Annotated in this window: 62 protein-coding genes and 1 riboswitch (1 of these 63 only partly in view); of the genes, 17 read left to right on the top strand and 45 right to left on the bottom strand. The window is 56.1% G+C overall.

Annotated features, from left to right (window positions below; genetic code table 11):
* Positions 1-64: 64 nt before the first annotated feature.
* Both AC0KVQ_RS05100 and bioB read right to left on the bottom strand, forming a co-directional pair.
* The gene (locus tag AC0KVQ_RS05100; protein WP_473420050.1) at positions 65-1,177 is read right to left on the bottom strand and encodes an aromatic ring-hydroxylating oxygenase subunit alpha; all 1,113 of its coding nucleotides are present in this window, start codon (positions 1,175-1,177) and stop codon (positions 65-67) included.
* Between the two features lie 109 nt (positions 1,178-1,286).
* Positions 1,287-2,279 (bottom strand): biotin synthase BioB, encoded by a 993-nt coding sequence (bioB, locus tag AC0KVQ_RS05105; protein ID WP_473420051.1) that lies wholly within the window; start codon positions 2,277-2,279, stop codon positions 1,287-1,289.
* A 53-nt stretch (positions 2,280-2,332) separates the two neighbouring features.
* Between bioB and AC0KVQ_RS05110 the strand changes: the two genes are divergently transcribed.
* Positions 2,333-3,022 carry a phosphoribosyltransferase family protein gene (locus AC0KVQ_RS05110; RefSeq protein ID WP_473420052.1) on the top strand — a complete coding sequence of 230 codons (690 nt, stop codon included), beginning with the start codon at positions 2,333-2,335 and terminating at the stop codon, positions 3,020-3,022.
* A 53-nt stretch (positions 3,023-3,075) separates the two neighbouring features.
* Here AC0KVQ_RS05110 and AC0KVQ_RS05115 read toward each other — a convergent pair whose 3' ends face one another.
* From AC0KVQ_RS05115 to AC0KVQ_RS05135, 5 genes are all read right to left on the bottom strand, one after another.
* On the bottom strand, positions 3,076-3,582 hold the full coding sequence (locus AC0KVQ_RS05115) for a TIGR00645 family protein (RefSeq protein WP_473420053.1): 507 nt from the start codon (positions 3,580-3,582) through the stop codon (positions 3,076-3,078).
* A 44-nt stretch (positions 3,583-3,626) separates the two neighbouring features.
* Positions 3,627-4,976 carry a prephenate-dependent tRNA uridine(34) hydroxylase TrhP gene (gene trhP / locus AC0KVQ_RS05120; RefSeq protein ID WP_473420054.1) on the bottom strand — a complete coding sequence of 450 codons (1,350 nt, stop codon included), beginning with the start codon at positions 4,974-4,976 and terminating at the stop codon, positions 3,627-3,629.
* Between the two features lie 377 nt (positions 4,977-5,353).
* Positions 5,354-7,201, bottom strand: a complete 1,848-nt coding sequence (gene dxs, locus AC0KVQ_RS05125) for a 1-deoxy-D-xylulose-5-phosphate synthase (RefSeq protein ID WP_473420055.1) — start codon at positions 7,199-7,201, stop codon at positions 5,354-5,356.
* Positions 7,202-7,203: 2 nt separating this feature from the next.
* The gene (locus tag AC0KVQ_RS05130; RefSeq protein ID WP_473420056.1) at positions 7,204-8,100 is read right to left on the bottom strand and encodes a polyprenyl synthetase family protein; all 897 of its coding nucleotides are present in this window, start codon (positions 8,098-8,100) and stop codon (positions 7,204-7,206) included.
* Positions 8,100-8,333, bottom strand: a complete 234-nt coding sequence (locus tag AC0KVQ_RS05135; RefSeq protein WP_473420057.1) for an exodeoxyribonuclease VII small subunit — start codon at positions 8,331-8,333, stop codon at positions 8,100-8,102. Before AC0KVQ_RS05135 ends, AC0KVQ_RS05130 begins: the two co-directional genes overlap by 1 nt.
* Positions 8,334-8,441: 108 nt before the next feature.
* On the opposite strand from AC0KVQ_RS05135, the gene AC0KVQ_RS05140 reads away from it, so the two are divergent.
* Entirely contained in the window at positions 8,442-9,641 is a 1,200-nt protein-coding gene (locus AC0KVQ_RS05140) for an efflux RND transporter periplasmic adaptor subunit (RefSeq protein WP_473420058.1), read from the top strand.
* On the top strand, positions 9,638-10,327 hold the full coding sequence (locus AC0KVQ_RS05145) for an ABC transporter ATP-binding protein (RefSeq protein ID WP_473420059.1): 690 nt from the start codon (positions 9,638-9,640) through the stop codon (positions 10,325-10,327). The genes AC0KVQ_RS05140 and AC0KVQ_RS05145 overlap by 4 nt, the downstream gene beginning before the upstream one ends.
* 110 nt (positions 10,328-10,437) lie before the next feature.
* On the opposite strand, the gene AC0KVQ_RS05150 is transcribed toward AC0KVQ_RS05145, so the two are convergent.
* The 15 genes from AC0KVQ_RS05150 to gluQRS all read right to left on the bottom strand — a co-directional run bounded on the left by AC0KVQ_RS05150 (position 10,438) and on the right by gluQRS (position 28,065).
* Positions 10,438-12,225, bottom strand: coding sequence for a carbon starvation CstA family protein (locus tag AC0KVQ_RS05150; RefSeq protein WP_473420060.1), 1,788 nt, complete (start codon positions 12,223-12,225; stop codon positions 10,438-10,440).
* Between the two features lie 151 nt (positions 12,226-12,376).
* Positions 12,377-13,093 (bottom strand): two-component system response regulator BtsR, encoded by a 717-nt coding sequence (btsR, locus tag AC0KVQ_RS05155; RefSeq protein WP_473420061.1) that lies wholly within the window; start codon positions 13,091-13,093, stop codon positions 12,377-12,379.
* The gene (locus tag AC0KVQ_RS05160) at positions 13,087-14,778 is read right to left on the bottom strand and encodes a LytS/YhcK type 5TM receptor domain-containing protein (protein WP_473420063.1); all 1,692 of its coding nucleotides are present in this window, start codon (positions 14,776-14,778) and stop codon (positions 13,087-13,089) included. The genes btsR and AC0KVQ_RS05160 overlap by 7 nt, the downstream gene beginning before the upstream one ends.
* Before the next feature lie 219 nt (positions 14,779-14,997).
* Entirely contained in the window at positions 14,998-16,542 is a 1,545-nt protein-coding gene (purF, locus tag AC0KVQ_RS05165; RefSeq protein ID WP_473420064.1) for an amidophosphoribosyltransferase, read from the bottom strand.
* A gap of 31 nt (positions 16,543-16,573) precedes the next feature.
* On the bottom strand, positions 16,574-17,065 hold the full coding sequence (locus tag AC0KVQ_RS05170; protein ID WP_473420065.1) for a CvpA family protein: 492 nt from the start codon (positions 17,063-17,065) through the stop codon (positions 16,574-16,576).
* Positions 17,062-17,844, bottom strand: a complete 783-nt coding sequence (locus AC0KVQ_RS05175; protein WP_473420066.1) for an SPOR domain-containing protein — start codon at positions 17,842-17,844, stop codon at positions 17,062-17,064. Before AC0KVQ_RS05175 ends, AC0KVQ_RS05170 begins: the two co-directional genes overlap by 4 nt.
* Before the next feature lie 2 nt (positions 17,845-17,846).
* Complete coding sequence (folC, locus tag AC0KVQ_RS05180; RefSeq protein ID WP_473420067.1) at positions 17,847-19,127, bottom strand: bifunctional tetrahydrofolate synthase/dihydrofolate synthase; 1,281 nt, start codon at positions 19,125-19,127, stop codon at positions 17,847-17,849.
* Positions 19,127-19,993: an acetyl-CoA carboxylase, carboxyltransferase subunit beta gene (gene accD / locus AC0KVQ_RS05185; protein WP_473420068.1), complete on the bottom strand. Its 867-nt coding sequence runs from the start codon at positions 19,991-19,993 to the stop codon at positions 19,127-19,129. The genes folC and accD overlap by 1 nt, the downstream gene beginning before the upstream one ends.
* Positions 19,994-20,014: 21 nt before the next feature.
* Positions 20,015-20,818 (bottom strand): tryptophan synthase subunit alpha, encoded by an 804-nt coding sequence (trpA, locus tag AC0KVQ_RS05190; RefSeq protein ID WP_473420069.1) that lies wholly within the window; start codon positions 20,816-20,818, stop codon positions 20,015-20,017.
* A 48-nt stretch (positions 20,819-20,866) separates the two neighbouring features.
* Positions 20,867-22,072: a tryptophan synthase subunit beta gene (trpB, locus tag AC0KVQ_RS05195; protein ID WP_473420070.1), complete on the bottom strand. Its 1,206-nt coding sequence runs from the start codon at positions 22,070-22,072 to the stop codon at positions 20,867-20,869.
* 7 nt (positions 22,073-22,079) lie between these two features.
* A complete protein-coding gene (locus tag AC0KVQ_RS05200) occupies positions 22,080-22,697 on the bottom strand; it encodes a phosphoribosylanthranilate isomerase (RefSeq protein WP_473420071.1) in 618 nt (205 codons plus the stop codon).
* Positions 22,698-22,716: 19 nt separating this feature from the next.
* Positions 22,717-23,502 carry a tRNA pseudouridine(38-40) synthase TruA gene (gene truA / locus AC0KVQ_RS05205; protein ID WP_473420072.1) on the bottom strand — a complete coding sequence of 262 codons (786 nt, stop codon included), beginning with the start codon at positions 23,500-23,502 and terminating at the stop codon, positions 22,717-22,719.
* On the bottom strand, positions 23,499-24,134 hold the full coding sequence (locus AC0KVQ_RS05210) for a CbiQ family ECF transporter T component (RefSeq protein WP_473420073.1): 636 nt from the start codon (positions 24,132-24,134) through the stop codon (positions 23,499-23,501). Before AC0KVQ_RS05210 ends, truA begins: the two co-directional genes overlap by 4 nt.
* Positions 24,135-24,142: 8 nt before the next feature.
* Positions 24,143-26,905, bottom strand: a complete 2,763-nt coding sequence (locus AC0KVQ_RS05215) for a motility hub landmark protein FimV (protein WP_473420074.1) — start codon at positions 26,903-26,905, stop codon at positions 24,143-24,145.
* A gap of 185 nt (positions 26,906-27,090) precedes the next feature.
* Entirely contained in the window at positions 27,091-28,065 is a 975-nt protein-coding gene (gene gluQRS / locus AC0KVQ_RS05220) for a tRNA glutamyl-Q(34) synthetase GluQRS (RefSeq protein ID WP_473420075.1), read from the bottom strand.
* 65 nt (positions 28,066-28,130) lie between these two features.
* On the opposite strand from gluQRS, the gene fdxA reads away from it, so the two are divergent.
* From fdxA to AC0KVQ_RS05255, 7 genes are all read left to right on the top strand, one after another.
* The gene (fdxA, locus tag AC0KVQ_RS05225) at positions 28,131-28,454 is read left to right on the top strand and encodes a ferredoxin FdxA (RefSeq protein WP_473420076.1); all 324 of its coding nucleotides are present in this window, start codon (positions 28,131-28,133) and stop codon (positions 28,452-28,454) included.
* 210 nt (positions 28,455-28,664) lie between these two features.
* Complete coding sequence (gene rpsF / locus AC0KVQ_RS05230) at positions 28,665-29,033, top strand: 30S ribosomal protein S6 (RefSeq protein WP_473420077.1); 369 nt, start codon at positions 28,665-28,667, stop codon at positions 29,031-29,033.
* A 7-nt stretch (positions 29,034-29,040) separates the two neighbouring features.
* Entirely contained in the window at positions 29,041-29,346 is a 306-nt protein-coding gene (priB, locus tag AC0KVQ_RS05235) for a primosomal replication protein N (RefSeq protein WP_473420078.1), read from the top strand.
* 11 nt (positions 29,347-29,357) lie between these two features.
* Positions 29,358-29,594 (top strand): 30S ribosomal protein S18, encoded by a 237-nt coding sequence (gene rpsR / locus AC0KVQ_RS05240; protein ID WP_473420079.1) that lies wholly within the window; start codon positions 29,358-29,360, stop codon positions 29,592-29,594.
* Positions 29,595-29,611: 17 nt separating this feature from the next.
* The gene (gene rplI / locus AC0KVQ_RS05245) at positions 29,612-30,061 is read left to right on the top strand and encodes a 50S ribosomal protein L9 (protein WP_473420080.1); all 450 of its coding nucleotides are present in this window, start codon (positions 29,612-29,614) and stop codon (positions 30,059-30,061) included.
* Between the two features lie 171 nt (positions 30,062-30,232).
* Positions 30,233-31,327, top strand: a complete 1,095-nt coding sequence (locus tag AC0KVQ_RS05250; RefSeq protein ID WP_473420081.1) for an AI-2E family transporter — start codon at positions 30,233-30,235, stop codon at positions 31,325-31,327.
* 202 nt (positions 31,328-31,529) lie between these two features.
* Complete coding sequence (locus AC0KVQ_RS05255; RefSeq protein WP_473420082.1) at positions 31,530-32,171, top strand: RpiB/LacA/LacB family sugar-phosphate isomerase; 642 nt, start codon at positions 31,530-31,532, stop codon at positions 32,169-32,171.
* Positions 32,172-32,264: 93 nt separating this feature from the next.
* On the opposite strand, the gene AC0KVQ_RS05260 is transcribed toward AC0KVQ_RS05255, so the two are convergent.
* The 5 genes from AC0KVQ_RS05260 to AC0KVQ_RS05280 form a co-directional block, all read right to left on the bottom strand.
* Entirely contained in the window at positions 32,265-32,819 is a 555-nt protein-coding gene (locus tag AC0KVQ_RS05260; protein WP_473420083.1) for a hypoxanthine-guanine phosphoribosyltransferase, read from the bottom strand.
* Positions 32,820-32,891: 72 nt separating this feature from the next.
* Complete coding sequence (locus tag AC0KVQ_RS05265; protein WP_473420120.1) at positions 32,892-33,446, bottom strand: adenine phosphoribosyltransferase; 555 nt, start codon at positions 33,444-33,446, stop codon at positions 32,892-32,894.
* Between the two features lie 6 nt (positions 33,447-33,452).
* Positions 33,453-34,745 carry an NCS2 family permease gene (locus tag AC0KVQ_RS05270; protein ID WP_473420084.1) on the bottom strand — a complete coding sequence of 431 codons (1,293 nt, stop codon included), beginning with the start codon at positions 34,743-34,745 and terminating at the stop codon, positions 33,453-33,455.
* Positions 34,746-34,814: 69 nt separating this feature from the next.
* Entirely contained in the window at positions 34,815-35,387 is a 573-nt protein-coding gene (locus AC0KVQ_RS05275; RefSeq protein WP_473420085.1) for a TMEM165/GDT1 family protein, read from the bottom strand.
* 20 nt (positions 35,388-35,407) lie between these two features.
* Positions 35,408-35,572: riboswitch (yybP-ykoY riboswitch) on the bottom strand.
* 51 nt (positions 35,573-35,623) lie between these two features.
* Positions 35,624-36,109, bottom strand: coding sequence for a low molecular weight protein-tyrosine-phosphatase (locus tag AC0KVQ_RS05280; RefSeq protein WP_473420086.1), 486 nt, complete (start codon positions 36,107-36,109; stop codon positions 35,624-35,626).
* Between the two features lie 239 nt (positions 36,110-36,348).
* On the opposite strand from AC0KVQ_RS05280, the gene rarD reads away from it, so the two are divergent.
* Positions 36,349-37,224 carry an EamA family transporter RarD gene (rarD, locus tag AC0KVQ_RS05285; protein WP_473420087.1) on the top strand — a complete coding sequence of 292 codons (876 nt, stop codon included), beginning with the start codon at positions 36,349-36,351 and terminating at the stop codon, positions 37,222-37,224.
* A gap of 6 nt (positions 37,225-37,230) precedes the next feature.
* The gene (locus tag AC0KVQ_RS05290; RefSeq protein ID WP_473420088.1) at positions 37,231-38,082 is read left to right on the top strand and encodes a 23S rRNA (adenine(2030)-N(6))-methyltransferase RlmJ; all 852 of its coding nucleotides are present in this window, start codon (positions 37,231-37,233) and stop codon (positions 38,080-38,082) included.
* 14 nt (positions 38,083-38,096) lie between these two features.
* On the opposite strand, the gene AC0KVQ_RS05295 is transcribed toward AC0KVQ_RS05290, so the two are convergent.
* From AC0KVQ_RS05295 to AC0KVQ_RS05310, 4 genes are all read right to left on the bottom strand, one after another.
* Positions 38,097-38,819 carry a proteasome-type protease gene (locus tag AC0KVQ_RS05295; RefSeq protein WP_473420089.1) on the bottom strand — a complete coding sequence of 241 codons (723 nt, stop codon included), beginning with the start codon at positions 38,817-38,819 and terminating at the stop codon, positions 38,097-38,099.
* 17 nt (positions 38,820-38,836) lie between these two features.
* Positions 38,837-39,643, bottom strand: coding sequence for a transglutaminase family protein (locus tag AC0KVQ_RS05300; RefSeq protein ID WP_473420090.1), 807 nt, complete (start codon positions 39,641-39,643; stop codon positions 38,837-38,839).
* Between the two features lie 115 nt (positions 39,644-39,758).
* Positions 39,759-40,703: an alpha-E domain-containing protein gene (locus tag AC0KVQ_RS05305; RefSeq protein WP_473420091.1), complete on the bottom strand. Its 945-nt coding sequence runs from the start codon at positions 40,701-40,703 to the stop codon at positions 39,759-39,761.
* Between the two features lie 99 nt (positions 40,704-40,802).
* The gene (locus AC0KVQ_RS05310) at positions 40,803-42,221 is read right to left on the bottom strand and encodes a circularly permuted type 2 ATP-grasp protein (protein ID WP_473420092.1); all 1,419 of its coding nucleotides are present in this window, start codon (positions 42,219-42,221) and stop codon (positions 40,803-40,805) included.
* Positions 42,222-42,456: 235 nt separating this feature from the next.
* Between AC0KVQ_RS05310 and AC0KVQ_RS05315 the strand changes: the two genes are divergently transcribed.
* Positions 42,457-43,230: an HAD-IIA family hydrolase gene (locus tag AC0KVQ_RS05315; protein ID WP_473420093.1), complete on the top strand. Its 774-nt coding sequence runs from the start codon at positions 42,457-42,459 to the stop codon at positions 43,228-43,230.
* Positions 43,231-43,284: 54 nt separating this feature from the next.
* Here AC0KVQ_RS05315 and AC0KVQ_RS05320 read toward each other — a convergent pair whose 3' ends face one another.
* Genes AC0KVQ_RS05320 through AC0KVQ_RS05330 form a run of 3 tightly spaced genes read right to left on the bottom strand, consistent with a single transcriptional unit; the run spans position 43,285 to position 44,799 of the window.
* Positions 43,285-43,725, bottom strand: a complete 441-nt coding sequence (locus tag AC0KVQ_RS05320) for a protein YgfX (protein WP_473420094.1) — start codon at positions 43,723-43,725, stop codon at positions 43,285-43,287.
* A complete protein-coding gene (locus tag AC0KVQ_RS05325; protein ID WP_473420095.1) occupies positions 43,722-44,414 on the bottom strand; it encodes an SIMPL domain-containing protein in 693 nt (230 codons plus the stop codon). Before AC0KVQ_RS05325 ends, AC0KVQ_RS05320 begins: the two co-directional genes overlap by 4 nt.
* A gap of 25 nt (positions 44,415-44,439) precedes the next feature.
* Positions 44,440-44,799, bottom strand: a complete 360-nt coding sequence (locus AC0KVQ_RS05330) for a hypothetical protein (protein WP_473420096.1) — start codon at positions 44,797-44,799, stop codon at positions 44,440-44,442.
* A gap of 37 nt (positions 44,800-44,836) precedes the next feature.
* Here AC0KVQ_RS05330 and AC0KVQ_RS05335 point away from each other — a divergent pair, with 37 nt between their 5' ends.
* The gene (locus tag AC0KVQ_RS05335; RefSeq protein WP_473420097.1) at positions 44,837-45,106 is read left to right on the top strand and encodes a hypothetical protein; all 270 of its coding nucleotides are present in this window, start codon (positions 44,837-44,839) and stop codon (positions 45,104-45,106) included.
* Positions 45,107-45,293: 187 nt separating this feature from the next.
* On the opposite strand, the gene AC0KVQ_RS05340 is transcribed toward AC0KVQ_RS05335, so the two are convergent.
* The 3 genes from AC0KVQ_RS05340 to AC0KVQ_RS05350 form a co-directional block, all read right to left on the bottom strand.
* Entirely contained in the window at positions 45,294-45,971 is a 678-nt protein-coding gene (locus AC0KVQ_RS05340; protein ID WP_473420098.1) for a YceH family protein, read from the bottom strand.
* Positions 45,972-46,043: 72 nt separating this feature from the next.
* Positions 46,044-47,042 (bottom strand): aldo/keto reductase, encoded by a 999-nt coding sequence (locus AC0KVQ_RS05345; RefSeq protein WP_473420099.1) that lies wholly within the window; start codon positions 47,040-47,042, stop codon positions 46,044-46,046.
* Positions 47,043-47,181: 139 nt separating this feature from the next.
* Complete coding sequence (locus AC0KVQ_RS05350) at positions 47,182-47,508, bottom strand: cupin domain-containing protein (protein ID WP_473420100.1); 327 nt, start codon at positions 47,506-47,508, stop codon at positions 47,182-47,184.
* A gap of 159 nt (positions 47,509-47,667) precedes the next feature.
* Here AC0KVQ_RS05350 and dbpA point away from each other — a divergent pair, with 159 nt between their 5' ends.
* On the top strand, positions 47,668-49,053 hold the full coding sequence (gene dbpA / locus AC0KVQ_RS05355; RefSeq protein ID WP_473420101.1) for an ATP-dependent RNA helicase DbpA: 1,386 nt from the start codon (positions 47,668-47,670) through the stop codon (positions 49,051-49,053).
* Positions 49,054-49,110: 57 nt separating this feature from the next.
* On the opposite strand, the gene AC0KVQ_RS05360 is transcribed toward dbpA, so the two are convergent.
* Positions 49,111-49,440, bottom strand: a complete 330-nt coding sequence (locus AC0KVQ_RS05360) for a DUF2185 domain-containing protein (protein ID WP_473420102.1) — start codon at positions 49,438-49,440, stop codon at positions 49,111-49,113.
* Positions 49,441-49,506: 66 nt separating this feature from the next.
* The gene (locus AC0KVQ_RS05365) at positions 49,507-49,977 is read right to left on the bottom strand and encodes an Lrp/AsnC family transcriptional regulator (RefSeq protein ID WP_473420103.1); all 471 of its coding nucleotides are present in this window, start codon (positions 49,975-49,977) and stop codon (positions 49,507-49,509) included.
* A gap of 111 nt (positions 49,978-50,088) precedes the next feature.
* On the opposite strand from AC0KVQ_RS05365, the gene AC0KVQ_RS05370 reads away from it, so the two are divergent.
* Both AC0KVQ_RS05370 and AC0KVQ_RS05375 read left to right on the top strand, forming a co-directional pair.
* The gene (locus AC0KVQ_RS05370; RefSeq protein WP_473420104.1) at positions 50,089-50,856 is read left to right on the top strand and encodes an aspartate/glutamate racemase family protein; all 768 of its coding nucleotides are present in this window, start codon (positions 50,089-50,091) and stop codon (positions 50,854-50,856) included.
* Positions 50,857-50,975: 119 nt separating this feature from the next.
* Entirely contained in the window at positions 50,976-51,371 is a 396-nt protein-coding gene (locus tag AC0KVQ_RS05375) for a cytochrome b562 (RefSeq protein WP_473420105.1), read from the top strand.
* Between the two features lie 78 nt (positions 51,372-51,449).
* Here AC0KVQ_RS05375 and AC0KVQ_RS05380 read toward each other — a convergent pair whose 3' ends face one another.
* The 6 genes from AC0KVQ_RS05380 to AC0KVQ_RS05405 form a co-directional block, all read right to left on the bottom strand.
* On the bottom strand, positions 51,450-51,938 hold the full coding sequence (locus tag AC0KVQ_RS05380; protein WP_473420122.1) for a phosphatidylglycerophosphatase A family protein: 489 nt from the start codon (positions 51,936-51,938) through the stop codon (positions 51,450-51,452).
* 42 nt (positions 51,939-51,980) lie between these two features.
* The gene (gene thiL / locus AC0KVQ_RS05385; protein ID WP_473420106.1) at positions 51,981-52,931 is read right to left on the bottom strand and encodes a thiamine-phosphate kinase; all 951 of its coding nucleotides are present in this window, start codon (positions 52,929-52,931) and stop codon (positions 51,981-51,983) included.
* 10 nt (positions 52,932-52,941) lie between these two features.
* Positions 52,942-53,424: a transcription antitermination factor NusB gene (nusB, locus tag AC0KVQ_RS05390; RefSeq protein ID WP_473420107.1), complete on the bottom strand. Its 483-nt coding sequence runs from the start codon at positions 53,422-53,424 to the stop codon at positions 52,942-52,944.
* Positions 53,421-53,882: a 6,7-dimethyl-8-ribityllumazine synthase gene (gene ribH / locus AC0KVQ_RS05395; RefSeq protein WP_473420108.1), complete on the bottom strand. Its 462-nt coding sequence runs from the start codon at positions 53,880-53,882 to the stop codon at positions 53,421-53,423. The genes nusB and ribH overlap by 4 nt, the downstream gene beginning before the upstream one ends.
* A 28-nt stretch (positions 53,883-53,910) precedes the next feature.
* Positions 53,911-55,011: a bifunctional 3,4-dihydroxy-2-butanone-4-phosphate synthase/GTP cyclohydrolase II gene (ribBA, locus tag AC0KVQ_RS05400; protein ID WP_473420109.1), complete on the bottom strand. Its 1,101-nt coding sequence runs from the start codon at positions 55,009-55,011 to the stop codon at positions 53,911-53,913.
* A gap of 89 nt (positions 55,012-55,100) precedes the next feature.
* Positions 55,101-55,628 carry the 3' portion of a thymidylate synthase gene (locus AC0KVQ_RS05405; protein ID WP_473420110.1) on the bottom strand. Its footprint extends 267 nt past the window's final position, so 528 of the gene's 795 nt are visible here — the last part of the coding sequence; its start codon lies beyond the right edge, outside the window; the stop codon is at positions 55,101-55,103.

The raw sequence follows: 55,628 nt of genomic DNA on the forward strand, positions 1-55,628 counted from the left end.
CCTTAAAAACAACTGGCGGCCACATTGCCGCCAGTACCTGATTTATTGTCAGCGATTATCGCACTTACCTTGATAGGCATTCACCCAATTCTCGGCGCAGGAATTGGTGAAAATGCCGCATGCCGTCCTCCATCGGGCTCTGGTAGGGGCCGACCTCATTGCGGCCGGCCGCATGTAAGGCGGCACGACCTGCTTCCATTCGCCGAATGATATCGGCATCTTCGACTGCGGTTTCGCGGTATGCCGCCTGCTCGGTGGCGATGAAATCCGAAAATTCATCCAGAATGGCACGCGGGTAGTAAAACTCGATGATATTGCGGTAGCTGCGCACCCCATCCGGAACGACGGTGGAAATGACCAGCGTATGCGGATACCACTCCACCATGATATTCGGATAGTAAGTCAGCCAGATCGCACCATATTTAGGCAGATTCTGGCCATAACGCGCCAGCACTGCCTCGTGCCATTTGGCATAGACATCACTGCCAGGCCTAGTCAGTTCGCGATTCAGGCCGACCGTCTGCACCGAGTACCAATCACCGAACTGCCAGGCCAGATTGCGGCAATCCACAAAGTGCCCAAGCCCCGGATGGAAAGGATCGACGTGATAATCCTCCAGATAGACCTCGATAAAGGTTTTCCAGTTGCCTTGGTAGTGCTCCACTTCGACGCTGTGGAATCGGTAATCGGCAAAATCGAGATCCTTGGCCACGCCGAGGTCTTTCAGATCGGCTTCGATATCCCGCCCAGATTCAAACAGCAGGCCATTCCACTGCGAGATGGGCGTTTCCGGCAGATGCAGGCAGGGATTTTCCTTGAAGCGCGGTGCGCCAAGCAGCTTGCCGTGCGCATCGTAAGCCCAGCGGTGCAGCGGGCACACCGTATTTTTTTCATTGCCACGACCTTCCAGCATGATGGCCTGGCGATGGCGGCACACATTGGAAAACACATGCACGCCATCGGGTGCATGCTTGAGATAGCGCGCGCCATTGCTCACTTCCAGCACATGAAAATCCCCCGGCACCGGCACCATCAGCTCATGGCCGAGATAACGCGGCCCGCGTGCAAACAGCTTCTCCTGCTCCGCGCGATACACATCTTCATCAAAGTAGGCAGTAACCGGCAATTGCATGGTGTAATCGGGATTTGCATCTCCCGGATTGAATGGTTGCTTCATGATTCAAGCGCTAATCGGGTAATAAACGACCGGACTGGGATTCTGGGCGATGCAACGAAGCGGGGCAAGCAAGAAAACAAAAAACCGGAGAGAACCCCGGTTTTGATCATCACAACGGCTGCAAATCCAGCTTGGCAAACAATGCCTTATCCCGCTCTACCTCCGGATTGCCCGTGGTCAGCAGCTTGTCGCCATAAAAGATCGAATTGGCGCCGGCAAGGAAACACAATGCCTGCACGGACTCTGGCATCTCGCCGCGTCCGGCGGACAAGCGCACGAACGACGTGGGCATGGTGATGCGCGTTACCGCAATCGTGCGCACAAACTCGGTCCAATCCAGTGCCTCGACATTTTCCAGCGGGGTGCCTTCGATCGGTACCAGACTGTTGATGGGCACGGATTCCGGCTGCGGTGACAGATTGGCCAGTTGCTGGATCAGGCCAACGCGGTCTGTGCGTGCCTCACCCATGCCAATGATCCCGCCACAGCAGACGCTCAGGCCAGCCTTGCGTACTTTCCCAAGGGTATCGAGACGATCGTCATAGCTGTGGGTACTGACAATATCGCCGTATTTTTCCGGTGAGGTATCGAGGTTATGGTTGTAATAATCCAGCCCCGCATCTTTCAGCTCTTCCGCCTGACCATCGAGCAGGATACCGAGCGTGGCACAGGTCTCCATGCCCAGCGCCTTGACGCCTGCAACCATCTGTTTCAACTCATCCAGATGGCGTTTCTTCGGCCCACGCCAGGCCGCCCCCATGCAAAAGCGTGATGCACCGTTTTCCTTGGCCACTCTGGCAGATGCCAGCACCTCGGGTACGCTCAGCATTTCCAGCCCTTCCAGCTTGGCCTTGGCACCTTCATGGTGATGCGATTGCGAGCAGTAACCGCAATCCTCGGAGCAGCCTCCGGTCTTGATCGACAGCAAGGTCGACAGCTGCACCTTGTTCGCATCGAAATGCTCGCGATGCACCTGCTGTGCCGCAAACAGCAAATCGTTGAACGACATATCATAGAGCTCGGCGATCTCTTCGCGGCTCCATTGTCCGGATTGCGGATGCGGCGTCTTGCGCTTGATGGAAATGGGCTGCGGCTGATTCACTTGAGCTATCCTGCACTATTGATCTGCACGGATTGTGTAAGCGGAGTCAGCAATTGTCAAATTTTTTAATAAATTTTCTGAACAACTTAACACCTCCGGCCATCTGCCAACTCTGCGCAGGCGATAGCCAGCATCTGGCATTTTGCCCTTCCTGTCAGGCCCAACTACCCTGGTTGCCCGATCAGCACTGTCCATGCTGTGCAATACCGACACTGGATGGCAAGTTGTGCGGACAGTGCCTGAAAAGCCCACCGGCCTTCGATCATGTCACCGCGGCTTTCCTGTATTGCGATAGCCTGGCCGAGTTGATTCCATCAGCCAAATTTGGCGCCCGATGGTCGCTGTTACCGGCACTGGCAGAATTGTTGCGGCAAAAGGTCGATGATCTGCCGCGACCGGACTGCCTCGTTGCCTTGCCGCTGCACCCGCGACGCCTGCAGGAGCGCGGATTCAATCAGGCGCATGAAATTGCGGCACCGTTGGCAGAAAAATTGCACATACCGCTTGCCAATCATGTTTTGCAGCGCAGCCGCGATACCGAGCATCAGGCGCGATTGTCCGAAAAGGCCCGGCACCGCAATATGCGCGGCGCCTTCCATGCAACAGAAGAAGCTCGCGACCGGCATATTGTGCTGATAGATGATGTGATGACCACCGGTGCCAGCCTCGATGCCGCAGCACGTGCATTGAAAAAAGCTGGCGCAAGGCGGGTGGATGCCTGGGTGTTGGCCCGAACACCTTGAAGCGAGGCAATCACCACAGGACAGAGAAATGCCCCGTGGCAATCACGAGAAGATCAATGATGCTCGGAAGGGCTGGCTTTACCCAGTTTGTCGAGCGAGGCCATGATGAAAGCCGAGACAACAAAGGTCATGTGCAGGATGACATACCACATGATCTTGTCGTTTTCGATACTGCGCGCGTTCATGAACACTTTGAGCAGGTGGATCGAGGAGATTGCCACGATCGAGGCAGCCACCTTGTTCTTGAGCGAACTGGCATCAAGCTTGCCCAGCCAGCGCAATTTTTCCGTTCCCTCTTCCAGCTCCAGTTGAGATACGGAATTCTCGTAGCCGCTGATCATCACCATCACGATCAGGCTACCGACCAGCGCCATATCGATCAGGGTCAAAATGACCAAAATCATGTCCGTTTCCGGCATGGTGAACATGCTGCCGAGCAAGTGAATGACCTCGACAAAAAACTTCACACCCAGCGCCAGCAAGGCCAGGTTCATGGCCAGGAATATCGGCGCCAGCAACCAGCGGCCACCGTACAGCATTTTTTCAATCAAGCGTTCCATGCGAATCTCCATCGTTTTTATATTGGCAAACCGGAAAGGAAGCGTCAGAACAGACGGGCAATCAGCGCCTTGTCAAAACGCGCATCCAGCGGAATGGCAGCCGGTACACCATTACCCGCAGCCACGTCGGTTGCCACGCCGTCGCGTCCACGCATTTCCTTCAACTCAACGATCACATTGCCGCTCGGATGGATGATTTCAAGCCTGTCGCCCACGGCAAAGCGATTTTTCACATCGATTTCTGCCCAGCCATCCGCGACCCTGATCACCTCACCGACAAACTGGCTACGCTTGGCGATGGAATGACCTTCCAGGTAATTCTGGTATTCGTGCGTACTGTGGCGTTGCAGGAAGCCTTCGGTATAGCCACGATTGGCCAGGCCATCCAGATCAGCCAGCAAGGTCGGATCGAATGGACGCCCTGCCACCGCATCATCAATCGCTCTGCGATACGCCTGGGCGGTACGCGCCACGTAATAGAGCGACTTGGTACGACCTTCGATCTTCAGCGAGTCCACACCGATCTGCGCCAGCTTTTCTACATGCTGAATGGCGCGCAGGTCTTTTGAATTCATGATGTAGGTACCGTGCTCGTCTTCCAGGATCGGCATCAGCTCACCCGGACGACTGGTATCTTCGATCAGATAGGTACGGTCAGCCAGCGGATGGCGTTCGGCCCCGCCGCAAGCGGCGAATTGCTGGTTGCTCTCTTCCATCGCCTTGTTGAAGTCGAACTGGATCACCTGGGCCTGGCCCGCCTCATCTTCCTCTGCATGGTGAACCTTGTAATCCCAGCGGCAGGCATTGGTGCAGGTACCCTGGTTCGGATCGCGATGATTGAAATAACCCGAGAGCAGGCAACGGCCGGAATAGGCAATGCATAGCGCGCCATGCACGAACACCTCGATCTCGATATCCGGGCACTCCTGCCGGATCTCGGCGATCTCGTCGATCGACAGTTCGCGCGAGAGGATGATGCGACTTACCCCCAGCTTCTGCCAGAACTTCACGCCGGCATAGTTCACCGTATTGGCCTGCACCGAGAGATGAATCGGCATCTCGGGCCATTTTTCGCGCACCATCATGATCAAGCCCGGGTCAGCCATGATCAGTGCGTCCGGCCGCATGGCAATCACTGGCGCCATGTCCGCCAGATAGGTCTTGACCTTGGCGTTGTGCGGCAGCAGATTGGACGCGACGTAAAACAGCTTGCCGCGCGTATGCGCTTCTTCGATACCGGCCTGCAACTGCTCCAGCTTGAATTCGTTGTTGCGCGCACGCAGGCTGTAGCGCGGCTGGCCGGCATAGACGGCATCGGCGCCAAAATCATAGGCGGCGCGCATTTTGTCGAGCGTGCCGGCAGGCAGGAGCAATTCAGGGGTGGAACGGGTCATTTCAGGGCAATCCAGAGAGCGAGGCGGCGCATTCTAGCAGGTTTCCCGCCTGCTGAATATTTAAGCAGTGCAAGAATAACCCTTTCCAGACAATGGCTTGCACCACTTACCCACAGCTCGCTCACACAACTATTCCCGCAGAATGTGGAAAGGCCAATTCAATTGACGCTTTTTTGATCAGCCAGATTTTATTGTGCAGCCACAATGACTTGCCACACTTGTCCACAACTGACTCACACAGCCATACCCATAAAATCGGGATAAGTCGGTGCGGCGGTATCTGCCGCCTGATGGCAGGATTTTCAGAACAACGTGAAGCCACCAAAAAACGAAAGCCGCGAATGATTCATCGCGGCTTTCGTTGTCACTGCAGATCGTTAGCTCGGCCTGAAACGTGCCCGAATCGCCGATTCGATCCCGGCAGCATCCAGACCGCACTCCGACCACAGCTCGGCTTGTTCGCCATGCTCGACAAAACGATCCGGCAAACCGATCTGCAATACCGGCTTGGCAATGCCCTTGGCAGCCAGGCATTCCAGCACCGCAGATCCTGCGCCCCCCATCACGGCATTTTCTTCCACGGTGACCAGCCAATCATGCTGCTGCGCCAGCTCCACCACCAAGGCTTCATCAAGCGGCTTCACAAAACGCATGTTGGCAACAGTCAGGTCCAGCGCCTCGGCAGCCTTCAGCGCTGCGGCCAGCGGTGTGCCAAATACAAGCATCGCCCCACCCTGCCCCTGGCGACGAATCTCGCCCCTGCCGAACGGCAGGGCCTGCATGCAATCCTCCGGCAGCGTGCCTGAACCACCGCCGCGCGGATAACGTACGGCCGTGGGTCCGTCATGCAGAAACGCGGTGTACAGCATCTGACGACATTCATTTTCGTCGGACGGCGTCAATACCGCCATATTCGGGATGCAGCGCAGGAAGGAAAGGTCATAGGCACCGGCATGCGTCGGCCCATCCGCACCGACCAGTCCTCCGCGATCAATGGCAAACATTACTGGCAGATTCTGCAGTGCCACATCGTGGATCAACTGATCATAGGCTCGCTGCAAAAAGGTGGAATAGATCGCCACCACCGGCTTGCAACCTTCGCAGGCCAGGCCAGCCGCGAAAGTCACGGCATGCTGCTCGGCGATACCGGCATCAAAATAACGCTGCGGAAAGGTCTCGGCAAAACGCACCATGCCCGAGCCCTCGCGCATGGCGGGCGTGACGCCCACCAGACGGCGATCCTTGGCCGCCATGTCACACAGCCAGTCGCCGAACACCTTGGTAAAGGTGAGCTTGCCCGCCTTGCTTTCCATGCCGTTTTCCGGCTGGAACGGGGTGACCGCATGGTATTTGGTGGGATCGGCCACAGCGAGCTTGTAACCTTCGCCCTTGCGCGTTACCACATGCAGGAACTGCGGCCCTTTGAGCTTCTTGATATTGGCGAGCGTGCTCACCAGGATATCGAGGTCATGGCCATCGATCGGACCGATATAATTGAAGCCGAACTCTTCGAATAATGCGCCCGGCGTCAGCATGCCCTTGACATGCTCCTCGGTACGCCGTGCCAGCTCGCGAATCGGCGGAATGGCATCGAGCATCGAACTGCCGGATTTGCGCACCGAATTGTAGAAATCACTCGATAGTATCTTCGCCAGATAATTGCTCAAGGCGCCGACATTGGGCGAAATCGACATCTCGTTATCGTTGAGGATCACCAGCACATCGGCATCGGCATCGCCGGCATTGTTGAGCCCTTCAAATGCCTGGCCCGCGGTCATGGCACCATCGCCAATGACTGCGATTGCACGATGTGGCTCGCCCTTCAGTTTGAATGCCTCGGCCATGCCATGCGCTGCGCTGATCGAGGTACTGGAGTGCCCCACGCCGAAAGCATCATAGAGACTCTCGTCGCGCTTGGGGAAACCGGCCAGCCCCCCCTTCTTGCGCATCGTATCCATACGCTCGCGGCGGCCAGTCAGTATCTTGTGCGGATAGCTCTGATGGCCGACATCCCAGATCAGCTTGTCTCTGGGGGTGTCGAAGACATAATGCAGGGCGATGGTCAGCTCGATCGCACCAAGATTGGAAGCGAAATGGCCACCGGTTTGGCTCACCGTTGCCAGCAGATAGTCGCGCAGCTCCTGTGCGAGCTCGGGCAATTGCCGTCGCTCCAGCTGTTTCAGGTCCGCCGGGCTATTGACGGTATCGAGCAAGGGATATTTCATGGTCAATTGCGGCGCTCCACAATGAAGTCCGCGATTTCCTTCAGTCGTTGTGCTCGCGCACCGAACGGCGCCAGCGATTCCAGCGCATCGGCCTTCAGGCTATCTGCCCGGCGGCGGGCTTCTGCCAGGCCAAGATGCGAAACATAGGTCGGTTTGTTGTTGGCCACATCCTTGCCCGCCGTCTTGCCCAGCGTAGCCGAATCAGCCTCGCAATCAAGAATATCGTCCACCACCTGGAATGCAAGCCCGATGCATTTGGCAAAATGATCCAAACGGTTGCGTTCGTCCTCATTCAGTGGTTGGCCGCAGAACGACCCCATCAATACCGAAGCACGGATCAGGGCGCCTGTTTTCAGGATATGCATCATTTCCAGCTCTGGCAGGGAAATGCTTTGTCCGACGCTGTATAGATCGACACCCTGCCCGCCACACATGCCGGCGCTGCCGGATGCACGCGCCAGAACATTGATCAAGCGCAACTGATCACTCGGCTGATCGCACAGGTCATGCGCCGACAATACATCAAACGCAGCAGTCTGCAGCGCATCGCCCGCCAGCAACGCAGTGGCTTCACCATAGGCCACATGCACGGTCGGCTTGCCGCGACGCAATACATCGTTATCCATGGCCGGCATATCGTCATGCACCAGCGAATAGGCATGGATCATTTCCACAGCACAGGCCGCATACTGCAAGCGTTCAATAGGTGCCTGCACGATGTCGCCAGCGGCAAACACCAGCAAGGGCCGCACCCGCTTGCCGCCATCGAGCACGGCGTAGCGCATGGCCTCGTGCAGCTTTGCGGGCAAATGGTCGGCCTTGGGCAATACCTGCCCCAGCGTGGCCTCCATGCGATCCTGCACCGATCGGGTCCAGGCCTTGAAATCAGGAGTAGTCATCAAGCCCTCTCTTCGGGGTCAAATGGTTTCAGCTCGCCGCCTTCAAGGATACGAATCCGCTGCTCGGCATCGGCAAGCTTGGCTTCACAAAAACGCAGCAATTCAACCCCACGCTGGTACTTGGTCAAAGCCTCTTCCAGTGGCGCGCTGCCACTTTCCATCGCAGCAATCAGGCTTTCCAGTTCCGAGAGCCCAGCTTCGAAGGTATCCGGCAATTTGGCTGTTTTGGCCATATACCCGCGCTCCTTGATCAAAACGCAGCAAGATAGCCGCCACGCCGGGGAACGTCAATGGCATACCTGCGCTAGAATCAAAGCAGTATACCGCGAGGCTCAAGCGTAATGGCTGCCCCACTGAACCAGCTCAAAATAGCACGGCATGACACCCTGCCAGCACAGCGCAAGCCCTGGCTCAAGCGTACGCTGCTTTTTCTCCTTGTTTTGATCACGCTGGCGACAGCTTCCGTCTTGTTGAACCGGCGCCCGATTGAAGTTGAAACCGCACGTGTTACGCAGGCCTGGCCAGCGCAAGCCATCACCGTATTGAATGCCACCGGTTACGTTACTGCCGACCGCAAGGCTGCCGTTGCGACCAAGGGTACCGGCCGTCTGGAATGGCTGGGGGCACGGGAAGGCAGCCAGGTCAAAGCCGGCGACATCATCGCCAGGCTGGAAAACAGCGACATGCAGGCACAACTGGCGCAGGCACGTGCCAATGTCGAAGTGGCCAAGGCCCGGCAACAGCAATTGCAAGCGGATCAGCTGGATGCTGCGCTCAACTTCAAACGGCAACAGCAGTTGGCAGCACAGGGGTTTGTCTCGCCCGCCGCAGTCGATACAGCCCAAAGCCGCCACCTGCAGTCCGTTTCAGCCGTCGCCGCACAGGCCGCAACCGTGACCATGATGCAAGCCGCAGTACGCAGTGCCGAGGCGGCACTCGACAACACCTTCATCCGCGCCCCGTTTTCTGGCGTGGTATTGACCAAACAGGCCAATGTCGGAGATATCGTAGCCCCGTTCAGTACCAGCGCCGATTCGAAAGGCGCCGTGGTCACTCTGGCGGACATGGCCACGCTTGAAGTTGAGGCCGATGTTTCCGAAACCAGCCTGGCCATGGCGCACCTGGATCAGCCTTGCGAAATCCAGCTCGATGCCCTGCCCGACATCCGCCTGTTGGGACGCGTGCATCGTATCGTACCCACGGTGGATCGCAGCAAGGCTACCGTCAAATTCAAGATCCGCTTTGAAGAACATGATCCACGCGTGCTGCCGGACATGAGCGCAAAAGTGGCCTTTCTGAATCGTCCGCTGATGCCAGATGAACGCCGACCACGCCTCGCGGTCCAGACTGAGGCCATTCGCAATGGTCATGTTTTCGTACTCGATGCACAAGGTACAGCCCAGCAACGCCAGATCGAATCCGGCAACAAACTGGGCGATCTGACCGAAATACGTTCCGGCCTGCAAAACGGCGAAACCGTTGTACTCCAGCCACCGGCCAATCTGGCTAGCGGCATGCGCGTCGTGGAGAAAAAACGATGAGCATCGCGGTTAGCGTGCATAACCTCTGCAAAAGCTACCAGCGTGGCGATGAGATTCTCGACGTACTTTCGCAGATCAGTTTCGATATCACCGAGGGGGATTTCCTGGCATTGATGGGGCCATCGGGCTCGGGCAAATCCACGCTGCTCAATTTGATTGCGGGTATCGACAAGCCGACCTCGGGCCAGATCATCATCAACGATGTCGATATCGTGCAGCTGCGAGAACGGGAGCTGGCGGCCTGGCGCGCGGAAAACATCGGTTTCATCTTCCAGTTTTACAATCTGATGCCGGTTCTGACTGCACAGGAAAACGTCGAATTGCCACTGCTGCTTACCCCGCTATCCCGGCGTGAACGGCGCGAACGTGCGCTGTTGGCACTTGATCTGGTGGGTTTGTCCGATCGCATCAGCCATCTACCGAGCGAATTGTCCGGTGGCCAGCAGCAGCGGGTTGCCATTGCCAGGGCCATCGTCGCCGATCCGGCACTGATCGTCGCCGATGAACCGACCGGTGACCTCGACAAGAAATCCGGCGAGGATGTCCTGCAATTGCTGACTCGCCTGAATCAGGAGTTGGGCAAGACCATCGTTATGGTCACACACGATCAGAAAGCCGCCGATTGCGCGCGGATCATCCGGCATCTGGACAAGGGAGAATTGTCCGAGATCGCCTGCATGCGCTGACCGAAGCGCAGCTGATCCCCCTTCAATTCGTGACATGCAAAAAAGCCAGGCCCGCAGGCCTGGCTCGAGTTGGTCAAATTGATTCTGCCAGATGCTTTGCGCTGTTCTTGCTAGGCTTGCTGTGTCACAGCGCGTCCTGCCTGGACCCCTCGGATAATGCGGCTCCACTTGATACCAGCATCGATCATCACGATCACCGACAAGCTCATCATGATCGATGACAGCGTGATGTTCAGATAATTATGTGCCGGCAAATACTGGTTCACGATCATCCAATAGCCTGCGGTCATTACCGAGCAGAACAGGTAGAACATCGGCACCGCAGTAACCAGACCGTACCAGACGTTGTTGCTGCGACGCAGGATCAGGCTGGTACCGATTGCCAGGGCAATCGAAGCCAGCAACTGGTTCGACACACCAAACAACGGCCAAACGGTTGCAATGTCTCCTCCGTACAACAGGTAGCCCCAGAGATAACAGACCAGCACACTGACACCGATCACGCCAGGTTTCCAGTTATTATCCTTCAGCTTCGGGAAAGCATTTCCAAAGAAGTCCTGAACGATATAACGCGCCACGCGGGTTCCGGCATCGATAGCGGTCAGGATAAACACCGCTTCAAACAGAATCGCGAAGTTGTACCAGTAGGACAACAAATGATCCATGCCCGGCAAGCTGGAGAAAATAGAGGCCATGCCCACGGCCAGGGAAACTGCCCCACCGGTACGGCCAGCCAGATCCATGCCAACCAATTGCGACAACATCGGCAGATCCACCACGGTCATGTTCAGCTTCTGGAACACAGCCGGTGCCGAGTTGATGGCGAAATAGTCACCCGGATGCAACACACAGGCGGCGATCAGCGCCATCATGGCCACAAAAGTTTCTACCAGCATGCCGCCGAAACCAACCAGCAAGATATCCTTTTCGTTGTTGATCATTTTGGGCGTTGTACCCGAACCGATCAGGGCATGGAAGCCGGAGATGGCACCGCAGGCAATGGTGATCGAAACGAATGGCCAAACTGGTCCCTTGATGATCGGGCCACCACCAGCGATGAATTCAGTCACTGCAGGCATGTGCAATACCGGATTCACAATGACGATGCCAAGCGCCAGAGCACCGATGGTACCGATCTTCATGTAAGAAGACAGATAGTCACGCGGGGCCAGCAGGAACCAGACCGGCAGCGCAGCTGCGAAGAAGGCATAGATCGGCAATGCCAGCTTGACACCGGTTTCGCTCAGCGTAAACAAATCGCCAATCCAGGTACCCTTGACATAGGGGCCGAAAGCCACCGCAAGCAAAATCAGAAACATGCCCAGCACGGTTGCATGGGTGAGTTTGTCCGGGCGTGCCTTGATGATCAGACCAACAATCATGGCAATCGGAATGGTCATACCCACCGTGAAAGTGCCCCACGGATTGTTCTTCAGCGCGTGCACCACAACCAGCGACAAGCCTGCCATGGTAATCGTGATGGTGAACAGAATCGCAAGCCCGACAGCGATACCTGCGACCGGCCCGATTTCCGCCTTGGCGATTTCCGAGAGTGATTGCCCTTTGTGGCGTACGGAGGCGAACAGGATCACCATGTCATGCACGGCCCCACCGATCACCGCGCCAACCAGCAACCAGATCGTGCCCGGCAGAAACCCGAACTGCGCAGCCAGGATCGGACCGACAAGCGGGCCTGCCGCAGCAATCGCGGCGAAGTGGTGGCCGAATGCCACCCATTTGTTCATCGGCAGGTAATCCTTGCCGTTGTTGAATTCATGTGCCGGGGTTGACCGGCCAGAATCCAGCGCCAACACCTTAGCCGCGATAAAGCCACCGTAAAACCGATATGCCAATATCAGGATACAACTGGTCGCGACGATCAATGTCAATGCATTCATGACACCTCTCCTCCTCAGTTTGGAATGATCGGAAAACCCAAGCAGGCGGCTTTCCTGATCTGCACTTTATGCTGATCGTGCTTACAAGCGAGTGCGTTTTGGCGAGCGGTGTCTTAACGGATTAAGCGGTAGGGAACGAGGATTAAACGGTTCAGGGAATGAGCAGATGATCTTTCAGATCACGCAAATGCCGTCTACTCACCGGCACATGCTTGCCGGAACGAGTAATAATTTCAGCAGACCCATTTTCCTGCATGATGATTTCGGCAATATTCATAGGATTGACAAGATATTGCCGATGACAACGCAGCAGTGGCGTTTTTTCCTCAAGCGTTTTGAGTGTCAACTCGGTAATACCGCTTTGCTCTGCACACATCACTTGCACACCGGTCAAACTGCTGTGGATGTATTCGACATCGTCCAGGCGCAGGAGTTGAATGCGATTGCGTGCATAACAGGGTATCTGCAAAATCTGCGCCGGCAGCGCCAACTCGTGGTGCTCCGGCTGATCCTTGCCTGATCGCAACCAGGATAGCGTACTGGCCAGACGAGACGGTTCGACCGGCTTGAGCAGATAGTCGCTAGCATGCTCCTCGAAAGCACTAAGTGCATACTCATCGTAAGCCGTGACAAACACGATCTTGGGCATGCGGTGTTTATCCAGCATGCCCAACATTTCCAAGCCACTGACACGCGGCATCTGGATATCCAGAAACACCACATCCGGATGTAATCGATTGATTGCCGCCATCGCATCGATAGCATTGGCACTCTCACCGACAATCTCGATATCCGTCTCGACTTCCAGCAGTGCACGCAACTCTTCGCGCGCTGGCGCTTCATCATCCACGATCAGCACTTTCAGCATGCTTCCTCCATCGGCAAGCGAATCGTCACGCGGGTATACAAATCCGGTTTGCAATCCACCTGCAAACCATAGATATCGCCATAGCGAATCTTGATGCGTCTATCCACCAGATTCATACCCAGGCCATCACTGGCTTCTCTCGGCTGGTACAAGCCGGCATCGTCCTCCACCCAGAGACAGAGATCATTGCCTTCTCGTGCCGCACCGATATGCACATGGCCCGGCTCCAGCAACTGCGAAATTCCATATTTGATGGCATTCTCCACGATCGGCTGCAAAGTGAATGCCGGCAGACGTACGCCCAGGAGCTCGTCGGGCACATGCATCTGCACGTTCAGATGCCCGGCAAAGCGCGCCAACTCGATCTGCAGATAAGCATCCACATGTTCGATCTCGTCCTTGAGGCTGACTTCGCCACTTGGACGCTTGAGGCTCTTGCGGAAAAAAGTGGAGAGATACTGCACCAGTTGTCGGGCGCGCTCCGGATCCTTGCGAATCACCGCCGACAGTGTATTCAGGGCATTAAACAGGAAATGCGGATTGATCTGTGCCTGCAACAGCTTGATTTCCGATTGCGCCAGCAATTGTTTCTGTTCTTCGAGCTTGCCCGCCAGGATCTGGTTGGATAGCAATCGGGCGATCCCCTCACCCAGGGTACGGTTGATGCGGGAAAACAGTTTGCGTTTGGGTTCATACAGTTTGATTGTTCCGATCACGCGACTATCTTCATCCTGCAGTGGAATCACCAAGGATGAGCCCAGCTTGCAATCAGGCGAAATCGAGCACTGGTAAGGGACTTCATTGCCGTCGGCATAAACCACTTCATTACGTGCAATGGCTTGCCGGGTATGCGGGGAAACGATGGGCGTACCCGGCAGATGATGATCGGCCCCTACACCGGTAAACGCCACCAGCTTGTCGCAATCCGTGATCGCCACTGCGCCTACACCGGTTTCTTCGCGCACGATATGTGCCACCTTGGCGCAGTTTTCCGGTTCCAAACCATGCCGGAGCAAGCCCGATGTGCGCGCGGCAATCGATAACGCCTTGGCTGAAAAAGCGATCGAATATTTCTCCATCATCGCCTTGCGATCCAGAATCAGGCGCATGAACGCAGCAGCGCCAACGGCATTGGTCACGACCATGGGCAAGGCGATCTGTGCGACCAGCTTGGCGGCCTGATCATAAGGCCGTGCCACGGCAAGAATGATCAGCATCTGCGCAATTTCGGCCAGCAAGGTCACGCCAAAGACCAAAGCTGGATTGAACAGGATATCGGTACGATGACGCTGCAAAAGCCAGCGATGCGCCAGCCCACCCATCAAGCCTTCCACCGTGGTGGAGATGGCACAGGCCACATCGGTGAAGCCGCCGAGCGAATAGCGATGCAATCCGCCAGTCAGACCGACAAAAAAACCTACGACCGGCCCGCCGAGGATGCCGCCCATCACGGCGCCGATGGCACGCGTATTGGCAATGGCCCCTTCGATCTGCAGGCCGAAATAGGTGCCCATGATGCAGAAGCCGGAAAACATCAGGTAACACAGCACCTTGTGCGGCAAACGCACGGTCACCTGCATCAGGGGCATGAAGAGTGGGGTTTTGCTGAACAGATAGGCAATCACCAGATAGACGCACATCTGCTGCAGCAGCGAGGAGAGCAACACGAAAGTATCGACATGCATGCTGGTTCTTTCCTCGTATCAGAAATTTATGTATGCCAATCCGCGCGATAGATCGGCAAGATCGGTCAGTGGATTGGGCGGGGTTTCCGTTAATTCAACACAACATGTTTGTGTGCAAGGTCATCATCACGGGATGCAGGTTGTTGATTTCTTCTTTCACCGTATCCCTCCAGTGCAAAACGGGGGCGCGTGCCCCCGTTCATGTTAACAGTCAAACCATCAAATCAGGTTCTGCTCTGCGACACCAATATTGAGATCCAGCACTCGGCTATCACCATCACCTTCCTTGTATTTCTTCGACAAAGGCGAAATACGCTTGGCTTCGAGCGCGTCCAGATAGGCATCCGTCACATCACCGGTGATGTAGTTGCCATCAAAGCAGGATGTCTCGAACTCGGTAATACGGCCTTGGCTGGCTTCGGAACAGGCGGCAATCAGCGCATCCAGATCCTGATAAATTACGGCATCAGCACCGATTTCACGCGCAATATCATCATCGCTGCGACCCGTAGCAATCAATTCGGCGCGAGTAGGCATGTCAATACCATAGACATGCGGGAATTTCACGGGCGGTGCTGCGGATGCCATATAAACCTTGGTGGCACCTGCCTCGCGCGCCATCATCACGATTTCCTTGGAAGTGGTACCACGCACGATGGAGTCATCCACCAGCAGCACACTCTTGCCCTTGAATTCGACACCGATCGGATTGAGTTTCTGACGTACCGATTTCTTGCGGGTTGATTGTCCCGGCATGATGAAGGTGCGGCCAATATAGCGATTCTTGATAAAGCCTTCGCGGAAAGAAACGCCGAGGCGGTTGGCCAGTTGCATGGCCGATGAACGGCTGGTATCCGGAATCGGAATCACCACGTCGATATCCATTGCCGGCACCACGCGCTTGACCTTGTCAGCCAGGCGTTCGCCCATTTTCATGCGTGCTTCATAGACCGAGATGCCATCGATCACCGTATCCGGGCGCGCAAAATACACGTGTTCAAAAATGCAGGGCACCAGCTTTGGACTTGGATGGCATTGACGGCTATGGAACTGGCCATCGAAGGAAATGAAAACTGCCTCACCTGGATCGACATCACGCCACATCTTGAATCCCAGCGTATCCAGCGCCACCGATTCGGACGAAACCAGGTACTCGCATCCCGCCAGGGTGTCATGACGACCCATCACCAAGGGACGGATACCGAACGGGTCGCGAAATGCCACAAGGCCATAGCCGGCAATGATGGCAACCACGGCATAAGCGCCCTTTACGCGCTGATGCACCGCACTGATTGCGTCAAAAATCGTTTCCGGATCGAGATGGGCATTTTTGGTCCGGCGTGAAAGCTCGTGGGCAAATACATTGAGCAGGGCTTCCGAGTCCGAATTGGTGTTGATGTGTCGCAGATCCGTGCGATACATCTCGTCTTTCAATTGCTTGTCGTTGGTAAGGTTGCCGTTGTGCGCCAGAACGATGCCGAACGGGCTGTTGACATAAAACGGCTGGGCTTCAGCCACACTGGAAGCTGAACCAGCAGTCGGATAACGAACATGACCAATGCCGGCATTACCCATCAGCGAGCGCATGTTGCGTGTACGGAAAACATCCCGCACCAGCCCCTGCCCTTTATGCATGTGCAGAACTTGTCCTTCTGCTGTCACGATACCGGCGGCATCCTGGCCACGATGTTGCAACATCAGCAGCCCGTCATAGAGCAGCTGGTTGACCGGGGTTTGCGCTACCACACCAAGAATGCCACACATATATTTGTTACCTTATTGCAATTGAGCAAGATCAATCAAAACGGATTCGGCTGGAAAGCTCTGCCGGTAGCCATGGTTTGGCCTGCAGGGCGAACTCTTCACACAAGGGACTGAACATTGCATCGCGCCAGTCCGCCGATTGCGGGAAATGGGTCATGCCGGCGATAAGCACCAGCATCAATACCAGCAACACCCCTCGCGACATTCCAAAAACTGCACCAAGAACACGATCCAGCGGCTTCAGTCCGCTCACTTTCAAAAACTGGTTCAAGGTAATACGCACGATGGCTGATGCCAGCCATACTGCACAAAAAATGGCCAGGAACGCCGCCATATACCGCATGCTATCGCTTGGCAAACCTTGTGGCATCCAGGCCATTCCTTCTGCGGCATACTTGCTGGCCAGCCAGAATGACAAGACCCAAGCCATCAGTGCCAGCACTTCCTGCATCAAACCACGCATCACCGACAGCAGGATAGACAGACCAATGATGGTCAACACGACATAATCAAAAATCGTCATTGCCTGATAACTTTACCCGGCACACCTGCAGATTCGGATTTCTTGCGCCATTCATTGGCACGCGCTTCGCTCGTACTAGGTCCGACACGGACACGGGTCAGCTGTCCATTGGCTGTATTGACCTTTTCGGCATAGGCAGGCAATCCTGCCCCCTTGAGTTTGGTGACAATCTGGGCGGCCTTGGCCGCATCGGCGAAGGCACCAACCTGCAGAAAATATTTCTGTACGGCACCCGATTCGGCATTATCCAGCCCTTCCAAAATCCGGCGAGGATCAGATTTGGGCTTCGACGCAGCGATCTGTTCAGGCTTGGAGGAAACCTTGGGCAGTTTTTTGGTTTCGACACTGACTTGTGTCTGGTGATTGACCAATTTCCCCGGCAAAACACTTTCGACAGTTACCGCTTCCTTGGCGACTGTCTGGGGTTGACTTGCAGCCGGCATAACCGGACTGGCAACAGCAGAACTGGCGACGACTGGCGAGCTGCCGGATTGTGCAGGCGCAGCAGGAAGATTCGTTGCAACCACAGCGCTTGCCACCATGGAAGCAGAAGACGCCTCTACAACTGCCACCACCGGTGCAGACACGGAAGCCAAGGCGGGCGAGCTGGAGGTAATTTCAATCGTCTGCCCGGTCGCGAGCTGGGCAGGCGGGGTATTGTCAAGCACGGTCCACAACACGACCAATGCAAACAGCACCAATGCCACGGCACCCACCAGACGACGACGCGCGCGTTTGCGCAAAAAAAGGAGTTCTTCGCTGACGTTGGATACAGTCATGTTCAAGCTTCCCGTGCTGCCATGACTTCGGCAACCGTATAGAAAGAACCAAAGGCCAGAATTCTATCATTTTCGCCTGCACCCTTACAGGCTTCGCGCCACGCATCAGCGACGCTCGCATGACAATCCACTTTTGCCTGACCATCTTGCTGTCTGATCATCTGCGCCACCTCATGCGGATCTGCCGCACGCGGCAACTGGGGTGCGGCGACATGCCAGACCGAGACACGATCTGCCAAGCACGCCACAACACCGGCAATATCCTTGTCCGCCATCATGCCAAACACGGCATGGGTCTCAGGGAAAAAACCCATTTGATCCAGACTGGCCCTGAGTACACGCGCAGCATGTGGATTATGGGCAACATCCAATACCGTCACCGGACGCCCCGGCAACACCTGGAAGCGTGCCAGCCACTCGACTTCGAGCAAACCGCGCTTGATATCACCCAGGCCAACCGGCAGTCGCTCCTGCATCACATCCAGCATGGCCAGAACCAGTGCGGCATTACCCAACTGGTAATCGCCACGCAATGCCGGAAACGGCAGTGCATGCCGATGGATGCTTCCCTTGCTCCAGGCCATCCATTGACGATCTTCGTTTTGTTTCTGGAAACCGAAATCACGCCCGATCAAACGCAGATCAGCACCGATCTCATCGGCATGATCAAGCAGGCTTTGCGGCGGATTGGGATCCGCACAAAAGGCAGGCTTGCCGGTACGATAAACACCGGCCTTTTCATGGCCGACGGCTTCGCGCGTATCGCCCAGAAAAGCCTGATGATCCAGACCAACACTGACAACGGCAGAAGCATCGGGCTCAAACACATTCACTGCATCCAGCCGGCCACCCAGGCCCACTTCCAGCACCGCGACATCTACCGCCGCATCGATAAACACACGCATGGCCGCCAACGTGCCGAACTCGAAATAGGTCAGCGTGGTTTCGCCACGCACCGATTCGACCTGACGAAAGGCATCGACCAGCACCTGATCCGACACAGGTGTCAGGTTAAGCATGACACGCTCGTTATAATGCTGCAGGTGCGGCGAGGTATAGGTCCCGACCCGGTAACCGGCAGCACGCAGGATATGCGACAGCATCGCGCACACCGACCCCTTGCCATTGGTACCCGCCACGATCAGTACCGGAAATGACGGGTTGAGCCCCATGGCATCGCGCACGGCGGCAACACGCGTCAAACCCATGTCGATAGCTGCCGGGTGCAGCGCCTCCAGATAGCCAAGCCAGTCATCGAGGCACTGAGCATCAAACCGTGGCATCAGTTCAAAGCCGGCAAATTGCCAAACAGGGTCATCAGTTGCGCAAGTTTGCGGCGCATTTCGCGACGGTCGACGATCATATCGATCGCCCCCTTTTCCAGCAGGAATTCTGTGCGCTGGAAACCTTCCGGCAAGGTTTCGCGAACGGTCTGCTCAATCACGCGCGGACCGGCAAACCCGATCAGGGCGCCCGGCTCGCCCATGACGACATCACCCAGAAAAGCAAAGGATGCCGAAACTCCACCCATGGTCGGGTCCGTCAACACCGAGATAAAGGGCAGACGTTTATCAGACAGGCGCGTCAGAATGGCCGACGTTTTGGCCATCTGCATCAAGGAGTTCAGGCCTTCCTGCATGCGCGCCCCGCCAGATGCAGCCACGCAGATGAACGGTATATTCTGCTCAATGGCCGTTTGCACACCACGCACGAAGCGTTCGCCGACAACGGAACCCATCGAACCACCGATGAACTTGAATTCGAATACGGCAACCACACACGGCACATTGAGAATCGCGCCCTGCATGACGACCAACGCGTCATCCTCGCTCGTATCGGCTTGCGCAGCAGACAAGCGATCCGGATATTTGCGACTGTCCTTGAACTTGAGAATATCGATCGGCTTCACTTCCGTACCGATTTCAAAGCGTCCTTCCGGGTCCAGCAGAATATCCAGTCGGCGCCGCGCCGAAACAGCTATGTGGTAACTACACTTGGGGCAGACATTCTGATTGTTTTCCAGGTCAGTACGATACAGGACCGCACTACAGGCCGGACACTTGCTCCACAGTCCTTCAGGCACCCCTGACTTGGCCGCAGTATCACGGCTCTTGATTTTCGGGGGCAGTAATTTTTGTAACCAGCTCATGCGTAAAACCTCTCAATAACTTCAAGCGCGGGCAGAATCGATGGCGGCGCGAATGCCGGACAGGAAGGTGATTAGCCGCTCGGACAGACCATCCTCGCCGGTCTCGACTTCCTGCACGATGCGCGAGCCGATGATAATGGCATCAGCAACTTGTGCGATCGCTTTGGCCGTATCAGCATCACGAATACCGAATCCGACGCCGATTGGCAAATCAATGGACTGGCGCAATTCAGCCAGCTTGGCCGCCACGCTAGCTGTATCCAGTGATGCTGCACCCGTCACACCCTTGAGCGATACATAGTAAACATAACCAGAAGCCATTTTGGCCACGGCCGCCAGACGGTTGGCAGGCGTTGTCGGCGCCAGCAGGAATACCGGATCAAGGCCATGCTGCTTGAGCACTGCCACCCGTTCGTGCGCCTCTTCTGGCGGCAAGTCAACCGTCAGCACGCCATCAACCCCGGCCGCAACCGCAGCTGAAGCGAACGTCGGATACCCCATTGCCTCGACCGGGTTGGCATAGCCCATCAATACCACGGGCGTTTGGGCATCCTGTTTACGGAATTCAGCCACCATCTCCAGCACGTTGCGCAAGCTCACCTTGTGCGCAAGTGCACGCTCGGCCGCACGCTGGATAACAGGGCCATCGGCCATTGGGTCGGAAAAAGGCACGCCCAGTTCGATGATGTCAGCACCGCCCTTGACAAGCGCGTGCATCAGCTCAACCGTCATGCCGGGGCGAGGATCGCCTGCGGTGATGTACGGAATCAACGCTTGCCGGCCTGCAGCCTGCAAACGTGCAAAAGTAGTCTGGATACGGGACATAGTTTTATCGGTCAGATATCAGCACAGGCGCCTTGCGGCGCCTGCTGGTTAAAGTTCGATGCCATCCAGCTTTGCCACAGTAGGAATATCCTTATCCCCACGGCCGGACAGATTCACCACGATCACCTGGTCTGGCCGCATGGTTTTCGCCAATTTTTTGGCATAGGCCAACGCATGGCTTGATTCCAGCGCAGGAATGATGCCTTCCAGACGACAAAGATCATGGAACGCAATCAAAGCCTCATCATCGTTGGCCGCGACATATTCGGCCCGGCCGATTTCTTTCAGGTAGCTATGCTCGGGGCCAACGCCCGGATAATCCAGCCCTGCCGAAATCGAGTGCGTTTCAATGATCTGGCCATTTTCATCCTGCATCAGATTGGAACACTGTCCATGCAGGATACCGGGCTTGGCATTGGAGGTCAGCGGCGCGGCATGCTTGCCGGTCTCAACACCGAAACCACCCGCTTCGACACCAATGAGACGTACGCCCGGCACATCGATATAGGGATGGAAGATGCCGATGGCGTTCGATCCACCACCCACGCATGCCAGCACGGCATCGGGTTGACGCCCGATCTGTTCCAGCGCTTGCTGCTTGCACTCCTCGCCAACAATGCACTGGAAATCGCGCACCAGCATCGGATAAGGGTGCGGACCTGCGGCGGTACCGATGATGTAATAGGTACTATCGATATTGGTCACCCAGTCGCGCATGGCTTCATTCATGGCATCCTTGAGCGTTTTTGAACCGGATTCCACCGGGACAACCGTCGCACCCAGCAATTTCATGCGATACACGTTGGGAGCCTGACGTTTGACATCTTCAGCCCCCATGTACACCACACATTCCAGACCGAAACGGGCGGCTACCGTTGCCGAAGCAACACCATGCTGGCCAGCACCAGTCTCAGCGATCACGCGTTTCTTGCCCATGCGACGGGCCAGCAGAGCCTGGCCGATCGTATTGTTGACCTTGTGTGCGCCGGTATGATTCAGGTCTTCGCGCTTGAGATAGATTTGCGCACCGCCCAACTCTTCAGACAAGCGCTTGGCATGGTAGAGCGGGCTTGGACGTCCGACATAATGCTTGAGATCACTGTAATACTCGGCCATGAATGCCGGATCATTGCGGGCATTTTCATACTCGATCCGCAACTCCTCCAAAGCCGTCATCAATGTTTCGGCCACAAAGATGCCACCGAACTGGCCAAAGTGGCCGCGGGCATCAGGCTGGTTATAAGACTCGGTCATGCATCTCTCACTTGGCACTGTTTACTTGCTCGATGAATGCCGCAATCTTGGCGACATCCTTGATTCCCTTGGATCTTTCCACACCGCTCGACACGTCTACGGCCCAGGGGCGTACCTGTCTGATTGCATCCGCCACATTACCGGCATGCAGCCCGCCGGAAAGGATCAGCGGCAGGGGCAATTGTGCAGGAAGCAGCGACCAATCGAATGTTTCGCCGGTGCCTCCTGGTGCATCGGGCACGAAGGCATCGACCAGAATACCCCGTGCATCACCATATCGAGCTGCGTATTCTAACAAATCCAAGCCGGGTTTTACGCGAACTGCCTTCAAGTAGGGGCGATTGAACTGACGGCAGTAATCTGGCGATTCATCGCCATGAAACTGCAACAGATCCAGCGGAACCTGCGCCAATACACCCGCAACATAGTCCGGATCGGCATTCACAAACAAACCGACCGTCGTCACGAAAGGAGGCAGCGCCTGTACAATTTGTTGCGACTGACTGGCATCCACCGCGCGCGGACTTGGTGCGTAAAACACCAGACCGACAGCATCGGCGCCCAGTTGCGCTGCGGCCACTGCAGTTTCCGCATCACGCAGACCACAGATCTTGATGCGCGGCATGGCTTCCCCTTTCAATTCATCAAATGATGCCGTGCCGTGGCACAGGCAATGACGGCAAAGCAAATGTTTCCGGATAACTTACGCCAGCCAGATACAAGCCGTCCGGCATAAAAGTAGGCGGAGCCTGCGAGCGATCCCGCGCAGCCAGCAACTCGCTGATCCAATTTGCAGGCTGATTGCCTTTTGCCACATGCAGCAATGCGCCCATGATATTGCGCACCATGTGATGCAAAAAAGCATTGGCAGAAAAATCCAGCATCAACAAATCGCCACTGTCATGGATATTGAGCTGTTGCAGATGCTTGACCGGCGTCTTGGCCTGGCACTCGGCTGCGCGAAAACTGGAGAAATCATGCTCTCCCAGCAACAGAGTCGCTGCCGCACGCATGGCATTCAAGTCAAGCGGCAGGTGTACCCACCCCACGCGCCCAGCCATCAACGCGGGTCGGACCGGGTGATTCAACAGCAAATAACGATAATGGCGCGCCATCGCGGAAAAGCGCGAATGGAAGGCATCCGGCACTTCCCGCGCCCAGAGCACAGCCACGCCAGCCGGGAGAAAGCTATTGACCCCTCGTACCCATGCCGTCAGAGGGCGCCTGGCATCCGTATCAAAGTGCACCACCTGCATGCTGCCATGCACGCCGGCATCGGTTCGGCCTGCGGCGTGCGCACGGACTGGATGCGCCGCCATCTTGCCCAGAGCGTCCTCCAATACGGCCTGAACCGTGCTCACTTGCGGTTGAATCTGCCAGCCGCAGAAAGCACGGCCATCATATTCCAGACCAAGCGCAATTCGCCTCATTCCCATATCCCAAATCCGGCAAGCCAAAGTGCCGCGAGGATACCCAACACCTGCACCCCCAGCAAATTCAGCTGAAACCATGACATCGGCCACACCGGCAATAGCACTTCACGATCCGCATGTACATCGAGCGGCTGCTGCAACTCATGCATCAAATGCTGGATGGGCATACGGGTCTCAAGCAATTTTTCCATCATTTCCAGAGTCAGGGCCAGGCGCAACGCCATACGATCTCTTGGAAAACCCAACCATTCCAGTGGGCGCACCATGGCATACAGGCCGGCGAAAATAGCCGGCCGCCTCATATTCGTCAACAATAATTGCAAACTGGCGAGAATGGCCAATAGACGCAGCATCTGGCTCAAACCTAAGGCAATCCCCTCTCTCGTCGGGGCGAACCAGCCAGACCAGAGATACTCGCCCGGCGTAGTCCAGAAATAGATCCCACCCACTGCCAGCAGAAGCCATTTCATTCGAGGAAATGCCCGCAAAAAACGTTCACGGGCACGCAGCATGGTCCATGCCAAAATAATGACCGTCAGGCCATAAAGCCACTGGCGTTCCAGCCATGGCAACCATGCGGTCAGCCACAACCAGAACGCCAGTCTATTGACAGGATGCAAATTGATCAAAGCTACGATTACAGATTTTCAAGCAAGGATTTAGCCAACTCCTGCTGCACCGGGCTTCCTTCTTGCACCGCTTCCTGCAGGATTTCGCGGGCACCTTCCACATCACCCATATCGATATAGGCTCGCGCCAAATCAATCTTGGTCTGCACCGGGTCATCCGAGGAGAAGTCAAGATCACCCAAGCTTGACGCCGCCGCATCCAGCTCAAGATCCAACGGCATGCCGGCAGATTCTTCCAGTTTCTTTTCCGGAACTGCAATCTCGATTTCGTCGCCCAGATTGAAGTCGAAATCCAGATCGATTTCTTCTACGGCAGGCAATTCTTCAACAACTGGCTCGAGACTTGCCGGAATAGCTTCTGCTTCCGCGGCCATGTCTGCTGAAATGGCATCCATATCGATAGCAGTATCTGCTGGTTGACTCTCGTCAAGATCGAGATTCAGATCAAGATCCGGCAGCTCAAAATCCGGCATGGCCATATCAGGAACAAGCGCATCCGCGTCAGCCGGCAAGAGGGAAGACTCTTCCGCGAGGTCGTCAGCCTGCGCCGGCGCTGCAAAATCAATCGGCAGATTGAGCGCCAGCAACTCATCCTCTTCTTCAGCAGCCACTTCAGCCACAGGCGATGATGCAACCGTCTCCGGTGCAAAATCCAGTACCAGATCATCTGCCACGCTGGCCGATTTTGCATCATTGCCAACCCAATCAATACCGACCGACTCGGATACCTCCTCGGCAACAAAAGCTGCCGGCTCTGTCTCTACCATCGGGATTGGTGGAACGTCGCCTTGCGATTCCAGGCCAGAGGCCACCTCAGGGATATCAAACTCGAAATCAAGTACTGTCGATGCGGGCTCACTCGCAGTCGCCGCATCTGGCAAAGCCTCCTCGGATTGTTCCGATTCCACTGGCGCAAACATGCCTGTAGCAACGGCCGCGCCAGCCACAGCACCTGTCACTGCAGCGCCAGTCGCCAACGTTGCGCCCACAGCCTTGCTTTGGGCATACAGGGCGTTATCAGGATCAAGGTTGCGCCCTTGATAAGCTGCCTGCTCCCACAAGGGTCCCAGACCGGCCGTGGCGGCAAACAGATCTGCTGCCACCTCCTCAAATGCGATCCGGTCTTTTCTCGCGGCATAGATATCCAGCAATTTCATGCGGATTTCCTGGCGTTGCGGATCCTTGACCAGAGCGTCTTTCAGGATTTCTTCGGCCTGCATATCGCGGCCATATGCCATGTAGACATCGGCTTCGGCAATCGGATCGACCTCGTCGGTATCAATGGTTCCCAACCCTTGACGGCTGAAATCTGTCAGGAAAGAATTTTCTGCCTGGGTACTGATCACACCACCACCAGTCTTCCCAAGCACAGTATTGGGCTTGAGGTCTCCACTGGTAATCAGACTGTTCTCGAAAACCTCGGGACGACGCCGTTTACGCGACCAGAGTATCCCCACCACACCCAAGGCAACAGCAGCCAAGCCACCGCCGATTGGCAAGATATTTTCCATCAGCACATCCATCATGGATGGCTCAGGCGGCGGAGGTGGTGGCGCAACGCGCTTGGGCTTGGACTGTTGCGTCACGACAGGACTTGCCGGCACTGCGGAAGCCTCAGCAGAAACGGGCGCACTTGCCGCTTGCTCTGCCTTTTGCTGCAAAGCCGCACCGGCCTGGCTCTGCACAGCCGCAAGTGACTCCATCTGCTCAATATTCTTCTGCAGCTCCGTTACGCGCTGATTGGCTTCGTCCAGCGCCTTTTTGCGAGCAGCGACTTCCTCCTCCAATGCCTGAATTTTCCCTGTTTGCGCATCGGATTTGCCGTCGCCCTTGGACAACTTCAGGACATCGCGCTCCTTGTCTGCCGGAGCGACACTCCGCTCTTCTACCCGAGCGGTGATCTTGCCTCCGGCTGCGGCAGCATCGACTTCTGCCGCAGGCATCCTGGCAGCAGCCGTCGACAACTGGCGCCGGTAGCGCTGCCAATCCGTCGACTGGGCACGAATTTCCTTGATGGCTTCAGCCTTGCCAACACCGGCCAAGCGTTCCGGCTGTGGGACGTGCAGGATTTTTCCACGCTTGAGCCGATTCATATTGCCGCTGAAAGCGTCTGGATTGGCTTGGTACAAACCAACAATCACCTGCTCCAGACTCACACCTTCGGGCTGAACAGCCCGTGCGATAGAGGAAAGCGTATCACCAGCCTTGACCGAATAAGTTTCAGCTTTTGCTCCAGCCGCAGCGGAAGCACCTGCAGCTGCTGGTTTTGGCAAAGGTGTAGCAGAAGGCCCCAGCCTGCCAGGCAGTACGCTGCTGGAAGAACCAATGACCGGAGCAGCAGAGAGCAGCCCCACGCTGGGAGCGCGATAACCGGCCGGATCAAGCAATGCCGTATATTCGCGCTGGATCTTGCCTCCAAGCCATGACAAGTCTACCAGCAGATTGAATACAGGCTCGTCAACGGCAGCCGATGAAGTCACCCGGATAACCGGAGCGCCATTGGTGCGCTTATCCAGCGCCAAACGCAATCCCAAAGAAGGGTCCGGATAACTCAGCTGCGCGGCAGCATAGTTTTCGACACTGGCCAGCCTTACGGCAAGTGTCTCCATCTCACCAGGCTGGACCGCCATCAATTCGATCTCTCCCCTGAACGGCTGCCCCAACGCGGACAGAACATTCAGGCGCCCCAGCCCTGCGGCCTGGGCCAATAACGGCACTGATGCAAGAGCAACGCACAGAACACATGTTTTGAGATGTGGCTTGTTCAGCACTGTCTGGTCTCCCTGCAGCAACAGAGGATATCGTCACGGATACCCAGGATCGTTCAACATAACGATTCCGTCGCCTGTTTTCCAAAAATTTAATCCCCGCACCTGATCAGGCAAACTCGACGCTCGCCCCAGTAGCGGGGTTTCATATTATGTAGGTTTACAATCGTTGCCAGCAAATGATATGACTATTTCCATGATTCTAGAAATCGGAATTGGTTATTGGGGTCAATTACAACAGAAATTGCCCTTTTCCCCGGGATGCTTGCAATACTCCAGTGCGCCACAGCCCATCGCCAAAGCGATCGCAGATCCGCGCCAAGCAATTCAACCGGGGGCCCTTGCCACAATAAACTCAGCGCCTGCCACAACTGCTCCACCTCTCTTCCAGCCAGCAACGCCGGTGCCAGGGTTTGCTTGCTGAGCTTTTCCCCGCTTGCATTGGCAATGACCGGGATATGCATATAAGCAGGCATTGGATACCCCAGCAATTGCTGTAAAAAAATCTGCCTAGGCGTCGAATCCAGCAGATCTGCTCCACGTACTACCTGATTGACCCCCTGAAATGCATCATCCACTACCACCACCAACTGGTAGGCCCAGACCGAATCAGCCCGCAGCAGAACAAAGTCTCCTACGTCACGTTCAAGATTTTGGGTTTGCACACCCTGAATGGCATCAACGAATCCAATTTCCTTATCCGGGACACGTAAACGCCATGCGAGCGATCTACCGGTATCGGATATTCCTGAGCGGCAGCGGCCCGAATAACGATAACCATCGACACCCAGCAGACCACCAGCCTGGATTTCCCGCCTGGAACAGCTGCAAGGGTAAACCACCCCCATCCGGATCAGATCATCCAGCACGGCACGATACCGTTCATGCTTATCACTCTGCCGTTCGACCGCACCATCCCACTCGAAACCGAATCTCTCAAGATCAGCAAGTATGCGATCGTCCGCCCCTCGCATCGTGCGTGCGGCATCGATATCCTCCATGCGCACAAGCCAGCGTCCACCCACACTGCGCGCGGCCAAATAACTGGCAACCGCCGCCATCAGCGACCCCATGTGCAGATCACCCGTTGGGCTTGGCGCAAATCGCCCGACCGGCAGACGGGCCGCATGATCGCTTGCAGCCAAACATCCAATACCTTTCATTGCCCGATTGCTCTGCTAGAATAAGTCAATACTTGCACAAACCACCTCAGAAGAGAGAAATCAACATGGCTTATGTTGTGACAGATGCCTGCGTGAAATGCAAATACACCGATTGCGTAGATGTATGCCCGGTGGATTGTTTCCGTGAAGGCCCCAACATGCTGGTAATCAATCCGGATGAATGTATCGATTGCACGCTTTGCGTCGCGGAATGCCCGGTTGAAGCCATTTATGCCGAAGACGATGTTCCTGCCAACATGCAGGAATACATCGCCCTTAACGCTGAACTATCCGAAGCCTGGCCGCCCATCGTGGAAAAGAAAGATCCTCTGCCCGATCACGAAAAATGGGCCGCAATCCACGGCAAGTTCGACCAAATCGAACGCTAACGTGAACAACATGCCCAGCCTTGCCTGGGCATGTCATCCCTCAGCCATCACCGATACATTCCGACCAAGCCGACACGTGCATCGGGTTGCGCCAGCCCCCTCGAACACGTCTATTGAAACAAACCGCTTCCCGCAGTTATAATGCTCGGCTTTCCACCCTTGCCTGACCGAAGTCGCTAACGGCAGGCTGTGTACCCAAAAGGAGAACCCATGCGACATTATGAAATTGTGTTTATCGTACACCCGGATCAAAGCGAGCAAGTGCCTGCAATGATCGAACGCTACAAGTCCCTGATCACCGCCGGCAATGGCAGCATCCATCGCCTGGAAGACTGGGGCCGTCGTCAACTGGCTTACCCGATCCAGAAAATCCACAAGGCTCACTACGTGTTGATGAACATCGAAGCTGGCCAGGATACTCTGGATGAACTCGAGCACGCCTTCAAATTCAATGATGCCGTACTGCGCCATCTGACCATCAAGATGGAACATGCTGTCACCGAAGCATCCCCGATGATGAAGGAATCGGAAAAGGCAAAATCACTGACTCCGGCCGCTGATGCGCCGGCAGCTGCCTAATCCACTCTTGAATCATAGCAATCAGGTCTGGCTGCATGGCGAACTGACTGAAAAACAGGCTTTGCGCCACACTCCAGCAGGGGTACCTACCATCGAAGCGGTGTTGGGCCATCTCTCGGAGCAAAGCGAAGCAGGTTTGACACGCCGTGTTGAATGCCTTGTGCAGATCGTAGCGCTTGGAAAAACAGCAGAACGACTCAGTCGAGTTCCAGCAGGAACAAAATTGGCAGCTTGTGGTTTTTTGGCCGCCAAAAGCCTGCGCAGACGCCATGACCTAGTATTGCATGTTGAAGAATTTGAATTGCTGAATTGAGGAACAACATTATGAAACCCGCACCGCGCAATCTTTTCCGGCGGAAAAAATTCTGCCGCTTTACCGCTGAAGGCATCGATCAAATCGATTACAAGGACATCGGCATCCTGAAGGACTTCATCAGCGAAAACGGCAAGATCATTCCGGCTCGCATCACCGGCACCAAGGCCAAATATCAGCGTCAGCTTTCTACCGCGATCAAGCGTGCTCGCTTCCTCGCCCTGCTGCCGTACTCTGATCAACACTAAGCGAGAGGAAACAGAACATGCAAATTATCCTGCTCGAAAAAGTTGCAAACCTTGGCAATCTCGGCGATGTCGTGAAGGTGAAGGATGGCTTTGCCCGCAACTTCCTGATCCCGCAAGGCAAAGCCAAGCGCGCTACCGAAGCCAACCTGCAAGAGTTCGAAGCTCGTCGCGCCGAACTGGAAAAGCGTCAAGCTGAAATCCTGGCCAACGCCCAAGAGCGTGCCGCCAAGCTGGAAGGTGTTTCCGTTACTGTCGGTCAAAAGGCTGGTGTTGATGGCCGTCTGTTTGGTTCTGTAACCAACCAGGACATCGCCGATGCATTCACCAACAGCGGCATCGAAGTCAAGAAGGCTGAAGTTCGCCTGCCGGAAGGTCCGTTCAAGCAAATCGGCGAATACGATGTTGCACTCGCACTGCACCACGATGTCGTTGTAAACGTAAAGGTTGTGGTTCAAGGCGAGCAGTAAGCCAACCACCTGCCTCTGGACTGTAGCCTCTTCGGCTAACGGTTGCACAAAAACCCCGCATTTCACCAATGCGGGGTTTTTCACATCCAGTACCGGTCTGACATCCGGGAAATAGCTTTTCGAACCAATCGTGTATGGTTAAAGTAGCAGGCAAACTTCACGAAAATGATCATGCCCAAACCACTGGAATCCCCACAAATCCGTCGCGTCGTAGCCTTTGGCTTTCTGGTGTTGATCTTTGGCAGCACCCTGTGGGTACTTTCGCCATTCTTCACTGCGCTTGCCTGGGCGGGCATTTTCGCTTATGTAACCTGGCCACTCTACCGCAGACTGAATCATCGCCTGGACAATCGCAGCTCGCTGGCTGCGCTACTGATGACAGCAGGGGTAGCACTGACATTGCTGGCACCATTGGCCTGGGTGCTGATCACGGTTGCCGCTGACCTTGCCACCGCTTCAGCCATGCTGCGCAATGTCATGAGCCACGGTCTGCCACCGCTGCCCAGCAATATCCACAACTGGCCTGCAGGCGAATGGATCATTGCGCAATACAGCGCCATTCAATCAAATCCGGAGTGGCTCCGCGCAAAGATCGAGGCCATTGAACTGGCTGATCCAGCAACCTGGAAAGCCATTGCTGGAAATGTCGGACGTAATCTTGCCAAATTTTCGCTTGCGGTATTTGCCCTGTTTTTCCTGTATCAACATGGCGAATCGGTATCAGCACAATTTGACCGGGTAGCCAGCCATTGGCTGGGAGAATCCGCACGGGGTTATTTGCGAGCAGTGGGCACCACGGTCCACGCTGTGGTATTCGGCATTGTCTTGACTGCCCTCGCTCAAGGCATTCTGGCAGGATTGGGCTACTGGTTTGCCGGAATCAAATCAGCCGCTTTATGGGGTGCCGTGACCGCACTGATCTCACTCATCCCGTTCGCAGGACCCATTGTATGGATCTCATTGTCGATTGGCTTATTGGCACAAGGAGAAACTGCTGCTGCAATCGGCTTGGCTGTGTGGTGTGCCCTGATTGTTAGCTCCGTGGATAATCTGGTACGCCCGCTCGCCATCAGCGGCCCCACTCGCATACCCTTCCTGCTGGTCTTTCTGTCAGTACTCGGTGGCATCAACGCCTTTGGCCTGATTGGCTTGTTTGCAGGTCCGGTTCTGCTCGCTGTCTCCCTAGCCATTTGGCGTGAATGGCTCGAACACACCCGAAGCATCCTTCTGGATGAGAATCCACATCATACGAACCGATCGGATTGACTATCCGAACTACATGCCGACCCTGGTCGACCAGCCCGGAAATGGGTTGCCTTTAACCCAAGACCAGTTTACCCTTGCACCGCTCGCGCGGTAGTCAGTTGTTTTTTACCGCTCACATGAGACCGGTAACCTAATCAACTGATCGCTGCATTTATGTATTTGGCAAGGCAAGTTGCCACCAAGCACTGTAAGGTAAATCACCATGAAAATCGCCCTCATCAACGAAAACAGCCAAGCGGCCAAGAACGAAATCATCTTCAATGCACTCAAGACCGTTGCCGAACCGCTCGGTCACACCGTCTTCAACTACGGCATGTATGGTGCTGAAGATAAGGCTTCGCTCACCTACGTGATGAACGGTCTGCTTGCAGGTATTCTGCTGAATTCAAAGGCTGCTGATTTTGTCGTGACCGGCTGTGGCACCGGCATGGGCGCCATGCTCGCCTGCAACTCGATGCCGGGCGTATTCTGCGGTCTGGTCATCGACCCGACCGACGCCTTCCTGTTCGGCCAGATCAACGACGGCAACGCCATCGCCATGCCGTATGCCAAGGGCTTCGGCTGGGCTGCTGAACTAAATCTGCAAGACTGCTACCGTAAACTGTTCGACGGCGAACGCGGTTTGGGCTACCCCAAGGAACGTGCTGCCATCATGGCCAAGAACCGTGACATTCTGAAGCAGATGAAGGCCGCAGCCTGCAAGGACATGCTGACCGTCCTGAAGGAAGTGGATCAAGACCTGTTGAAGGCGGCTATTGCCGGCGAGAAATTCCAGGAATACTTCTTTGCCAATGCCCAAGACCAGGAAATTGTTGTCTACATCAAGGGCGTACTGGCTGTCTGATAACTGATGGTTTGCATCACCCGGCACGAGTCATAACGGTTCAAGCACCTTATCCGTCTCGTGCCGGTTCAGGCAACACATCACATCTGGGGATCACAGGCCTTTGACAGCGTAAATCGCCAAAGTATTACGCCAATAATCCTGATAATCCATGCCGCAGCCGAACAGGAAACGATCTTCCACTTCCAGGCCGACAAAATCCGCCTTGATGCCAGGCGCCTTGCGCTCATGCAGTTTATCGATCAGTACTGCAACCAATACCTCTTTGGCGCCTTGCTTGCGGCAATGCTCAACGATAGCAGCCAGCGTGTGACCTTCATCCAGAATATCGTCGATGATCAAAACGGTACGACCGCGCATATCACCACGCGGCGGAACCTTCCACTCAATCTCGCCTCCGCTCGTTTCCATCCGATATCGTGTCGCATGCAGATAGGACATCTGTAACGGCAATCTGAGCTTGGGTAGCAATTGACCTGCCAGGATCATGCCACCATTGAGAACGGTATACACGATCGGATTTGCAAGACGCAGGCGCTCGGTCATCTCGGCGCCCATGCGCTCGATGGCAGCCAGTACTTCGGCCTCATCATGCAGACAATCGGCATTTTCGAGAATCGATTCAATTTGTGGTAGTTCCAGAGTCACGGTACCAGTTCCAAAAACAAATGAAAAACAGCGAGGGCATTATCTACCCTCGCCTGGCATGCTTCAACGATTTCAATGACCTTCGAAATCGCACACGGTAAACAGCGGTATGCCTTCTGCGCGGATCAGTTTCGACCCGCCCAATTCGGGCAGGTCGACAATCGCAGCCGCTTCCACCACTTCGGCACCGATACGGGTCAGCAATTTTGAGGCCGCCAGCATCGTACCGCCAGTGGCTACCAGATCGTCGATCAGCAAGATGCGATCACCACTGCAGCAGGCATCGGTGTGGATTTCGACGGTAGCCGAACCATATTCGAGTTCGTATTCCTCTTCAACGGTTTGGTACGGCAGCTTGCCTTTCTTGCGCACCGGAATGAATCCCAGGTTCAACTCATAGGCAACTACAGCCCCCAGGATAAACCCGCGTGCATCAACACCCGCCACATAATCAAGGTTTTGATCCATATAGCGATGGACAAAGACATCGACCAGCACGCGAAATGTCTTTTTGTCCTGCAGCAGCGGCGTGATATCGCGAAACATGATGCCTGGCTGTGGCCAGTCAGGCACAGTACGGATACGTTCGCGGATATATTCGGCGTAGAAAGGCTTGTCCATGACCATCATCAGTTAGCCAAAAAAAGCGAACTTTACCAGCCAAAGCGCAGCAATGACGATGACCGCGATCGAAAGATCCTTGAAACGGCCAGCGAATGCCTTGATCGCCACATAGCTGATGAAGCCAAATGCAATGCCATCGGCAATCGAATAGGTAAACGGCATAGCCAGCGCAGTCATGACTGCCGGCGCAGATTCCGTCAGATCACCCCATTCAATTTCAGCCAGGCCACGGGTCATCAAGACCGCCACGTAACACAGTGCAGGAGCGGTAGCAAAACCAGGAACCGAACCAGCCAGGGGCGAGAACAGCAAGGCGGCCAGGAACAGAATGGCCACCACCAGCGAAGTCAAACCGGTACGACCGCCCACGGCGGTACCTGCGGCAGATTCGATATAGGCGGTGGTCGAAGAGGTGCCAAAAGTAGCGCCGGCGGCAATGGCTACGCTGTCGGCCAGCAAAGCCTTCTTCAGACGCGGCAATTTGCCATCCTTGTCGAGCAGACCGGCACGGTGCGACACGCCGATCAGGGTGCCGGTGGTATCAAACAGGTCAACAAAGAAGAATACGAAAATCACGCCAAGCAGACCGGCATTGAGTGCACCCTGAATATCCATCTGCATGAAGGTCGGGGCCATCGACGGCGGCAGCGAAGCCACACCCTTGAATTCAGACAAGCCCAGCAGCACGGACAGCACGGTGACTGTCAGAATGCCGATGATGATGGAGCCGGGCACGCGACGATATTCCAGCGCCACGATCAGGAAGAAACCCAGGATAGCCAGCAAGGTCTTCGGGTCATGAATACTGCCCAGTGTCACCAGCGTAGCCGGGGATGCCACAATTACGCCGGCATTTTTCAAGGCGATAATTGCCAGAAACATGCCAACACCGGCCGAAATCGCCAGCTTGAGTGAATGCGGAATGGCATTGACGATGGCCTCACGCACCTTGAACAGGCTAACGGCCAGGAAAATGATGCCGGAGATGAAAACCGCCCCCAGCGCCACCTGCCAGCTCACCCCCATGCCCTTGCAAACCGTGAAGGTGAAATAGGCATTCAGGCCCATGCCTGGTGCCAATGCAATCGGGTAATTGGCAACCAGCGCCATGATCCCGGTGCCCAGCGCAGCTGCCAGACACGTTGCCACGAACACAGCATTGAAATCCATGCCCGTGATGGACAGAATCGACGGATTGACAAAGACGATATAGGCCATCGTCAGGAAGGTGGTAAACCCGGCGATAACCTCCGTTTTCACGTCGGTGCCGTTTTCCTTCAGCTTGAACAGCTTTTCCAGCATTACGTTCCCCTTTTATATAAAAAAACCGGTCAGCACCTGCCGACCGGCCGGTTTTTTTACTACCCTGCATCAAATCTGCATGCCAACGCCAAGCAATGCCAGCACGCCAAGTATTGCAAACACTGCACTGGCGGCAAAACGCACATAACGCAATAAATGCATGTGTGCCGAAATCCAGTTGCCAAGAATCACCGCCGGCACATTGGCCAGCATCATGCCCAGCGTCGTGCCCATGACGACTGCGAACAGTGGCGAGTACTTGACCGCCAAAGCCACCGTGGCAATCTGGGTCTTGTCACCCATCTCTGCCAGGAAAAAAGCGATCGTTGTGGCGACAAAGGCGCCATAAGGCTTGACTTCCGCCTCGTCCTCTTCAAGTTTGTCCGGCACCAGCGCCCATGCTGCAATCGCCAGAAAACCCAAACCCACGATCCAGCGCAGCACGCCCGGCGCGATCAGATCGGCCACAAATTGCCCGAACCAGCCTGCTGCATAATGATTGAAGACTGTTGCAACAAAAATGCCGGCAATAATCGGCCGATGGCGACGGAAACGAGCGGCCAGCACCAAGGCCAGCAGTTGTGTTTTGTCGCCCATCTCGGCGATGGTTACAACCAGCGTGGAAAGCAGAAAGGTATCCATGGGAAACAGCATTCCGGGGCAGGCAAATCGACACGAGGCAGCACAGTGCGGCCCACCCCTTGAGCGCACTGAGCAAACCTCGGGTCTTGTCAAACTGATCGATGATCAGCCGGATGCACCATAGGCAAAAAGCCCAAGCATGTTGACGCATCCCCGCGCACAAGGCGGCGACTACTCCCCCGAAGAACAGGAGCGCGCATTGTAACGAGCCCCCAGCAGCCGGGCAACCCGAAATATCAAGCTGCTGCCAATTGCGGGCGCACATGTTCCAACAAGCCACGACAGGCATCTTCAATCAGATCAAGCACGTGCTCAAATCCTTCTTCGCCGCCATAATACGGATCGGGCACTTCCATCCCCACGACATTGCGTGCGAACTCCAGGAAAAGACGCAGCTTATGTTTGTGCTCAAGCGGACAACGTCGATCCAGAATAGCCAGATGGCTGCGATCCATGGCCAGAATCAGATCGTACCGATGAAAATCCTGTTCGTTAACCGGCCGGGCACGCAGAAACGACAGATCATAGCCGCGCCTGCCCGCATGCAATTGCGCGCGCGGATCAGGCGCTTCGCCTGAGTGATAATCAAGCGTACCGGCTGAATCCACCTCGACCAGCGCTTCCAGTTGATGCTGTTGCAGCATTCTGCGCAATACGCCATCCGCAGTCGGGCTGCGACAGATATTGCCGGTACACACAAACAATACGGAAAATTTTTTCATTTCAGCAGCTTGCATCAACCAGAAAATAAATATCCCGACATATCAAGCCCAGCGCGTGGGATGTCGGGAGCCTCAAAATTTTGGCAAGTCTACCACCAATGTCAGGCCAGTTTACCGGTATAAGGGATAGTCCTGACCCTGCAATCAGCCTCGTGTTTTTGCACAAAATCGAATCGTAGCTGCTGCCTCGCCGGCAGTCCCTCGGTTAGAATCCATGCTTTGCCCCACCAGACGCCATCATGAATGTCGGTATTTTCTACGCACTGGGGGCTCATCTTTGCTGGTCTTTTTTCTCGGTTTATTTCAAGCTGCTGGATGAAATCCCCTCATTTGAAGTTCTGCTGCACCGCATGGTGTGGTCGCTGTTCTTTATCGCCATGCTGTTACTGATCTTGCGTCGCAAAAGCGGCTTGCTGCCTGTCCGGCAATCGCCACAAATCATACTGAAGTTTGCTGCGAGCGCCGCACTGCTGGCGATCAACTGGTTCACCTATATCTGGGCCGTCCAATCCGGGCGGGTCATCGATGCGAGCCTGGGGTATTTCATCAACCCGCTGGTCAATGTGCTGCTCGGGGTAATGTTTTTGCATGAACGCCTGCGCCCCATGCAATGGATGGCGATTGGACTGGCCGGCTGCGGTGTTTTGTGGCTGACCATACAGCAAGGCCAACTGCCCTGGGTTTCGCTGATTCTGGCTTTCAGCTTTGGCACGTATGGCCTCTTGCGCAAGACAGCGCCCTTGGGTGCACTGGAAGGATTGGCCATGGAAACCCTGTTGCTGTTTCCGTTTGCCGCCGTGGCCATGCTCTGGCTGATTGGCAAGGGGGAAAGCGGCTTCCTGCATGCCACGCCCGGGATTCAATTTCTGTTGCTGCTGGCCGGCCCCATCACTTCGATCCCGTTACTGATGTTTGCCGCTGGCGCACGTCGCCTGTCCATGACCACGCTGGGATTGATGCAGTACATCAACCCGACCATCGTGCTATTGCTCGGTGTATGGCTGTGGCACGAACCGTTCAGCCAGACCCGGCTGGCGGGATTCGCGCTCATCTGGACAGCACTGTTACTCTATAGCGCCGAAAGTCTGCTCTTCGAAAAACTCAAGAAAGCCTGAAATACCATGCTTAGCTACCGCCATGCTTTCCATGCCGGCAATCATGCCGATGTTCTGAAACACACCATCGAACTGATGCTGCTGCGCTACCTGAACCAGAAGGACAAACCCTGGTGGTATGTCGATAGCCACGCCGGAGCCGGTTGTTATGCGCTGCATGAAGGCTTCGCCGCCAAGAATGCCGAATACGAGACCGGCATCGCACGGCTGTGGGATCGCTCCGACCTCCCGCCGGCACTGGCCGATTATGTGAAACTGGTGAAATCGCTGAATCCGGATGGCAAGCTGCGCTATTACCCTGGCTCGCCGATGCTGGCGGAAAAGGTCATGCGCGCAGATGACAGGCTGCGTCTGTTCGAATTGCACCCGAGCGACAACAAGCTGCTGCAGGAAAATTTTGCCGACCTGGGCAAGCTAGCCATAATCCAGCAGAGCAACGGGTTTGCCGGGCTGAAGGCGGTGCTGCCGCCAGCCCCGCGTCGCGGGCTGATCCTGATTGACCCGCCCTTCGAGGACAAGCGTGATTACCAGACTGTCATCAAGGCGCTGCAGGAAGCCCTGCGACGCTTTGCCACCGGCACCTATGCGATCTGGTATCCGCACCTGCAACGGCGCGAAGTGGCGGAACTGACCGAGAACCTGAAAAAGCTGCCGTGCAAGAACTGGCTGCATGCCGGTCTCAACATTCAGAAGCCGGCAGCCGATGGCTTTGGCATGCATGGCAGCAGCATGTTCATCCTCAACCCGCCCTGGACCCTGCAGCAGGAATTGCAGACCCTATTACCGTGGCTGGTCCAAGTATTGGGGCGGGATCAGGGTGCGGGATTTATTCTGGATTATCGCGAAAACGCCGCTTAAAGCTACCTGAGTCATCACGGCAAATCCGGCAGCTCGGCAAACGCCTGGCGCAAGCTTTCGCCCCACTGGTTGTGGATCAGGTTGAAATACGGATCATCCGTTTCGATGCAGACATGCTGGCCAACCACCAGTGCATCACGCTCGTAAAGCAGCAGATCCAGTGGCAAACCGACCGACAGGTTCGAGCGCAGGGTGGAATCCATCGAGATCAGCGCGCACTTGGCGGCTTCTTTCAGCGATCGCTGGGCATGGATGACGCGATCAATGATCGGCTTGCCGTATTTCGACTCACCGATCTGGAAATAAGGCGTCTCGGCCGAAGCTTCGATAAAGTTGCCAGCCGCATAGATCTGGAACAGGCGCGGTTCCTCGCCGGCGATCTGCCCGCCCAGAATGAAAGCAGCTGCGAAATCGATGCCGAACTCCTTCAAGTGTTCGGCATCGCGCCGCCTGACCTCGCGCAAGGCATCGCCCACGATGCGCGCCGCCTCGAACATCGTGGGCACATTCATCAGGCCATGCTGTTCACCGGCATGAATGCCTTCTTGCAACAACGTCACGACAGCCTGACTGATCGCCAGATTGCCCGAGGTCAGTAAAACCATCATCCGCTCGCCATGGCGCGCGAACACCGTCATCTTGCGGAAGGTATTGATATGATCCACACCCGCATTGGTGCGTGAATCGGACAAAAAAACCAGGCCGGCATCGAGCCGCATGGCCACGCAATACGTCATGCATCCTCCAGTATCAATTACTGCTGCTGAGCGCCGTGGCTCACCAGCACACTCACCGCCATCGCTTCAGCGCCACCGCCTTGGCGTACGCCGCGCACCGGGCAGGCATCAAGATAATCCCGCCCGACCGCCAGGCGACAATGCTCCGGCCCGGTAAAGCGGCCGTGCGTGATATCGAAACTGACCCAGCCGATCCCCTCGACCCATACATCCGCCCAGGCATGGCTGGCTGCATGCAGACTGCCACCCGGATGGATATAACCGCTGACATAGCGCGCCGGCAGATCAACCACCCGGCAGCATGCAATGAACAAGTGGGCGTGATCCTGGCAAACGCCGCTGCCGCGCTGCAGTGCCTGCGCCGCCGTGCTTTGCACATCGCTGCTGCCCGGCACATAAGCAACCCGATCCTGAATCGTACCAATCAGCTTGAACAGCGTATCGATGCGCGTGCCATGTGGTTCCAGATGACGCCGTGCCAGATCGCGCACGGCCTGATCAGCCTGGGTCAGGCGTGTTTCCTGCAGATAGGCAAACAGGGGAATTTCACCCCCGTCTGATGGACGATGGGCATGTTTTTCATCCACCGAGACCTGGCCGCTGACGACGATACGGATTTCGTCATGGGGGGAATCCATCACCAGGATATGCCCGAGGTTGCCATAGGCATCGGTATGTTTCTGATAACGCCCCGGGGCGGATATTTTCCAGTTCATCGCCCGCTGCTGGCTTTCCAGGCGGGGAGTCAGGCGCAAATGCTGGATGGTGTAATCCACCGGCTCGGCATAGCGATAAATGGTTTCGTGCTGGATATTGAGCAACATGATGGTATCTCCTTGGTACCCTGGAAAAACTTCGATTTCGTCGCAATTTTTCTTTCGCGCCTTGTCCCGCTTGGGACTCGAAGTTTTTCGATGCACCGTGTGTTGTTGTCGTCGTTTACAAACGTGAAGGCATCAGGAAATCCTGGCTGATGCGATTGCCAAGTTCACAGATGCGTTCGGTGAACCCTTCCAGAAACTTGTGCAAATCCTGCTTTACGATGTCCTCGATGCGGGCATAGCGCAGTTCGGCATGCAACTGCCCGGCGCGGCGCGAGGTTTCGGCGGAATGGGTGTTGGCTACTTTCTCCAGCGTGGCATTGACCAGCTCCATGCAGGACAGGAGCGAGCGTGGCATGTCCGGGCGCAGGATCAGCAATTCCGCCACGCGGGTGGGGGTCACGACATCGCGATAGACCCGGCGATAAATTTCAAACGCCGACAGCGACCGTAGCAACGCGCCCCACTGGTAATAGTCACCTGCCCCGCCCCCCGTCATGCCGGCTGCCAGCAGGTGGTATTTCACATCCAGCAGGCGCGCGGTGTTGTCGGCACGCTCGATATGCGTGCCCATGCGGATAAACTGGAATGCTTCATCGTGCAGCATGGTGCCGAAGGTGACCCCGCGCGACAGCGAAGAGCGGTTTTTGACCCATTCAAAGAATTCGCCGTAATCAGCCTCCACCAACGGCCGCCCCGCACGCTGCGCCGTTTCCAGCCAGGTCGCATTGATCGCCTCCCACATCTCCAGACTCAGCGTGCCGCGCACCGCATGCGCATTCTCGCGGGCAGCACGCAGACAGTTGTAGATGCTGGCCGGATTGTCCTCATCCAGCGTCATGAAATTCAGCACCTTGGCGCCCTCCACCGCGCCATGGAGCTTCTGGTACGTTTCGGCCAGGCCGTTGCAGTTAAGCGCGGCCAGCCAGCTGCGATTGGCCACTTCCGAAGACTGGGGAACCAGCGACATCTGCCAGGTCACATCCAGAAGCCGTGCGGTATTCTCGGCACGCTCGATGTAGCGCGCCATCCAATAGAGTTGGTCTGCTGTACGGGAAAGCATGGTTAGGCCCTGTTCATACAAGATTCAAACCTGTGCTGCGGCAGAAAAATACCATTCACTGCGTTGCACTCCGTGGTAATAACGACTTACTGACTGAACCTAATCCTCCAGAACCCAGGTGTCCTTGGTGCCCCCGCCCTGCGACGAATTCACCACCAGCGAACCCTCGCGCAAGGCCACACGCGTCAGCCCGCCCGGCACCATCTTGATCTCCTTACCGGAGAGCACGAATGGGCGCAGATCGATATGACGCGGCGCGATGCCGGATTCGACAAAGATCGGGCAGGTGGAAAGCGCCAGTGTCGGCTGGGCGATGTACTGGTTGGGGTGCGCGATCAGGAGCTCACGGAAACGCTCGATTTCCGCTTTGCTTGCCGCCGGGCCGACCAGCATGCCGTAACCGCCGGCGCCATGCGTTTCCTTCACCACCAGTTCCGGCAGATGATCCAGCACATAGGCCAGATCATCGGGTTTGCGGCACATCCAGGTCGGCACGTTGTTGAGCAGCGGTTCCTCGCCCAGATAGAAGCGAATCATGTCTGGCACGTATGGGTAGATCGATTTGTCGTCTGCCACACCGGCACCAATGGCATTGGCCAGCGTAATACGGCCGGCGCGATAAACCGACAGCAGGCCCGGCACGCCCAGCATCGAATCCTGCCGGAATGCGAGCGGATCGAGAAAATCATCGTCGATGCGGCGATAGATCACATCCACGCGCTGCGGACCTTGCGTGGTGCGCATATAGACCAGGTCGTCGCGCACAAACAGATCGCGCCCCTCGACCAGTTCCACGCCCATCTGCTGGGCGAGGAAGGCGTGCTCGAAATAAGCGGAATTGAAACTGCCCGGTGTCAGCACCACCACGGTCGGGTTGTCCACGCCCTTGGGCGCGCAGGACCGCAGGTTGTCGAGCAGCATGTCCGGGTAATGCTCGACCGGGGCGATCTTGTGCCGGGCGAACAATTCCGGGAACAGGCGCATCATCATCTTGCGGTCTTCCAGCATGTAGGACACGCCGGATGGCACACGCAGGTTATCTTCAAGCACGTAAAACTCGCCGGCACCGGCACGCACCACATCGACACCGGCGATATGGGTGTAGATACCCTCCGGCACATCCACGCCCTGCATCTCTGGGCGATACTGCGCATTCTTGAGCACCTGCTCGGCCGGAATCAGGCCAGCCTTGATGATGTTCTGATTGTGATAGATATCGTGAATAAACAGATTCAGCGCGCGTACCCGCTGACGCAGGCCGGCTGCCAGGGCTTGCCATTCGTGCGCCGGGATGATTCGCGGCAGCAAATCAAATGGAATCAGGCGCTCCGTCCCGGCCTCTTCACCATAAACCGCAAAGGTAATGCCCAAACGACGAAAGGTCAGATCCGCCTCGGCGCGCTTGCGCTCGAGTCGCCCTGCAGGCAAGGCGTGCAGCCATTTCTCGTATTCACGGTAGTGCTGCCTTGCCTCACTGCCAGACAAGGTCATTTCATCGTAGAAAGAAGCATTCATCATTTGGTGGCACCCCGGAAGCATTACCACCTGCTTGATGCAGGAAGCGTGCCACAGGCGATACCCATGAAAGCGAGAGGTAAACCGGATATCACGCACCAAGCGGGCCCCTGCCGCGGAAACAGTGCGCACCACGTCAGTGCAGGCAACCTCCAGCGCGCAGAATTCACGGCACTGAAATGACAGCGATCAGGTCCTGGCGCTACACTCTCACCACAATCAACAGGGAGAAATCAGAATGAAAAGTATCATTTCCGATATGGATGGCGTGATTTACCGCGGCAAGCAACTGATTCCGGGCGCACAAAATTTTGTGCAGCGTCTGCTTGAAAGCAAGGTGCCATTCCTGTTTCTGACCAACAACGCAGAACAGACCCCGATCGACCTGAAATTGAAACTGGAGCAACTGGGCATCCACGGCCTGACTGAAGACAATTTCATCACCGCCGCCATGGCAACCGCGATGTTCCTGAAGGCACAGAACCGCAAGCCGACACCGAAAGCCTATGTGATTGGCGGCGCCGGATTGATGAATGAGCTCTACAACGTCGGCTTCTCGATATCCGAATCCAACCCCGATTACGTGATCGTGGCCAAGTCATCGTCCTTCGGCTTCGAACAATTGAAGAAAGCAGTGCGCTTTATCGACCAGGGCGCCAAATTCATCGGCACCAACCCGGACATGATCGACCCGGTCGAGGGCGGCATGGAACCCGCTGCCGGCACCATTCTGGCCGCGATTGCAGCAGCCACCGGCAAGAAACCCTATATCGTCGGCAAGCCGAACGCGCTGATGATGACGCTGGCGACGCGCAAACTCGGCGTGCATCCGGACAATGCCGTGATGGTGGGTGACCGCATGGATACCGACATCGTCGGCGGCATGGAGGCCGGCATGACCACGGCGCTGGTACTTTCCGGCGTGACCACACCGGAAATCATGGAACAGTTTCCGTACCGCCCGGATCACGTCTTCAACAATGTTGGCGAGATCGATCTGGCGGCACTCTGATACTAGGCTCTTATATGGACTCCTCCCGGCTGCGGTTGCCGGGAGGCTACTGCCTTATTCCTGAGCGGAATTTTCTGCGGCTGCAATCCGGCGCTGCATGGCCGGCAGAGTCCAGCGCAGCCAGACCCGCCAGGCACGCAAGGTTGCAGCATCGGCACTGTCGGGCCAGATCACCAGCGAGCGTCGGTGCTTGTCTTCGCCCAGTTGCAATACCAGCAGATGTGCCGTTACCAGACTGGCCGGCAGTAACCGTACCTTTGCAGCGGCGCCTTTCGCATCGGTAAACAGCACTTCCCCCTCGGACAAGACCTGCAATCGTCCATGCTCATCGAGAAGCGAACGGAACCGGAAATAATGTCCACCGGTTGCCAGCAGGGCCAATACCACCCACGGCCATGGCAAGGTCAGCGACACGGCAAGTACCAGCAGGTGCAGGCCCACAAAAAAACGCCGGGCAATCCGTGAGGGTGAAAGCTGCAACTCAGGCGGTATCATTCGAGCTCGATACGGCCCTGAATGCTGACACTAAGCGCGCTTTCGCCCCCCTCAATCGGCGCCGGGCTGGCCGCCATGCTCATCTCGGCCGCTTTCGCAGTGCGCATCAGCACAGGTGGGCGGGCGGACTGGGTATTGATCGAGACATTGACCAGGCGCCAGCTCTTGCTGTTCATGCTTTTTTGCACAAGCGCCGCCCGTTCGCGAAATACCTGCAGACCCTGCCCGATCAATTCGTTTTCCACCTTCTGCCGCGCTTCATCAGACAGGCCATAGCTCACATCGGCCAGTTGCAACGATTGCTGACCCTGCTGCAAGTCACCGATCAGGCGGGCAAGCGCCGGAAAATCGCGCGAGACCAGGCGCAACTCGCCGCGTGCACGCCAGCCATCGGGCTTGTTCTGCTTGTTGTAAAGCGGATAGGTTGAGTAGCCGGTATTCAGCGATTGCAGCACACCACCCTGACGCGCCTTCTTGCTGGCAGCATTGAGCGTCTGGTTGATACGCTCAGCCAGACGGGCCGGATCAGCATCGCTCAATTCGACAAACAAGGTGGCATAAGCAGTATCGTTATCCACCTGCCGGCTGGCATGCGCATCGAAACTCACCAGATTGCGTGGCAGCTCTTCCGCCCAGGCCAGCGGTACCAGAAACGCCATCGATAAAGCCAGTATGCTTCTTTTCATCATGCCCTCCGGAATGCACCTTCAGAAATCAATGATAGCCATGGTCCGACGGCGTATTGTGGATTTCGTTATCCACCATATCCATCACGCCCAGATGAATTTCCACATCGAACCATTCCCAGAACATTCTGAGATTGCGTTTTTGCGGCCAAAGCTTTTCGTCGACAACCCAGGAAGAAAGTTCCATTTCAAACAGCTTGTCCGCCACCTCATCGATATAGGCAATGCCGTCTTCCTGCTCGGTGACTTCCGGAATCATCACCACCGTGCAATCGACGCGAATCTCGTCCAATGTCAGGGTAATGTCATTGCCGGGCAGATTATTGAGCCAGTCCAGAAAAGGCTGGCGTGGTTTCAGCACTGCGGCCGAACGATCAACGATAAACATTTACAACTCCTTGTTATTGAGCGGCAACGCGATTAGCATGCCGCCGACTCATGATCAGAAAAATTTTCAACTGGAAACCGGCTTGCGGAGCACGATCATCAAAACCCAACTTCCTACCCAACAGGCTTGTCTGTGTCCTGTCGTCAATAGCCGCGTCACGTTGACCCACGCCAAGCACAGCGAAGAGCAAGCGGGCAGCTTTGTGTACCGGTTCTGCTCCAACCTGGACAACTGCTATAACCGCTCAGACTTTACCGACCAGATTCCGGAATGCCTGTTGCATCGCACGCATATCACCGGCGAATAAGCTGGCCATCAGAACTTGTCCATGATCTTGCTGCGAAGCCGTGATCAGAGCTCATGTGCTGCTCAAAATCCTCATGTACTCCCTGTACATTCCGGTTTTTGCGCTGCTCCTCACCCCGCTGACGGCTTCTCGCAACAGATCGTGAACAGGTTCTCAGAACCCGTTCAAAGTCTGTCGCGAGCGGCGCTTACAACTCATCCAGTGACACGCCCAACGCCTCGGCCAGACGCGCCAGTTGATCTTGCAAGCGCGCCACCTCGCCCTCCAGGCCGGCAATGCGCTGTTGCATGACTTGCATCTCAGGCGCCGCCTGCGATCCTTCGTCCGCACGCCCACCACAAGCGCGCAGCTGATCTTCACTCGGTGCTCCCGAGAGCAAATGCATCCAGCGGTTTTCGCGCATGCCGGGCTGGCGCGGCAATTCTTGCACCAGAGCACCGGCTGAACGCTCAGCCAGCTCATTCAGAAAGGCTTCGACTGCCGAGATATCGGCAAAACGATGCAGGCGTTCGCAATTGATCCGCAGCTCGCCCGCGGTCTGCGGCCCGCGCAGCATCAGAATTGTCAGGATCGCAACGGACTGGCTCGGAACCTGCAAGACACGCTCGATATTGTGCGAATAGCGCGGTACGCGGCTGCCACTCGATTCGATCACCAGACTGTGGCCACGCAAGGCATCCAGTGCCACCGAGACCTCAGCTTCCGAGACTTCCATTACCGGATCACGGCTGGTTTTCTGATTGCAGCCGGCAACCAGTGCGTTGAGCGACAACGGATAGGTATCGGGTACAGTGCGCTGCTTTTCGGCAAGCACACCAAGAATGCGGGTTTCCAACAGGGATAGCGGGGAAAGAGGGGCAGACATGAATCGACTCCGGAGTGAAGCCGCTATTATGCCTGCCCCGCCATTCAAGCTGTTAGGGCATTTTGGGCGAAGTCAAACAGGCAGTGGCTCGCCCAAGGCTTCCACATCACGACGCATGCGCAACATGTCGGCCGCTTCCAGTTGCAGGCGACCTGCACCGGCGTTGTCCCGGACTTGTTCAGGCTTGCGTGCCCCGCACAGGGCATGCGTCACACCCGGCTGTCCGATAGTCCAGGCGATCACAAGCTGACTGAAGTCGCACTGATATTTGCTGGTCAGATCCGACCAGCCGGCCAGCATGTCGAGTACGCGCTTGCGGTTGACCGGTGCCAGCCAGGGCTTGCCGTTGCGCACCTCGCCTTCGCTGAAAAGACGGTCCATGCCGATCTTGCCGGTCAACAGCCCCTGCTCCAGTGGCGAATAGGCCAGCACGGCGATATTTTGCGCGATGCAGTAATCCAGGAATTCGCCCTCGATGCGCCGATCCAGCATGGTGTAGCGCATCTGCACCACATCAAGCTGGCCATGCGCTTGGTATTCATGAATCTGCGCCAAACTGACATTCGATGCACCAATTGATCGAATCTTGCCTTCTGCCTTCAATTGCATCAGGCATTCCATCGTCGCCGCGATCGGCTCGACCTCGGGGGTCAGTGACGGCCAGTGGGTCTGGTAGAGATCGATGTAGTCGGTACCCAGGCGCTTGAGGCTGATTTCGATTTCCTCGCGGATCGAATCCGGGTGCTGGCTCTTGAACACGCGATGACCATCGCGCTCGAAATAATAGGCGCCAAAATCCTCGCGCTGCCAGCGCAGGCCACACTTGGTGGCGATCACTACCTGCTCTCGCCGGCCCTGGATCGCCTTGCCTACCACTTCTTCACTGTGGCCAAACCCGTAAACCGGCGCGGTATCAATCAGATTAACGCCTTCATCCAGCGCGGCATGAATTGCCTTGATCGACAGGTTATCGTCATTCTCGCCCCACCAGGATCCCCCGCCGATCGCCCAGGCACCCATGGCAATCGCCGATGCATTGATACCGGATTGGCCGAGTGGTCGTAGCAGCATGTCGTTCCCCTTATCAAAAACAGGCAAAAGCATGATTGTGCCGCAGACCATGGAATTTGGCGTGTAAAAAGCCGACTTGGCGGCTCTCAAAAACAAACACCGGCACAAGGCCGGTGTTGCGGGTGAATTTTCCTGATGCTTATTTTTTCAGGAAATCCTGGCGCTGTGGGGTAAAGGTATCGAGCAGCACGCCCGCCTTCTTGCACACACAGCCATGCATGATGTTCGGCTCTTTGTAGAGGGTATCCCCGGCCTTCACCAGCTTGGTTTCATTGCCAATGGTAAATTCAAATTCGCCTGACAGCACATAGGTCAGCTGTTCGTGCGGATGGTTATGCATCGGGCCAATCGCGCCATCGGCAAAATGGACTTCAACCTGCATCAGGCTGCCATTGTGGGCCAGGATCTTGCGGCTAACGCCGCCACCCAGATCTTCCATCTGGCAATCGCTGTTGTAGACAAACATGTGGGCTCTCCCTTGTTAAGTGGCCTGATTATATAGCCAATTTACTTTCCGGCTGAATGCCTGCGCGGCATTTTTTCAAACAATGTTTCATTTTTTCCTGCTGGCCGACCCTGCCTGTGCCTGCTAGACTTGCGCACCATTTATCCGAGCCAAGTTATTGTGAACAAAGCATCTTTTTCAACCTTGGCGCTGCGCGCGCCCATGCTGCAGAACCTCGACAGCCTGGGCTATCACCAGATGACAACGATTCAGGCACACAGCCTGCCCGCCATTCTGGAGGGCCGCGACCTGATCGCGCAGGCCAAAACCGGCAGCGGCAAAACAGCCGCATTCGGGCTGGGTATCCTGCATCATCTGAATCCAAGCTGGTTCGCAGTGCAGGCACTGGTACTGTGCCCCACACGCGAACTGGCCGACCAGGTAGCCAAGGAACTACGCCGTCTGGCGCGCTGCATGGACAACATCAAGGTGCTGACACTGTGCGGCGGATCGCCCATGGGACCACAGATCGGTTCGCTCGAACACGGCGCGCATATTGTCGTCGGCACACCTGGGCGCATCGTTGATCATCTAAGCCGCGGCTCGCTCGATTTGAAGGGCATCCGCACATTTGTGCTGGACGAAGCGGATCGCATGGTCGACATGGGTTTTTACGATGAAATCCGCTACATCGCCGATGCCTGTCCCAAACGTCGCCAGACCCTGCTGTTTTCGGCTACCTATCCCGACAGCATCCGCCAGGACAGTGCGCGCTTTCTGCAGAACCCGCTCGAAGTCAAGGTAGAAGCCCTGCACGATGCCAGCCGCATCGAACAGCGCTTCTACCCGGTCGAAGCGGCCGAGCGCAATGCCGCAGTGGCCAAACTGCTTGACCACTTCCGTCCGACTTCGACGCTGGCCTTTTGCAATACCAAGATCCACTGCCGCGAACTGGCTGCCGAGCTGCAATCCCAAGGTTTTTCCGCACTGGCACTCTATGGCGAACTTGAACAGCGCGAGCGCGATGAGATCTTGGTGCGTTTTGCCAACCAGAGTTGTTCCGTACTGGTCGCCACCGACGTGGCCGCACGCGGCCTGGATATCTCGACACTGGATGCCGTCATCAACGTCGATATTTCGCGCGACAGCGAAGTCCATGTGCACCGGATCGGTCGTACCGGTCGAGGCACGGAAAAAGGCCTGGCATTGAGCCTTGCCGCCCCGGCCGACCGCAAGTGGGTTACCTTCATCGAGCAATACCAGGGCAGCAAGGTCACCTGGCATGAATTGGCAGAGCTCACGCCGACCAGTGACGGACAATTGCAGCCACCCATGATCACGCTATGCATAGCCGGCGGCAAAAAGGACAAGCTGCGCCCTGGCGATCTGCTCGGCGCGCTGACCGGCGATGCCGGCCTGACAGCCGGTGATGTGGGCAAGATCAGTGTGTTCGAGTTCCAGACCTACGTGGCACTGAAACGCGAGATTGCGGAAAAGGCGCTGCGCAAGCTCCTGCACAGCAATATCAAAGGCAAACGCTTCAAGATGCGTTTTGTCGAGGAATAAACGCTGATTCAAACCTGTGACAGGAGGTCTTTCCTGTCACAGGTTTGCCCAAGCAGGTTATTCGTTTGCATCCAGAAACACCCCATCCTCACCCCGATCGAACTCTGCTCCGACCGGCTCATCCAGCAAGCTGATGATGGCTTCGTCGTAATTGGCCACCACGTTTACATCGAGCACACTGAAATTTTTGGTGTTGTCGATATAAGCATCGCTTTCGGTGCCAGCGAGAAATCGCCAGCCGCTGTCGGCGTCATCTTCCGGCTCCTCGCGATAGGCATAGCCAACTGGCAGACCTTCCACCGTAATCAAGTCACTGACCACACAGAGGCCAAAACCTTCGGCAAGGGGTTTGATCTGTTGCTTGGATAGACGATATTCCTTGTGCATGGCAGCGGCCTTTTGAGTGGGAGAATTTCACGGGCTGGCAAAAAAACGACCAAGCGCCAACAGGCTCTAAACATAATCGAGCGGCAAAGCCGTAGTGTACTTCAACTGTTCCATCGCAAAGCTGGAACTGACATCCTGTAACTCGGCACACTGGATCAGGCGTTTGTAAACCAGGTCAAACGCCTTGATGTCCGGCACGACCACCCGCAGCAGATAATCGACATCGCCGCTCATGCGATAAAACTCGACCACCTCCGGAATGACGCTGACTGCTTCGCAGAAAGATTGTGCCCACTGCATGCTGTGCCGCGCAGCGCGCACCGACACAAAAACCGTCACCCCCACATTGAGCTTTTCCGGATCAAGCAGCGCCACCCGCGCGCGGATGATGCCGGCTTCCTGCAAGCGCTGAATCCGACGCCAGCAGGGTGTGGGGGACAAATTGACCCGCGCTGCCAGCTCTTGCAACGATAAATCGGACTCATGCTGCAATACATCCAGGATCGCCCGATCCGTACGATCAATATTTTCTTTCATATCATCATTTAATGGAAAAATTTTCCACATTCTGACCAAAAATACGCCAACAACGCAAACCTCTTTTACTGGAGCCTGCAGATAATATTCTCATCAACGGGAGAATAAATCATGAAAACCATTGGACTGATTGGCGGCATGAGCTGGGAATCCACCACCTTGTATTACCAGACCATGAATCTGGAAGTGGCCAGACGGCTAGGCGGACTGCATTCGGCCAGAATCCTGCTGAGCAGTCTGAACTTTGCCGAAGTCGCGGCCTTGCAAAAGGCGGGTGCCTGGGATGAGCTCGCTACCCTGCTCGCACACGAAGCAAGTGCGCTGGAGACGGCTGGTGCAGACTGCCTGCTGATCGGCACCAATACCATGCACCTGGTCGCACCGCAGGTACAGGCAGCAATCGACATACCGCTGCTGCACATTGCCGATGCCACCGCTGGGGCCATTTGCAAAAAAAATCTGCAACGCGTCGGTTTGCTCGGCACCCGTTTCACCATGGAACAGCCGTTTTATGCGGAACATCTGGCGGCCAATGGTATTGAAACACTGATACCGGATTCGGCCCAGCGTGGTGAAGTCCACCGCATCATTTTTGATGAATTGTGCCGAGGCTTGCTGCGAGATGAATCGCGCCAGACCCTGATTACCATCGCACGGGATCTGGCCGAACGAGGAGCACAAGGCGTCATTTTGGGTTGCACCGAACTGCCCCTGTTGCTGAAACAGCAGCATCTCTCCCTGCCCTTGTTTGATACCACTACCTTGCATGCATTGATGGCGGTAGATTTTTCCTTGGGAATATCAGTAATTCCGCCAACGCAAAGGACAAGTAACGTCATAAGTCTGAGCAGGCAACAGGAACCAATATCCTGCGCCTGAGTCCATTGCATGGCCTGCCGCAACAAGCCGCCCTCTTCCACCCGGCTTGTTCTGCCTCATTCGAATTACTATTATTTCCAGGCAAGCAGGCCACTGCTGACCACAAGGAGCATACCGAGATGAAGAAAGCTGCAACCCTACTGGGAACATTTTTGCTCGCGGCCACCCTGTCCGTGAGCGCGCATGCAGAAAACGCCGTCAAGGACACCATGAAAACCATGGGCAAGAGTTTTACTGCTGCGGAAAAATCTGGTGACCTCTCGGTGATCCAGAAGGAATTGGCCGTCCTGAAACAATCTTTGCAGCAGGTCCAAAAGCTGGTGCCTGACCATTTGAAGAATCAGCCAGCAGACAGTGCCGATCGCAAGCTGTTCGAGGAGGGTATCGCCAAGGTGCTGGCCAAAGTGGAAAACGCCCAAGCCCTGGCTGGCTCAGGAAAGCTGGATGAAACCAAAACAGCACTGGCAGACATCAAAGCCACCCGCAACCAGTACCACAAGAAACTCAAACCCTGATTGACTTGATCAATGAATACGCCCTGCCCTGCAGGGCGTTGCCACGTTTTGGGGAAATAGATTGGAGATGCCTGCGATTTACTGGAGCGAAGGGAATAACCAGACCAGACCCAGCAAGACCAACACGGCATAGAGTGCCGCCAGCAGGTCATCCAGCATCACGCCGAAGCCGCCATGCACACGTTCATCCAGCCAATTGATTGGCCATGGCTTGAGGATATCGAAACAACGGAACAAAGCGAACGCCAGCAACCAGCCTGTCGCGTTGCCCGGTGTCACTGTGAGCACCAGCCACATCGCGACGATTTCATCGATCACGATCCCGCCATGATCGTGCACACCCAGATCATCGCAGGTCTTTTGCGAAGCCCAGCAACCGACCAGAAACGCGGGGATGCACAGCGCCGCGATCATCCACGATGGAAATAACCATGCCAGCAACGCATACAGCGGCAAGGCAGCCAGCGTTCCCCAGGTACCCGGCGCCTTGCGGGCCAGGCCACTACCAAATCCCAGTGCAATGAAATGGGCCGGATGCGACAGCAAAAACCCCCGATTCAGGGGCATGGGCAGTGTTTGGGTCACGATCGGATCAGAATCTGTACATGATCAGGCAAAATGGTCAAAGCCGGCATGGCCGATAGCGAGTGCCTGGCCATTGGAACCGATGACTTGCACACCGGCACCTGTGGTGATGCGCCCCACACGCGTCAAAGGCAACTCCAGTGTTTCTGCCAAAGCACTGATCTGCGCGCGTTGCGCTTGCGACGCGGCGAAACAGAGTTCGTAATCGTCGCCGCCGCTGAGTATGGCTTCGTGCAGCAATTTCGTCGGCAGGCACTCCAGTCCCGACCAGTACGGTACCCGCTGCAGTTCGACTTCAACTCCGCAGCCCGAACGCTCGGCGATGTGACCGGCATCACCCAGCAGGCCATCCGAGATATCCAGTGCAGCACTGGCCACACCACGCAAACTGCGGCCAAGATCAACGCGCGGAACCGGGTTATCCAGCCGCGCGGCACAGCTGTCGAGTACATTGCCTGGCAACACGGTCCGGCCGGAGCGGTGCATGACCGCAGCAGCTGCGGAGCCGAGCATGCCCGACACCCAAAGATCATCACCGGGCCGCGCACCGCTGCGCAGGATGCCGCATCCCTTTTCAACCTCGCCCATGATCTGGACAGAAATGGTCAAAGGGCCGCGCGTGGTATCCCCGCCCACCAGATCGACACAAAATTCGTCCGCCATGGCACGCATGCCCGTGCTGAAAGCGCTCAGCCAGGTCGAATCGGCACTTGGTAAAGCCAGCGAGAGCGTAAACCAGCGGGGAATAGCCCCCATGGCCGCCATATCAGACAAATTGACTGCCAGCACCTTGCGTCCGAGCATGCAAGGATCGGTCCCGGCAAAGAAATGGCGGCCCTCAACCAGCATGTCAGCCGATACAGCCAGTTGCATGCCCGGCTGCAGGCTCATGAGGGCGGCATCATCCCCCACGCCAAGATCGGCATGGGGAGTCGGCCATTCAAAATAACGGGAAATAAGCTGGAATTCGTTCATGAAGCGGCTATCAGGCGCCCTGACGCTTGGCCTTGATACTTTCGATTTCTTCCTGGCGCGCGCTGGCCGCCAGCTTGTCGAGCACACCATTCACGAATTTGTGGCCATCGGTACCACCAAAAGTCTTGGCCAACTCGATGGCTTCGTTGACGATAACCGGATATGGCGTTTGCGGCATGTGGATGATTTCAAAAGCACCCGCATACAGAATAGCCTTTTCTACCACGCTGATTTCAGCAAACGGCCTATCGACATACGGAGCAATTGCCACCGTCAGCGTGTCGATATTCTTCACTGCACCGAAGAACACCAAGCGGAACAGTTCTTCATCCGCCCGCACAAAAGCCGTATTGCTCTCGCGCAGAAAGCGTTCGATGCTGCCAACGCTTTCCTGGGTCATCTGCCATTGATACAGTGCCTGCACAACAAATTCGCGGGCACGACGGCGCGCCGATTTCACGGGTGCCTTGGGTTTGGGCTGCTGTTCACTCATTGGCCGATTACCTTGAGAAGGTTAGCGGTTTCGACCGCAACGCGCGCAGCTTCGCTGCCTTTTTCCCGCATGCGAACTTCTGCCTGCTCGTCGGTATCGGTTGTCAGAACCGCATTGGCAACAGGAATGCCGTGATCCAGCGCGATGCGGGTGACGCCCGCACCGGACTCATTGGCAACCAGTTCAAAATGATAGGTTTCGCCACGAATCACTGCACCCAGTGCCACCAGCGCATCATAGCGCCCGGTTTTTGCCAGTGCCTGCAAGACCACCGGGATTTCCAGTGCGCCGGCCACTGTGCCTAGCCAGATATCCTGTGCAGCCACGCCCAAAGCAGCCAGTTCAGCCAGACAGGCATCACGCAGCCCCTCGCACACCGGGGTATTGAAGCGGCTCATCACCACACCTATCCTGAGCCCTGCTCCATTCAGATTCGGGGCAATCGTCTTGATTTCCATTGTTGTTTCCATTCAAACAGCTTGTTTTTTATTGGTCACAGGCCAGAAAGCCGGTGATTTCGAGGCCAAAGCCGGTCATGCTCGGAATCTTGCGTTCTGGCGACATCAGGCACATGCGGCCGACGCCCAGCGATTTCAGCATTTGCGCCCCGATACCATAGGTACGCATATCCCACTTGTGCGGTTGTTGCAGTTGCAAATCCGGCAAGGCACGCGCACAAATATCGCTACCGGTTTCGTCCCGGTGCAACAACACCACCACGCCAGAGCCGGCCTCCTGGATACGGGCCAGAGTTGCCTGCACACTCCACGAATGCGAAGTCTCGCCCAGATCCAGCCAATCCATCACCGAAAGTGGCTCATGCACGCGCACCAAGGTTTCCTTCCCAGGCTGGATATCGCCGAGCGTAAGGGCCAGATGGCAGTCCGTCGTCATCTTGTCGCGAAACACATGCAGATCGAATTCACCTGCAAAGGTCTGCACCTTGCGCCGGCCCACATGCTCGACCAGGGTTTCAGTATTGCTGCGATACTGGATCAGATCGGCAATCGTGCCAATCTTGAGTCCGTGCCGGGCTGCGAATTCCAGCAGTTCCGGCAAGCGGGCCATGGTGCCATCGTCATTCATGATTTCGCAAATCACGGATGCAGGCGTCAATCCGGCCAACTGGGCCAGATCGCAACCGGCCTCGGTATGCCCTGCACGCACCAGTACACCGCCAGGCTGGGCCATCAGCGGGAAAATATGGCCGGGTTGCACCAGATCAGCCGGCTTGGCGTTGTAGGCAACAGCCTTTTTGATGGTCAACGCACGGTCGGCCGCCGATATGCCGGTAGAAACGCCCTCGGCCGCTTCGATCGAAACGGTGAAATTGGTACCGTGAGATGAGCCGTTGTTGCTCACCATCAGTGGCAAGCTCAATTGCCGGCAACGATCATGCGTCAGCGTCAGGCAAATCAGGCCACGGCCGAATTTGGCCATGAAATTGATTGCTTCCGGCGTGACAAAATCGGCGGCAAGGACCAGATCCCCTTCGTTTTCGCGATCTTCCTCGTCGACCAGAATGACCATCTGCCCGGAGCGAATATCCGAGATGATGTCTTCGACAGGAGAAATTGTTACGCCCATGTGTAAACTCCAGCCTGTGGGTGCCTGTATCAGGCTAATCCGTAATTGTCCCAGAACAGCTTTGCAGCGAGCAAGGTGTGTTTTCCCGCCTATACGGCTACCGGGGCCTTGATGGCCGGATGCGGATCATAATTTTCCAGGGTGAAATCTTCATACACGAAACTGAAGATATCTTTTCTGGCCGGATTGATCCGCATGGTGGGCCAGCTTCGCGGCTCGCGGCTCAATTGCGTTTTCACCTGCTCCATGTGGTTGCTGTAAATATGGCAATCGCCCCCGGTCCAGATAAACTCGCCCGGCTCCAGATCGCAAGCCTGGGCCAGCATCAGCACCAACAGGGAATACGAGGCAATATTGAACGGCACGCCCAGAAACAGATCGGCCGAGCGCTGGTAAAGCTGGCAGGAGAGCTTGCCGTCAGCCACGTAAAACTGGAAGAACGCATGGCACGGCGGGAGGGCCATGTCTTCGATCATGCCCACGTTCCAGGCCGAAACAATGATGCGGCGTGAATCCGGGTTGTTTTTCAGCTGGTCAACAACCTGGCTGATCTGGTCGATATAACGACCATCCGCAGTCGGCCAGCTGCGCCATTGATAGCCATAAATCGGCCCCAG

This window comes from Formivibrio sp. oc-25, from assembly GCF_055810895.1.

Excerpts from the sequence above, each read along its gene's own strand:
- AC0KVQ_RS05100 (WP_473420050.1), bottom strand. The coding sequence starts at position 1,177 with ATGAAGCAACCATTCAATCCGGGAGATGCAAATCCCGATTACACCATG.
- AC0KVQ_RS05115 (WP_473420053.1), bottom strand. The coding sequence starts at position 3,582 with ATGGAACGCTTGATTGAAAAAATGCTGTACGGTGGCCGCTGGTTGCTG.
- trhP (WP_473420054.1), bottom strand. The coding sequence starts at position 4,976 with ATGACCCGTTCCACCCCTGAATTGCTCCTGCCTGCCGGCACGCTCGAC.
- dxs (WP_473420055.1), bottom strand. The coding sequence starts at position 7,201 with ATGAAATATCCCTTGCTCGATACCGTCAATAGCCCGGCGGACCTGAAA.
- AC0KVQ_RS05130 (WP_473420056.1), bottom strand. The coding sequence starts at position 8,100 with ATGACTACTCCTGATTTCAAGGCCTGGACCCGATCGGTGCAGGATCGC.
- AC0KVQ_RS05135 (WP_473420057.1), bottom strand. The coding sequence starts at position 8,333 with ATGGCCAAAACAGCCAAATTGCCGGATACCTTCGAAGCTGGGCTCTCG.
- AC0KVQ_RS05140 (WP_473420058.1), top strand. The coding sequence starts at position 8,442 with ATGGCTGCCCCACTGAACCAGCTCAAAATAGCACGGCATGACACCCTG.
- AC0KVQ_RS05145 (WP_473420059.1), top strand. The coding sequence starts at position 9,638 with ATGAGCATCGCGGTTAGCGTGCATAACCTCTGCAAAAGCTACCAGCGT.
- AC0KVQ_RS05150 (WP_473420060.1), bottom strand. The coding sequence starts at position 12,225 with ATGAATGCATTGACATTGATCGTCGCGACCAGTTGTATCCTGATATTG.
- btsR (WP_473420061.1), bottom strand. The coding sequence starts at position 13,093 with ATGCTGAAAGTGCTGATCGTGGATGATGAAGCGCCAGCGCGCGAAGAG.
- AC0KVQ_RS05160 (WP_473420063.1), bottom strand. The coding sequence starts at position 14,778 with ATGCATGTCGATACTTTCGTGTTGCTCTCCTCGCTGCTGCAGCAGATG.
- purF (WP_473420064.1), bottom strand. The coding sequence starts at position 16,542 with ATGTGTGGCATTCTTGGTGTGGTAGCGCAAACCCCGGTCAACCAGCTG.
- AC0KVQ_RS05170 (WP_473420065.1), bottom strand. The coding sequence starts at position 17,065 with ATGACGATTTTTGATTATGTCGTGTTGACCATCATTGGTCTGTCTATC.
- AC0KVQ_RS05175 (WP_473420066.1), bottom strand. The coding sequence starts at position 17,844 with ATGACTGTATCCAACGTCAGCGAAGAACTCCTTTTTTTGCGCAAACGC.
- folC (WP_473420067.1), bottom strand. The coding sequence starts at position 19,127 with ATGCCACGGTTTGATGCTCAGTGCCTCGATGACTGGCTTGGCTATCTG.
- accD (WP_473420068.1), bottom strand. The coding sequence starts at position 19,993 with ATGAGCTGGTTACAAAAATTACTGCCCCCGAAAATCAAGAGCCGTGAT.
- trpA (WP_473420069.1), bottom strand. The coding sequence starts at position 20,818 with ATGTCCCGTATCCAGACTACTTTTGCACGTTTGCAGGCTGCAGGCCGG.
- trpB (WP_473420070.1), bottom strand. The coding sequence starts at position 22,072 with ATGACCGAGTCTTATAACCAGCCTGATGCCCGCGGCCACTTTGGCCAG.
- AC0KVQ_RS05200 (WP_473420071.1), bottom strand. The coding sequence starts at position 22,697 with ATGCCGCGCATCAAGATCTGTGGTCTGCGTGATGCGGAAACTGCAGTG.
- truA (WP_473420072.1), bottom strand. The coding sequence starts at position 23,502 with ATGAGGCGAATTGCGCTTGGTCTGGAATATGATGGCCGTGCTTTCTGC.
- gluQRS (WP_473420075.1), bottom strand. The coding sequence starts at position 28,065 with ATGAAAGGTATTGGATGTTTGGCTGCAAGCGATCATGCGGCCCGTCTG.
- fdxA (WP_473420076.1), top strand. The coding sequence starts at position 28,131 with ATGGCTTATGTTGTGACAGATGCCTGCGTGAAATGCAAATACACCGAT.
- rpsF (WP_473420077.1), top strand. The coding sequence starts at position 28,665 with ATGCGACATTATGAAATTGTGTTTATCGTACACCCGGATCAAAGCGAG.
- rpsR (WP_473420079.1), top strand. The coding sequence starts at position 29,358 with ATGAAACCCGCACCGCGCAATCTTTTCCGGCGGAAAAAATTCTGCCGC.
- rplI (WP_473420080.1), top strand. The coding sequence starts at position 29,612 with ATGCAAATTATCCTGCTCGAAAAAGTTGCAAACCTTGGCAATCTCGGC.
- AC0KVQ_RS05250 (WP_473420081.1), top strand. The coding sequence starts at position 30,233 with ATGCCCAAACCACTGGAATCCCCACAAATCCGTCGCGTCGTAGCCTTT.
- AC0KVQ_RS05255 (WP_473420082.1), top strand. The coding sequence starts at position 31,530 with ATGAAAATCGCCCTCATCAACGAAAACAGCCAAGCGGCCAAGAACGAA.
- AC0KVQ_RS05265 (WP_473420120.1), bottom strand. The coding sequence starts at position 33,446 with ATGGTCATGGACAAGCCTTTCTACGCCGAATATATCCGCGAACGTATC.
- AC0KVQ_RS05270 (WP_473420084.1), bottom strand. The coding sequence starts at position 34,745 with ATGCTGGAAAAGCTGTTCAAGCTGAAGGAAAACGGCACCGACGTGAAA.
- AC0KVQ_RS05275 (WP_473420085.1), bottom strand. The coding sequence starts at position 35,387 with ATGGATACCTTTCTGCTTTCCACGCTGGTTGTAACCATCGCCGAGATG.
- AC0KVQ_RS05280 (WP_473420086.1), bottom strand. The coding sequence starts at position 36,109 with ATGAAAAAATTTTCCGTATTGTTTGTGTGTACCGGCAATATCTGTCGC.
- rarD (WP_473420087.1), top strand. The coding sequence starts at position 36,349 with ATGAATGTCGGTATTTTCTACGCACTGGGGGCTCATCTTTGCTGGTCT.
- AC0KVQ_RS05290 (WP_473420088.1), top strand. The coding sequence starts at position 37,231 with ATGCTTAGCTACCGCCATGCTTTCCATGCCGGCAATCATGCCGATGTT.
- AC0KVQ_RS05295 (WP_473420089.1), bottom strand. The coding sequence starts at position 38,819 with ATGACGTATTGCGTGGCCATGCGGCTCGATGCCGGCCTGGTTTTTTTG.
- AC0KVQ_RS05300 (WP_473420090.1), bottom strand. The coding sequence starts at position 39,643 with ATGTTGCTCAATATCCAGCACGAAACCATTTATCGCTATGCCGAGCCG.
- AC0KVQ_RS05305 (WP_473420091.1), bottom strand. The coding sequence starts at position 40,703 with ATGCTTTCCCGTACAGCAGACCAACTCTATTGGATGGCGCGCTACATC.
- AC0KVQ_RS05310 (WP_473420092.1), bottom strand. The coding sequence starts at position 42,221 with ATGATGAATGCTTCTTTCTACGATGAAATGACCTTGTCTGGCAGTGAG.
- AC0KVQ_RS05315 (WP_473420093.1), top strand. The coding sequence starts at position 42,457 with ATGAAAAGTATCATTTCCGATATGGATGGCGTGATTTACCGCGGCAAG.
- AC0KVQ_RS05320 (WP_473420094.1), bottom strand. The coding sequence starts at position 43,725 with ATGATACCGCCTGAGTTGCAGCTTTCACCCTCACGGATTGCCCGGCGT.
- AC0KVQ_RS05325 (WP_473420095.1), bottom strand. The coding sequence starts at position 44,414 with ATGATGAAAAGAAGCATACTGGCTTTATCGATGGCGTTTCTGGTACCG.
- AC0KVQ_RS05330 (WP_473420096.1), bottom strand. The coding sequence starts at position 44,799 with ATGTTTATCGTTGATCGTTCGGCCGCAGTGCTGAAACCACGCCAGCCT.
- AC0KVQ_RS05335 (WP_473420097.1), top strand. The coding sequence starts at position 44,837 with ATGCCGCCGACTCATGATCAGAAAAATTTTCAACTGGAAACCGGCTTG.
- AC0KVQ_RS05340 (WP_473420098.1), bottom strand. The coding sequence starts at position 45,971 with ATGTCTGCCCCTCTTTCCCCGCTATCCCTGTTGGAAACCCGCATTCTT.
- AC0KVQ_RS05345 (WP_473420099.1), bottom strand. The coding sequence starts at position 47,042 with ATGCTGCTACGACCACTCGGCCAATCCGGTATCAATGCATCGGCGATT.
- AC0KVQ_RS05350 (WP_473420100.1), bottom strand. The coding sequence starts at position 47,508 with ATGTTTGTCTACAACAGCGATTGCCAGATGGAAGATCTGGGTGGCGGC.
- AC0KVQ_RS05360 (WP_473420102.1), bottom strand. The coding sequence starts at position 49,440 with ATGCACAAGGAATATCGTCTATCCAAGCAACAGATCAAACCCCTTGCC.
- AC0KVQ_RS05365 (WP_473420103.1), bottom strand. The coding sequence starts at position 49,977 with ATGAAAGAAAATATTGATCGTACGGATCGGGCGATCCTGGATGTATTG.
- AC0KVQ_RS05370 (WP_473420104.1), top strand. The coding sequence starts at position 50,089 with ATGAAAACCATTGGACTGATTGGCGGCATGAGCTGGGAATCCACCACC.
- AC0KVQ_RS05375 (WP_473420105.1), top strand. The coding sequence starts at position 50,976 with ATGAAGAAAGCTGCAACCCTACTGGGAACATTTTTGCTCGCGGCCACC.
- AC0KVQ_RS05380 (WP_473420122.1), bottom strand. The coding sequence starts at position 51,938 with ATGCCCCTGAATCGGGGGTTTTTGCTGTCGCATCCGGCCCATTTCATT.
- thiL (WP_473420106.1), bottom strand. The coding sequence starts at position 52,931 with ATGAACGAATTCCAGCTTATTTCCCGTTATTTTGAATGGCCGACTCCC.
- nusB (WP_473420107.1), bottom strand. The coding sequence starts at position 53,424 with ATGAGTGAACAGCAGCCCAAACCCAAGGCACCCGTGAAATCGGCGCGC.
- ribH (WP_473420108.1), bottom strand. The coding sequence starts at position 53,882 with ATGGAAATCAAGACGATTGCCCCGAATCTGAATGGAGCAGGGCTCAGG.
- ribBA (WP_473420109.1), bottom strand. The coding sequence starts at position 55,011 with ATGGGCGTAACAATTTCTCCTGTCGAAGACATCATCTCGGATATTCGC.